Raw genomic sequence first — 54370 nt, forward strand, 5'->3', positions numbered from 1 at the left:
GGCCTCGGGGCGGATGTCGTGGACATGCACGTGGTGCCCGGCGCGGCGCAGGCTTTGCGCCATGCCGGCGCCCATGGCGCCCAGGCCGATCACGCCGACGGCGCGTGCTGCGGGCTGTGGTGTGGAGGTGTCGTTGCTCATGGCTTGGCCGGTGTCAGGTCATCGGCGATGTAGGCGCGCACGATGGCCGCAAAGTCCTCGTCGCCGCGCAGGCCCAGCCGGTTGGCGCGCGCGGTATCCCAGCGGCCGGGCCAGCTGCCGACGATGCGCTCGACCTTGTCGTCGGGCTGCCAGCTCACGCGGTTGGCCACTTCGTCGCCAGCCACTTCACGCAGCGCGCGCACCATGTCGCCCGCGCTGACGGACACGCCGGGCAGGTTGATGGGCCGGCGGTCGGCGACGGCACTGGCATCGAGTTCGCAGCCTGCGACCAGGGCCTCGACGGCGCGGCGCGGGGACAGCAGCCACAGGCGCGTGGTGGCACCCACGGGGCAGTTGGCCGCGTCGCCGTTGAGGGGCTCGCGGATGATGCCGCTGGCAAACGACGAGGCGGCCGCATTGGGCCGGCCCGGGCGCACGCTGATGGTGGGCAGGCGCAGCACGCGGCCGTCGACAAAGCCGCGCCGCGTGTAGTCGGCCAGCAGCAGCTCGGCAATGGCTTTTTGCGTGCCGTAGGAGGACTGCGGGTTCAGGGCCGTGCCGTCCAGCACGGTGTCGGGCAGGTCGCCCCCGTAGACGGCCACCGAGCTGGTGAAGACCACGCGCGGCATGTGGCCCACGGTGCGGCAGGTCTCCAGCAGGGCGCGCGAGGCATCGAGGTTGATGCGCATGCCCAGGTCGAAGTCGGCCTCGGCCTGGCCGCTGACCACGGCGGCCAGATGGAAGATCACGGCCGTGTCCTGGTCTATGGCGCCGCGCAGCACCTGCGGGTCGGCAATGTCGCCCACCAGGGAGCGCACGCGCGTGTCGTCAATGGCGTGGGGGGCCACCACGTCGAGCAGGTCGATCTGGTGGATGGGCCAGCGAATGCCGGCCAGCGTCAGCGCACCCTGTTCGAGCAGCTTGCGGGCCAGGCGCTGGCCCAGGAATCCGGCGCCGCCGGTGATCAGTACTTTCATGTGTCTTGGGGCTTGGAGCTTGAAGGATGGGAAGAAGGGCCGGTCAGCGGTTGACCATCTTTGCGGGGGTGAGCCAGACCGCGAGGGCGCCCACCACGAGCACCCCCGCCAGCACGAACATGCCGGCCTGCGTGGACTGGGTCAGGTCCTTGAGGTAGCCGATCATGTAAGGGCTGGCGAAGCCCGCGAGGTTGCCGACCGAGTTGACGATGGCAATGCCCGCCGCCGCTGCCGTGCCCGACAGGAAGGCCGTGGGCAGCGACCAGAACAGCGGCGCGCAGGTCAGCACGCCGGCTGCGGCCAGCGACAGGAAGATCAGGGAAAGAACGGTGTTGTCGGCGAAGAAGGCCGTCATCGCAAAGCCCACGGCGCCCATCAGCGCGGGCACGATCAGGTGCCAGCGGCGCTCGCGGCGCTTGTCGGCGCTGTGGCCCATGAGGTTCATCACCACGATGGCGCACAGGAAGGGGATGGCACTGAGCAGGCCGATGTTCAGCGCGCCCGTGACGCCCGTGGACTTGATCAGCGTGGGCATCCAGAAGGTCAGCCCGTACTGGCCGGCGACGAAGGCGAAGTAGATCAGGCACATCCACCAGACGCGGCGGTCGGCGAAAACGGCCTTGAGCGAATGCTTCTGGGCACCTGAGTGCCGCTGGTCCAGCTCGATCTCGCGCGCCAGCAGCTGCTTTTCGGAGGCCGTCAGCCACTTGGCGCTGGAGATGCCGTTGTCCAGATAGAAGATGGTCACCACGCCGATCACCAGGGCGGGGATGGCCTCGATCAGGAACATCCACTGCCAGCCGTGCAGGCCATGGTCGCCGTGGAAGGCCTGCATGATCCAGCCCGACAGCGGGTTGCCGAAGATGCCGGCCACGGGGATGGCCGACATGAACAGCGCCACGATCTTGGCGCGCCGGTAGGCCGGGTACCAGTAGGTCAGGTACAGGATCACGCCGGGGTAGAAGCCCGCCTCGGCCAGGCCCAGCAGAAAGCGCAGGATGTAGAAGCCCGTGGGCGTTTCCACATACATGAACATGGCCGACAGAATGCCCCAGGTGATCATGATGCGGGCGATCCAGACGCGCGCGCCCAGGCGGTGCATGAGCAGGTTGCTGGGCACCTCGAAGAGGAAGTAGCCGATGAAGAACACGCCTGCGCCCAGGCCGAACACGGTCTCGCTGAAGCCCAGGTCCTGGGACATCTGCAGCTTGGCAAAGCCCACGTTCACGCGGTCCAGGTAGGCGATCACATAGCACAGCATCAGGAACGGCACGAGGCGCCAGAACACCTTGGCGTAGGCGCGCGCCGTCTCTGCAGAGTCGGTCTGGGCAGGGTGGGCCCCGGCCTGGCCGGATGCGATATCCGTTGTCGTCATTTCAAGTCTCCCTTGGGTTCGCCGCTTGATTCGCCGCTTGGTGCGCCGCCTGGCGGCTGCGCGGCTGTGGATGGGCTGGGTGGTGGAATGCGGCCGTGGGCGCCGCTGTGCAAATCAGTAGCGCGCCCCGAAGGTGGTGCGCAGCTCGTCGATGGCGGCCGCGTCCAGGGGCTGCGGCCGGGGATGGGTCATGAGCCAGAGCCTTGCGGTTTCCTCCAGCTCTTCCAGCACATGGCTGGCCTGCTCCACCGAGCGTTCCCAGACCACGGGGCCCAGGCGCTCGAACAGGGCGCCGCGCACCTGGCCGGCCAGCGCGGCCACCTCGGCGGCGGCCTGCGGATCGCCGGGCCGGCGGTAGCGGATCAGCGGGATGCGGCCCACCTTCATGACCTGGTAGGGGGTGATGGGCGGCAGTACCTCGTCCTCGCGCCAGACGCCGGACAGCGTCAGCGCCACCAGATGCGTGGAATGCGTGTGGATGACGGCGCGCGCCTCGCCGTCATTGCCGTAGATGCCCCGATGCAGGACCAGGGTCTTGGAAGGCTTGGCGCCGCTGACCCAATGCCCGCCGGCATCGACCTTGGACAGCTCTGCCGGGTCGAGCCGGCCCAGGCAGGCGTCGGTGGGGGTGATCAGCCAGCCGTCATGCAGGCGCGCGCTGATGTTGCCGGCAGCGCCGACGGTGTAGCCCCGCTGGTAGAGGCTGGCGCCGGTGGCGCAGATCTGCTCGCGGATGCGGGATTCGTCGCTCATGGGTGAACGCCCAGGCAAAGGCCGGGTGTGCCTGGTGCAAAAAGAGATGTGACTGATATTGTCATCAGGTCATCATACAAATTTTGCGCAAAAACCCAAACAAGGTGAAAACCCTTGGCCATGCGCCAAGGGGTGGTTTCGGAGGTTCAGGGCTTGGCGGCCAGGATGTCGCGGGCCAGGCGTTCGCCGTCCTGCTCCCAGAAGCTGGCGTCGGCGCGGTGGATGCGGTCTATGGCGTTGCCCATGTGCGTGGCGGCGGCCTTGCGCGCGGCCTTGGGGTCGCCGGCCTCGATGGCCAGCACGATGCTGTGGTGCTCGCGTTCCACGGCCTTGCCGAAGTCCTCGCGCCGCGCCTCGTTGGCGCGCGTGATGCGCATGGCACCGCGCAGGAACTGCGACAGGTAGTCCAGCGTGCTGATGAGGAACGGGTTGCCCGAGGCCTGGGCAATGGCGCGGTGAAACGCCATGTCTTCCTCCACGCCGTCACGGCCCAGCCGCACGGCCTCGGCCAGGGCGCTCTCCGCATCGTGGATGCGCTGCATATCCTCTTCGCTGCGCCGCCGCGCCGCGAGTTCGGCCACCTCGGTCTCCAGTGCGCGGCGCACCTCGGTGATCTGGATCAGCGCATTCCTGCCAGCCGCCGGCAGGCCTTCGAAGTCCAGTGGCTCTATGCCTGCCGCCTTCACGAACACGCCGCTGCCCTGGCGCGATTCCACCAGGTTGCGCGACTTGAGCTGGGACACCGCCTCGCGCACCACGGTGCGGCTGACCTCGAGCTGCTGCACGAGCTCGGCCTCGGTCGGCAGCTTCTGCCCCGGCTGCAGGTTGCCGGCGCGGATGCGCGCCTCCAGCTGCCGGGCAACCTGGTCCGCAAGCTTGAGACCGGGCTGAATGGCAGAGAAGGAAACCGTCATGGAGGGAGTGGGGGGCTGGGGAGACACGTGTGGCAGCGATTGTCTCAGAACGGCCAGGGCTTCAGCGCCGGGGAGTGTGGTGACGCCTGGGCGCTGTCTTTCGGCCAAGCCTTCAGTCCCGGGGAGGAAAAATCCCGTTCAGGACAATGCACCATTGCATGCTCAGGAATGGATCGCGTATGGGAACAGGTTGGTTGTTCCCTGTGACTCCGACCGATGTGGTACTGCTCAGCGAGGTATCGGCTGTACCGCCCTCCCGGTAGATGCCTGCGTTCTGGGCTTGAGCCAGCATCCTGTTTGGGCCCGGCGTGGAATGGGTTGCCCCTTGGGTGCTGGCGGGCATGTTCGAGACGGTATGCGTGTGCGCGGGCAACTGGGACGGTGTGAGTGTCAGCTGTTCTCTGCCGCCGGCCTCTCCCAAGACGAAGGAGGAAAGTCCGGGGGCGCCGCCTGTGCCGATGGGAACGCGTCCGCGCAGGTCGGGAAGCTGGAAGTTGTTGACGCCATTGCCGCCATACGTCGTGCCAAGTATCGAAAACAAGGCGGCGTTCTGGTTGATGGGAAGGGTCTGACCCGCCGCTGGAGCCGTGTTGCTGGGGCAGAAGTTGCCGCTGAACAGAAAGAGCTCTCCTATGTAGGCTTCAGGCGCGGCATGGGCCGTCGGAATGAGGGGGGTGGAAAAGGCGAAGGCCAGCGCGAGGGCGGTTTTGCGCAGGAAGGGAGTGGAAGGCAGGGGCATGGCGAAATCCTGTGGGTCTGTGCACAAAGGCTGTATCAACGGGCGAGCATGAAGCAGATGCGGTCCAGCGTCTCCTGTTCAGGGTCCACCCAGCCGGGGGTCAGAACGATGCCGGCGAACGGGTCCCCCGTTGCCGCGATGGCCACGGCCCGGCCCTTGTTGGTGCGACTGTCCAGCAGCAGGGTGTAGCTGCCCGGGGCTACGGCGGGGTTGAAGGCGATCGTGAAGGGGCCGCTCGCGCCATTGCGTGCTGCTGCATAGCCTTCACCACTGCGGATAACGGCCTTGGTGGCGTCGCCCGGATCGGGTGCAACGCAGCCGTGGCGCACTTCGGCCAGACCTGTGACACCACCCATGCCCGTCGGTCCCATGGGACCCTGCGGGCCCACCGAGCCTTGGAGGCCGTTGCATACATAGCTGGTGCTGGTGATCTCTGCTGCATCCAGTACGCCGTTGCGGTTGGTATCCAGGCCCTGGGTGATGCGCTGACCGCCAGTGGCACAGGTGGCGCCAGCAGCTTCTACCTGGGTCACCATCAGGGATTCCCGGCCATCGGTGCCCGCCGCGCCGACCGCTCCCGGGCTACCTGGCGCGCCTGCCGCGCCTGTAGTGCCGGCAGGTCCGGTGGCACCGGCAGGGCCGGTAGCGCCCGTGGCTCCCGTAGCGCCGGCCGGTCCGGTGGCACCGGCGGGGCCTGTGGCGCCGGCAGCACCTGCCGGTCCTGTAGCGCCGGTAGGGCCTGCGTCGCCCCTGGGTCCTTGCGCGCCCTGCGTGGAGGCGGGATCGCAACGGCCCAGACTGCCGCTGGCGTCATGGCATACGTGGCTGGTGGATGTGGCGGGTGTGCCTGGCAGCCCGGGCAGTTGCACCTCTCCTGTGGGCTGTACGCGCAGTGCCGGGGTGTTGGGTGTGGAGTAGATGATCACGCCGCCACCCGCGGGGGGCGTGAGGCTGATGTCCGCTGCCCTGGCAGGACCGGCAAGCAGGGCGAGGACGGCGGTGGTGGCAAGGGCCACCGGACCGGCCGAAGTGGGGGGCAGTGGCCGACGGACAAAAAGAGGGGAAGGCATTTGACGGATGGCTCCTGTCGGCTAGGCCTCCGGCAGGGGCGCGGTACTTGGCGGCGCTGCCAGGGCTGTCCGGGTGTGCGAGGTGACCTGGCCTGATGTTGCGCAGGTCCAGGGCAAGATGATGGGTAAGGTGGCTGGATTGGTACCGATTCTGCGAAATTGTGGATTTTTGCAAAATCACTGAAACTTGGTAAATTGAAATTGACTATTTGCCAGGACTGTGGTTTTCCAGTGCAGCCTGGCAATGGTCCGTTGCTGCTTGCATGGGCGCAATGCAGGTTTGCTGCTGTTGCAAGCCGCGTCTGCAGGATTCTTGCGGGCCTGCGCGGCGCGCGATACTTGCGCTTTTGCCATCTGCCTTGCCGGGCCGAGCCCTTTTTCCATGCGAACCCCCACTACCGACTCTGCGGCCGCCGTGCCCGCCATCGCCTCGCTGGCCGATGCCGCCTTCACCCAGCGCGTGCAGCACGCCATAGACCACAAGACCAAGCCGCTGGGCGCACTGGGGCGGCTGGAGCAGCTGGCGCTGCGCATTGCCTGCATCCTGGGTCAGGACAGGCCGGTGCTGCAGCAGCCGCAGATGCTGGTGTTTGCGGCCGACCATGGGCTGGCTGCGCGCGGCGTGTCGGCCTATCCGGTGGATGTGACCTGGCAGATGGTCGAGAACTTCATGGCCGGCGGCGCCGCCGTCAGCGTGCTGGCGCGCCAGCATGGGCTGGCGCTGAACGTGGTGGACTGCGGCGTGGCACGCGACTTTCCCGCGCGCGAGCAGGACCCTGACGACAAGCTTCCCCAGCCCGGCCAGCCGCGCCTGTGGCGCCGCAAGCTGGGCTACGGCACGCGCGACTGCAGCCAGGGCCCGGCCATGACGGCCACCGAATGCGCCATGGCCCTGCGCAACGGCGCGGCCCTGGTGCGCCAGTTGCCGGGCAATGCGCTGCTGCTGGGCGAGATGGGCATTGGCAATACCTCCAGCGCATCCTTGCTGCTGGCGCGGCTGTGCGGCGAACCGCTGGCCGAGGTCACGGGCGCTGGCACCGGCCTGGATGCGGCCGGGCTGGCCCGCAAGATCGGGGTGCTGCAGGAGGTGCTGCAGCTGCACGCCCAGGCCACGGAACCGCTGGACGCGCTGGCGGCCATGGGCGGCTTCGAGGTTGCCACCATGGTGGGCGCCGTGCTGCAGGCCGCCGCCGAGCGGCGCGTCATCGTGGTCGATGGCTTCATCACCACGGCCGCCGTGCTGGTGGCCAGCCGCCTGCAGCCGGCCGTGCTGGAGCGCTGCGTTTTCTCGCACCGCTCGGGCGAGCCCGGCCATGTGCGCATGCTGGCCCACCTGGGTGCCGAGCCGCTGCTGGACTGGCAACTGCGCCTGGGCGAAGGCTCGGGCGCGGCCCTGGCCTGGCCGCTGCTGGTGTCGGCCTGCGCCATGCTGGGCGAGATGGCCAGCTTTGCGCAGGCCGGGGTGAGCACGCGCTCGGAGGAGGCATAGCCGCTGGAGCCGCGCCGCGGCTAGCGCGGTAACGCAGCTGCCGCCAGCTTGCCCAGCCGCCTGACCAGCGCGCCGAAGCGCGCGGCATCGGTGTTGCCATAGCCGATCACCAGGCCGTTGTCCTGGGGCAGCGGTGCCAGGGCGAAGGACGACAGGGCGCCCGGGTTCATGCCGGCGCGCCGCGCCTGCTCCACGATGGCACGGTCGGACAGGTCCGGCGGCAGCCGCACCGTCAGGTGCAGGCCGCCGTGGCCGCCCAGCACCTCATGCTCCACGCCCAGTTGCGTGGCCAGCGCCTCGCGCAGGGCCGCCTGGCGCTCGCGGTACAGGCGCCGCATGCGGCCCAGGTGGCGCGAGAACTGGCCGCTTTCCATGAAGTCCGCCATGGCCAGCTGCTCCAGGCGGTGGCCGCCGCGCAGCATCTCCTGCACGGCGGATGCCGCGCTGGTGGCCAGGGCCTGCGGAAGCACCACAAAGCCCAGGCGCAGTGCCGGGAACATGGTCTTGCTGAAGGTGCCCACGTAGAGCACGGGCGCGTCCGGCACCTGGCCCTGCATGGCGGCGATGGGCGTGCCCTGGTGGCGGAATTCGCTGTCGTAGTCGTCCTCGATGATCCAGGCCCCCGCGCGGTGCGACCGCTCCAGCAGGTCCAGCCGGCGCGCCACCGACAGCACGGCGCCCGTGGGATATTGGTGCGACGGCGTGATCTGGATCAACCGTGGAGGATGGCTGTCCCACAGGCCGGGGGCGATGGCTGCGCCATCGGCATCCACGCGCAGTGTGCTGACGCACAGGTCTCCTCCCGCAAAGGCCGCCTTGGCGCCCCGGTAGCCGGGCTCCTCCAGCCAGGCATGGTCGCCCGGGTTGGTGAGCAGTTGCACGCACAGGTCCAGCGCACCCTGGGCGCCTTCGGTGACGATGATGCGCGAGGCATCGCAGCGCACGCCGCGCGAGATGCGCAGGTGCTGCGCAATGGCCTGGCGCAGTGCGGGCTCACCCGCAGGGTCGCCATAGTCCAGCGTGGCGCTGGCGGGAAGGCGCAATGCGCGGTCCTGCGAACGGCGCCAGGCGGGCAGGGGGAACCTGTCCAGGGCGGGCGTGCCCGGTGTCAGCGGCAGGCTGCGGTCAATGGCATGGCGCGTGGGCACGATGCGGTCCAGGCGCCGTGCCGTGCGGGGTACGCAGGGGGGCGCGGCGGCGGCCTCGGCGGCTGCCGCGGAATGGGTGGACACAGCCGCCACGCGCGTGCCCTGCCGGTCGGCGACCACATAGCCTTCGGCCGCCAGTTGCTCGTAGGCGATGAGCACGGTGTTGCGCGAGACTCCCAGATCCTCCGACAGGGCGCGCGAGGCCGGCAGGCGGTCGCCGGCCGGCAGCCGGCCCGCCAGGATGGCCTGCTTCAGGCGCTGGATCAGCTGGCGCTGGCGGGGAGCCGCTCCAGGGCCGGATTGCAAGGGACTGGTCAGCAGGTCGGAAGCGTGCATGCAATGGACGGCGTGGCACCATGAAATAAGGGGGATATGGTGCTTTCAATGATGCCACGCTGGCGCTATCGTGGCCCTGCCAAATGACCTGACCAGGAATCTCCCATGCCCCCCGCACTCAATGCCCACTCCCAACCCGTAGGCCACGACCTGCCCGGATGGACCCCGCGCCAGCGCCCGCCCCGCACGCCCATGCAAGGCCGCTACTGCCGGCTGGAGCCGCTGTCCGCCGCGCGCCATGCAGCCGATCTGTTCGATGCCTTCAGCCAGGCGCCGGACGCCAGCGACTGGACATACATGTCGGTGGGCCCCTTCGCCGACGCCCAGGCCTATCTGCGCTTTGCCGAGGCCGCCCAGGCCAGCGAAGACCCGCTGCACCACGCCGTCATCGACCTGGCCACGGGCCGTGCCATCGGCTCGCTGGCGCTGATGCGCGTGGACACGGCCAGCGGCGTGATGGAAGTGGGCTTTGTCTGCTACTCGCGCCAGCTCAAGCGCACGCGTGCGGCCACCGAGGCGCAGTTCCTGCTGATGCAGCGCGCCTTCGACGAGCTGGGCTACCGCCGCTACGAGTGGAAGTGCGACAGCCTGAATGCGCCGTCGCGTGCCGCAGCGGCGCGCCTGGGCTTCCGGTTCGAGGGGGTGTTCCGCCAGGCCGTGGTCTACAAGGGCCGCAGCCGCGACACGGCCTGGTTCTCCATCATCGACAGCGAATGGCCGGCGCTGCGCGCGGCCTACCAGCGCTGGCTGGAGCCGGGCAACTTCGATGCGGGCGGCGGGCAGGTTCTTTCGCTGTCCAGCCTGATGGAGCCGGGAGCGCAGCCGGCTCAGGAGCCTGCCGGCGTGGCGTAGTAGGCCTGCAGCACCTCGATCAGGGCCTGCGCATGGCGCGGCAGCCGGCCCTGGTCGCGCACGAGGATGCGGCGCTCGCGCACGCTCCAGGCATCGGTCAGCTCGATCAGTGCCAGCCGCATGCTGTCGCTGTTGCGCCGTGCGGCGCTCTCGGGAACGATGCCGATTCCCACGCCGGCGCCGATCATGCGGCACATGGCGTCGAAGCTGGACAGCTGAATGCGCAGCTTCATGGGCTTGCCCAGGCGCTCGGTCACACCTGCCAGAAATGTCTGCAGCGTGCTGCCCTGCTGCATGCCGATGGCGTCCTCGTCCAGCGTCTCGGCAAACGCAATGCGCTTGCGCCGCGCAAAGCGGTGGCCGCGCGGCGTGGCCAGCACCAGCCGGTCGGTGCTGAAGTGGATGGTCTGCAGGCCCAGCGTGTCCACCTGGCCGGCCACGATGCCCAGGTCGGCCCGGCCGTCGAGCACGCCGCGCGCGATCTCGGCGTTGGGCCGCTCCTGCAGGTCCACGTTCACGCGCGGGTGGTCGGCAAGAAAGGCGGGCAGGATCTCGGGCAGGAAATCGGTGACAGCCGTGGTGTTGGCAAACACCCGCACATGGCCGCGCAGGCCGGCGCCGTACTCCTGCAGGTCGTGGCGCAGCTGCTCGGACTGCAGCAGCATGCCGCGCGCGTGGTGCAGGAAGGCTTCGCCGGCCGGCGTGGGCCGTACGCCTCGCGCCTCGCGGTACAGCAGGGGCATGCCCGCCTGCTCCTCCAGCGCCTTGATGCGCAGGCTGGCTGCGGCCAGGGACAGGTGCTGCCTTTGCGAGGCGCGCGTGAGGCTGCCCAGTTCGGCGGCATGCACGAACAGGCGCAGGTCCGTCAGGTCGAAGTGCATGAGGGGCATGAAGGGCGAAGAGGGCATGGGCGGGGTCAAGGCTTTGTCAATTCCGAAGGCCGGGTCAGGAAATGCGCGATTGTGCGCTGGCCCGGCACGGGCAACCATGCGGGCTTGCGACAAGAACAAATGGAGACATGACCATGCCGGATTCTTCCTTTCCCCTGCCGTCGAGCCTTTTGCGCCGCCGAAGCCTGGTGGCCGCCGCACTCGCATTGCCCCTGCTGGGCCATGCCCAGGCCTGGCCTGCGCGGCCCATCGTGATGATCGTCCCGCAGGCGCCGGGCGGCACCAACGACATCGTGGGCCGGCTGGTCAGCCAGAAGCTGGCCGAGGTGCTGGGCGCCAGCGTGGTGGTCGAGAACCGGCCCGGTGCGGGCGGCAACATCGGCACCCAGGCCGTGGCCAAGGCGCCGCGCGACGGACATACCCTGCTGATGACCATCAGCAGCAGCCAGGCCATCAACCCCGCGCTGTACCGCAAACCGGGTTTCGATCCGGTGAAGGACTTCCGGCCCATCGGCCTGATCGGCTCCGTGCCCAATGTGCTGCTGGCCCATCCCGGCTTTGCGGCCAAATCCGTGCCCGAGCTGATCTCCATGGCCCGGGGCCGGCCCGACGAGTTCCGCTATGCCTCGGCCGGCAACGGCACGCTCAACCATCTGCTGGGCGAGATGCTCAACAGCATGGCGGGCATCCAGCTGCAGCATGTGCCCTACAAGGGCGTGGCGCCCGCGCTCAACGATGTGCTGGGCGGGCAGGTACCGCTGCTGTTCGGCAGCCTGCCGTCAACGCTGCCCCATATCCAGGCCGGCCGGCTGCGCGCGCTGGCCGTGAGCGGCGCGGCGCGATCGCCGCTGCTGCCTGATGTACCCACCATTGGCGAAACGGTGCCCGGCTACAACGGCACGCTGTGGGTAGGGCTGTTTGCTCCTGAAGGCGTGCCCGCGCCGGTGCTGGCGCAGTTGCAGGACGGCATGGCCCGCGCGCTGGCGGCCGGCGATCTGCGCGGCAAGCTCGAAGCCTCCGGCGTGGAGCTGGCCGGCCCGGCCGACAAGCCCGTGTCACCGGACCGGATGGCGGCCCTGCTGCGCGAGGACATCGCCAAGTGGGCGCGCATTGTGAAGGACTCCGGCGCCTCGCTGGACTGAGCCCCGGCCCCTTCAGCCCTGCGGCTCCATGGCCAGCGCGAACAGCTCGCTGCGAAAGTGGATGCCCAGCCGTGCAAATGCGCGGTTACGGTAGGTCTTGACGGTGGGCAGGCTGAGGGACAGGTCGCAGGCAATGCCCTCGTGCGTCATGCCCTGCAGCAGCCGGGCGCAGACATCGAGTTCGCGCGGCGTGAGGCCGGGCTGTGCCTGCAGCAGGCGCATGCGCAGGGCGGGCAATGTCTGGCGCTGTCTGGGCTGGGGGGCTGGGGACGCCGATGCCGCAGCCACGGCAGGCTGCGCCTGCGTCAGCGCGATGTGCTTGTGCGCCAGGGCCAGCAGCACGGGCGCCATGCTCTCGAAGCAGCCGATCTGCGCATCGCCCAGCGCCCTCTGGTGCTGGTGGCGGTAGAAGTTGACGGCAAACACACCGCCGTCGTCCTGGTGCTCGACGATGGACACGCGCTCGGCCATGCCGTGCGCGTCGTAGACCAGGGCGCGGTGCTCGCCTTCCACCTCCTGGGCCGTGATGTGGCACAGCGCCGTGCTGCGTGCCGGGCCGGCGTCGCCGTGGTTCCAGGTGCTGTCGCGCAGATAAGGACCCGAGAGATAGGCCCACCAGCAGTCGCGCGTGGTGTCGCGCGCCTCGCTGCTGGCCGACAGGAACAGCTGCGGCCGGCTGCGCGGGCCCGTGCGGTAGACCGACCAGGAGGCGGCGGGCAGCAGCGGGTTCATGGCCTCCAGCACCTGCCGGGCGAAGCCGGGCTCGCCCAGGCTGGCGACCATGTGGCCGATGGCGTGGCTGGGCGCGTGGCCGGACGCATGGGCGCCCAGGGCGCTGGCGTCAGGGGTGTCGGAGGGGGCGGTCCAGTGTCTCAAGGGATGGCAGGGGCGGGCAGGGCGTTGTCATCTTCCGGGATGACGGCCGGCCCGGGCAATGGTGCTTATGCTAGGTCCCGATTCCATCCTCCGGAGCCCCAGAACCATGCCAGACAACGTGCCGCACCCTGCGGCCCTGCCCGATCCGCGCTTTCGCTTCTTCGCCGACCTGAGTGTGCAGGTGGGCCCGCCGCAGGAGGTCGGTGCCACCGTCCACGGGGGACGCCGGCTGATCCCCATCCTGGGCGGCACGGCCCAGGGCGACGGCTGGAGCGCGCGCGTGCTGCCCGGAGGCGCGGACTTCCAGCGCATCGTGCACGGCGGGCTGGCCGAGCTCGATGCGCGCTATGTGCTGGAGACCGATGCCGGCGACCTGATCTATGTCTGCAACCAGGCGCTGCGCAGCGGCGACCCGGCGCACATGGCAAAGCTGGCGCGCGGCGAGCCCGTGGACCCCGCGCACATCTATTTCCGCTGCGCGCCCCGCATGGAGACGGCCAGCCGGGCGCTGGCCTGGATCAACGAGCGCCTGTTCTTCGGCACCGGCGCGCGCCATCCCGACCGCGTGCAGATGCGCTTTCACGAGCTGCTCTGAGGGGGCCTTCCCCGCTTCGATACCTACAACACAGGAGACACAACACATGAACAACCCTGCATCCAAGGCGCGCCGCGCCGCCGTGGCCTGCACTCTTACCGCTGTGCTGGCCACCGGCCTGGCTCCCTGGGCCGCGGCCAGCGCCCAGCCTGCTTTTCCGAGCAAGCCCGTGCGCCTGCTCGTCGGCTTTCCTGCGGGAACGGGGCCGGACATCGTGGCACGCCTGCTTGCGCAAAAGCTGTCCGAGCAATGGGGCAACCTGGGCGTGGTCGTGGACAACAAGCCGGGCGCTGGCGGCCTCATCGCCGCCAGCGAGGCGGCACGCGCCGTGCCTGACGGCTACACGCTGATGCTGGGCGAGACCGGCCAGCTCAGCATTGCCCCCAACACCTACCAGCGCCTGCCCTACGATCCGCAAAAGGACTTTGTGCCCGTCAGCCAGGTCGTCACCTCCGACTTCGTGCTGCTGGTCAATCCGCAGAAAGTGCCGGCCCGCAATGTGCTCGATTTCGTGGCCTGGGCGCGCCAGCGCAAGGAGCTGTTCATCGCCACCTTCGGCGCCGGCACGCCAGGCCACTTCGGCGCCTTCATGTTCGGCAATGCCGTGCAGCTCAGGCCCGAGCCCGTGCACTACAAGAACACCAACGATGCCCTGGGCGGCCTGTTCAGCGGCGACGTGCAGGCCGTCTTCGCCACGGCGGCCCTGGCCGCGCCCCAGGTCAAGGCCGGCAAGCTCACGGCCCTGGGCAGCACGGGCGCCACGCGCACCCCGTCCATGCCCGATCTGCCGACCATCGGGGAGCAGGGCTATCCGTCACTGCAATTCAATTCCTGGTTCGGCGTGGTCGCGCCCGCGAAGACGCCGCCCGAGATCGTGGCCAGGCTGCAGGCCGACATCGTGCGCGCCCTGCAGCAGCCCGACAGCCGCAGCCGGCTGGAAGAGGCCGGTTTCCGCGTGACGGGCACCACGGGCGACGAACTCGCCCGCATCATGCGCTCCGACACGGTCACCTGGGGCAAGGCCGTGGCGGCCACGGGCTTCAAGGCCGATTGAAGCTCAGCGCTTGCCCGCAGCCGGCGCAGGCGTCTTGGGCGAGTAGTCGCAGTACGGCGCCACCACGCATTCCCAGCAGCGCGGCTTGCGGGCCTGGCAGACATAGCGGCCCAGCAGGATGAGCCAATGGTGCGAGTCCACGGCGTAGGCCGCCGGCACGCGCTTCATGAGCTGCATTTCCACGGCCAGCGGCGTCTTGCCCGGCGCCAGGCCCGTGCGGTTGCCCACGCGGAAGATGTGCGTGTCCACGGCCATGGTGGGCTGGCCAAAGGCGACGTTCAGCACCACGTTGGCCGTCTTGCGGCCCACGCCGGGCAGGGCTTCCAGCTCCTCGCGCGTGCGCGGCACCTGGCCGCCGTGGCGCTCGACCAGGATCTGGCAGGTCTGCATCAGGTGTTTGGCCTTGCTGCGGTACAGGCCGATGGTCTTGATGTAGCCCTCCAGCCCTTCAAGTCCCAGGTCCAGGATGGCCTGGGGCGTATTGGCCACGGGAAACAGCTTGCGCGTGGCCTTGTTCACGCCCACGTCCGTGGCCTGGGCCGAGAGCAGCACGGCAGACAGCAGCTCGAACACGTTGGTGTATTCCAGCTCGGTCTGGGGCGAGGGGTTGGCGGCCTTGAGTGTGGCGAAGAAGGGTTCGATGCTGGTGGTTTTCATTGTGGGAAGGGCGTGTCCATCGATGTGGCGAGCATTGTCGTGCAAGTGTGATTTCTAGGACTGTTCTGGTTTTTGATGTCTGCGAGGGCCAGATCGTCTGGTTATGCCGTTGCGGCGTTGACGTGCTGGGGCCGCATGGCAATAGTGGGCCGGATCGATTCCGCCGACACCACACATACAGACAACACGCCACCAGGAGGGGGCGACCGCATGGCCACTCGCAAGATATCCGTTTCTCCCGCGATCGCGGCGGCGCAGACCCTGCTGGGTGATGTCCGCGACCTGATCGAGGCCGCGCGGCTTCGGGTGGCTTCCACCATCAACAGCGAAATGACCCTGCTGTACTGGCATATCGGCCAGCACATCCATGACTGCGAATCCGAGGTGCGGCAGGCCGGCTGCAGCGACAAGGTCCTGCCCTCCCTGGCCGGGCATCTGGTCCAGGGCTATGGCGGCAGTTTCTCGGAAAAGAACCTGTGGCGCATGGTGCAGTTCTCCACCACCTTTCCTGATGAGCCCCTGGTCATCTCGCCCACGCGGCAGTTGAGCTGGGCGCATTTCATCGCGCTGATTCCGCTCAAGGACGCCCTGCAGCGCGAGTACTACGCCAGCATGGCGAGCATTGAGCGCTGGAGCGCCCGCACGCTGCGCAGCCGCATCGATTCCCGGCTGTACGAGCGCACCGTGCTGTCCTTCGATGCGGACACGCTGGTCGCGCAGGAGCCCACGCAGCGAGCCACCGAGCGCATGTCGCCAGCGCTGTTCATGCGAGACCCCTACATCCTCGACTTCCTGGGGCTGCACGATGCCTGGCAGGAGGGCGACCTGCAGGCGGCCGTCATCCGCGAGATGGAGGCCTTTTTCCTGAAGTCGGGCATGGGCTTCAGCCTGGTGGCGCGACAAAGGCACATGCAGATGGATGACCAGGATTTCCAGCTTGACCTGCTGTTCTACCACCGCAGGCTGCGGCGGCTGGTGGCGGTGGAACTGAAGGTGGGCGAATTCGCGGCCGAGGACAAGGATCGGATGGAGCACTACCTGCGCTGGCTGGATCGGCATGAGCATGAGCCGGGCGAGGATGCGCCGCTGGGCATCATGCTGTGCTCAGGCAACAGCTCGGAGCAGATCGAGCTGCTGGAGCTGGGCCGCGGCGGCGTCCAGATGGCCGAGTATCTGCCCGGCCTGCCTGCTCGCCATGTGCTGGCCCAGCGGCTGCGGGAGGCCACGCGCCGGGCGCAGTGGCACTGGGCACAGTGCCACCTGGAAGTCGGGCAGGGCTGAGCACGGGCCTGGGCCTGCAGTCCATCCCTTCCGTCTTTCTCTGCTTCTTCTACTTCGTCTTCCTACCCGGGAGGCAGCAGCTCCCGCAGATGCTCCACGAAGGCCCGCACTCCCTTGGACAGCGTGCGGCCTGCCAGCGTCTGCAGCTCGATGGCGCGTGCATTCATGCCGCGTTCGCGTATGGGCACCGCATGCAGTTCGCCACGGCGCACGCGCTCGCGCATGGTGACCTCACCACCCAATGACAGGCCGCCGCCATGCAGCACGAAGTGCACCAGGGTCTCGAACTGGCCGCTGACCAGGGCAGGCTCGAACACCAGGCGCCGGTGGCTGCAGGCAATGTCGAACAGCTGGCGCGCGGTGTTGGCGTCCTCGGGCAGGGCAATGGCATGGGGATGCATCTGGGCCAGGGTGATGCTGGCATGCCGGGCCAGTGCGTGGTCGGGCCGCATGATGGCGACCACGGGCGAGACCTGGCGGTGCCAGACCTCGATATCGCGTGCCGCCGCACGGCTGTAGGTCAGGCCGACATCGGCCTCGCCGCCCAGCACGGCCTGGGTCACGGCGGCAGGTGCTTCCACGCGCAGGTGGAACTGCATGCCCGGGTACTGTTCACGAAACAGCGCCATGGCGCGCGGCAGGAATTCGATGGCAAAGCCGCCCGAGCTGCACACGCGCACCACGCCCCGGCGCAGGCCCTGCAGGGCCTCGATATCCGAGACCACGCGGTCGGCCTCCAGCGCACCGCGGCGCGCGTGGGCGGCCAGCAGCTCGCCTGCCGGGCTGGGCGCCATGCCGCGCGGGCGGCGCTCGAACAGCGGCACGCCCAGCATCTCTTCCAGACCGGCGACCTGGCGGCTCACGGCCGAGGGCGAGACGTTGAGCCGCGCGGCGGCATCGCTGACCGAGCCGCTGCGCACCACTTCGAGAAAGTAGCGCAGGGCCGTGTCCTGAAGGCGGTTGGAAAGCATGTGGCTCCCAGTTATGGTTTGCGGAAAACGCAACGATAAGCCGAGAAAATGGCGATTGTCGAAATATTTGCGCCTGCTTATGCTGACTTCGTTCTGTCACGAAAACGAGGAAATCCATGGAGTCAAGCACAAGCGCCGCTGCGCTGCAGCCGGGTCTGGCCACCGGGGGCGGTGCCGTGGTGGAGATGTCGGCCGTCGCGCTGTCCAAGGCCATCCACGGCCGCGAGCTGTCCTGCCTGGAAGTGCTGGATGCCTACTGCGCCCAGATCGACCGGCTCAACCCCGTGGTCAACGCGCTGGTGGCTCCGCTGGACCGGGACTGGCTGCGCGGCCGCTCCCGCGAGCTGGATACGCTGCTGGCGCGCGGCCAGAGCCTGGGGCCGCTGCACGGCTTTCCGCAGGCGCCCAAGGACATCATGCCGGCCGCAGGCATGGTCACGACCAAGGGATCGCCGATCTTCGCGAACCAGCTGTCGCAGGCCGATTGCGTGGTGTTCGAGCGCATGCGCGCAGGCGGTGCGCTCTTCGTGGCACGCAGCAATTCGCCCGAGTTCGGCCTGGGCGGGCATACCTACAACCCGGTCTACGGGACCACGCGCAATGCCTTCGATCCTTCGCGATCGGCAGGCGGCAGCAGCGGCGGGGCGGGCGTGGCCGTGGCGCTGCGCATGCTGCCCGTGGCCGATGGCTCGGACATGATGGGCTCGCTGCGCACGCCGGCCGCCTTCAACCATGTCTACGGACTGCGCACCTCGGTGGGCTGCGTGCCGCATGGCCCCTCGGAAGAGGTGTTCTTCCAGCAGTTCAGCGTCGCCGGTCCCATGGCGCGCGACATCCCCGACCTGGCCCTGCTGCTGTCCGTGCAGGCAGGCTTTGATGCGCGCCTGCCGCTGACGCGCCGCAGCGAGCCGCCCAAAGACTGGACCGCCCAGCTGCAGCGCGACTGCAAGGGCCTGCGCATCGGCTGGCTGGGGGACCTGGGCGGGCACCTGCCCACCGAGCCTGGCCTGCTGCAGACCTGCCGGGCGGCGCTGCAGCATTTCACGGCCGCAGGCTGCACGGTGGAGGAGGCCGTGCCGCAGTTCGATTTCGAGCGCCTGTGGCGCGCCTGGATCGACCTGCGCAGCTTCAGCGTGGCCGGCGCCAACGCCGCCTTGTACAACGATCCGGCCAAACGCGCCCTGCTCAAGCCCGAGGCCGTCTGGGAAATCGAGCGCGGCCTGGCGCTGCCGGCCATGGCCGTCTATGACGCGGCGCGCGTGCGCTCGGCCTGGTATGAAACATTGCGCCGCCTGTTCGACAGCTACGACTTTCTGGTGCTGCCCTCCGCCCAGGTCTTTCCCTTCGACGCAGCGCTGGACTGGCCTCACGCCGTGGACGGCCGCGAGATGGACACCTACCACCGCTGGATGCAGACCGTGGTGCCTGCCACCATGGCCGGCCTTCCGGCCCTGGCCGCGCCTGCGGGCTTCGGGCCGCAGGGCTTGCCTGCCGGGCTGCAGATCATCGGCCCGGCGCAGGCCGACCTGGCCGTACTGCAGATCGGCCATGCCTATGACCAGGCCAGCGGCTTGTCGCGCGTGCGCAGCCCGCTGCTCGACTGAAGACTGACGACTGAATTGCCGCATTGAGCTTGTTCCCAGGTTCCCGTTCCCTCGTTCCCCAGGAGATCCGTGCCATGGCCTTGTCCCGTTCCCGTTTTCTGTCGTGCCTGATGGCCGGCGCCGCTGTGCTTGCCTTGCCCTTGGCGCATGCCCAGGCCCAGTCCTACCCGGATCGCCCGATCAAGCTGGTCGTGCCCTTTGCGCCCGGCGGCGCCACCGACATCCTGGGCCGCCTGCTGGCCACATCGCTGGGAGAGCGCCTGGGCCAGCCCGTGGTGGTGGAAAACCGTCCCGGCGCGGGCACCGTGGTGGCTGGCGCGCTGGTGGCCAAGGCGCCGCCCGATGGCTACACGCTGCTGCTGGGCGCCAGCACCACGCTGACGCTGAACCCCGTGATCCGCAACCCGCTGCCCTACGATCCGCTGCGCAGCTTCACGCCGCTGGGCCTGGTGGCCGACATGGGGCTGGTGCTGGTGGCGCACAACGAAACGCCTGCACGCACCCTGCCTGAACTCGTGGCCCTGGCCAAGACCGATCCGGACAAGCTGTCCTACGGCTCCTTCGGCACGGGGTCGTCGGTGCACTTCGGTGGCGAAATGCTCAAGACCGCCACGGGCATGCGCATGGTGCACGTGCCCTTCAACGGCAGCTCGCCCAGCCTGACCGCGCTGATGGGCGGCCAGGTGCAGGTGGCCGTGGACACGGTGGTGGCTACCATGCCGCTGATCAAGGCCGGCAAGATCCGCCCCATCGCGGCCCTGGGCCCGCAGCGCCTACCCCTGCTGCCCCAGGTGCCCACCGTGGCCGAAAGCGGCTACCCCGGCTTTGCCATGGACACCTGGTTTGCCTTCCTCGCACCGGCCGGCCTGCCCGCTCCCATCCAGAAGAAGCTGGAAAAGGCGCTGGCTGACACCATGGCCGAGCCGGCCATGAAGAAGAAGCTGGTGGACATCGGCCTGTCGCCCGCATGGGGTCCGGGCAGCGCGCTGCAGGAGCGCATCGAGCGCGAACTGCCGCAGATGCGCGCCGTGGCCGCCAGGGCCGACATCAAGGTGGATTGAACGCAGCTGCCTTCCGGGAAAGAGGGGGCAGAGATGGCGTCGTCCCCCTTGGGGGGGCGCCGTGCAACGGGAAGGCGCGAAGCGACTCAGGGGACTTCTAATCGTGCAGGAAAGCTGCGGCAGGATTGGCGACAATGCAGGCTTCGCCTTTTCATCGCATCGACAACGAGAATCCTGCCCATGCAATTCGCCGACCGTCTGAACAACGTAGAAACCTCCGCCATCCGCGAGCTGTTCAAGCTGCTGGGCAAGCCCGGCATCATCAGCTTCGCGGGTGGTTTCCCGGACAGCGCCATGTTCGACGTGGCCGGCATCAGCGCCGCCTCCCAGGCAGCGCTGCAGCAGGAGCCGGGTGCCGCGCTGCAGTACGGCGCCACCGAGGGCTACCAGCCGCTGCGCGAGCAGATCGCCGCCTTCATGGCCGGCAAGGGCGTGCGTGAGCTGGCCCCCGAGCAGCTGGTGGTCACCACGGGCAGCCAGCAGGCGCTGGACCTGCTGGGCAAGACCATGATCAACCCCGGCGACAAGGTCATCGTGGAAGGCCCGACCTTCCTGGCCACCATCCAGTGCTTTCGCCTGTACGGCGCGCAAGTCATCAGCGCGCCCATCGATGCCGAAGGCGCCCAGGTCGATGCGCTGGAAAAGCTCATTGCCGAGCACCGCCCCAAGCTGGTCTACCTGATTCCCACCTTCGGCAATCCCAGCGGCGCCATGCTGAGCCTGGAGCGCCGCAAGAAAGTGCTGGAGCTGGCCGTCAAGTACCAGACCCTGGTGGTGGAAGACGATCCCTACGGCGACCTGTATTTTGGCGAGGCGCCACCTCCCAGCCTGCTGGCCCTGTCCAGCCAGGTGCCCGGCAGCCGCGACTGGCTGGCCCATTGCGGCTCGCTGAGCAAGGTGCTCAGCCCCGGCCTGCGCATCGGCTGGCTGGTGGCCCCGCCCGAGCTGCTGGCCCGCGCCGTGATGTGCAAGCAGTTCAGCGACGCCCACACCAGCACCTTTGCCCAGGCCACGGCCGCGCAGTACCTGAAGTCCGGCGCCATGCCCGCCACGCTGGCCCATGTGCGCGAGGTCTATGCGCGCCGCGCCAAGGCCATGGGCGATGCGCTGCGCGAGCACCTCGGCGATGCCGTGGAATTCCTGCAGCCCCAGGGCGGCCTGTTCCTGTGGGTGCGCCTGACCGGCAAGGGCGGCGCGCTGGCCGATGCCGGCGAGCTGGCCAAGCGGGCCATCGCCCAGGGCGTGGCCTTTGTGCCGGGCGCGCCGTTCTTCGCGCAAAACCCCGATGCCACCAGCTTCCGCCTCTCGTTCGCCACGGCCGACGAGGACAAGATCCGCGAAGGCATCGCCCGCCTGGCCCAGGCGCTCAAGGCGTGAGCGTGGCTGGGGACAACGAGCGCAGCGGCGAACGCGACGAGGCCCAGGCCCTGCAGGCGCGCGTGATGGAGCTGGAGATCAAGGCCAGCTACACCGACGACCTGCTGGAGCAACTGAACCTGACCATCTACCGCCAGCAGCAGCAGATCGACCGGCTCCTGGACGAGCTGCGCGACCTGCGCCGACGGGTGCCGGAGGGCGGGCCTGCCGGCGATGCGACCCATCTGCGCGACGAGCTGCCCCCGCACTATTGAGTGCGCAGGGCTGCATGCGAATGCCCAGGCCAGGCCCTGCCTGGGCATCTTTTCATTCAAGCGGCTTGTTGGCCACGTGCTTCATCTTGCCCAGGAACAGGCGCAGGAAAAAGCCCGCCATGATCAGGATGAAGACGATGACGCCCAGGCTCATCAGCCCGTAGTCGGTGGAAAAGAGATCGATCATCAGCTTCACAAGTCCTCCTGTGGTTTGTAGGTATCGGTGGGGTCCCGATCCGACTATCGCCGTGGCATGGCGTGGAGGGCTTGTGATGGGTCAACGCGGCGGCGGGGCGGGTTTGCGGCAGCGCAAAGGCCGGGTGCCCGGCTACCGCGGGCCAGCGTGCCAATGTTCCGTGCTGGCCGCTTTCAGATCTTCCCAATCGTCGGGCGGATGGCCGCGTCCGAGCATTTTTTCGAAAACTGCATAGGGGTCGGATGCGCTGCCCGACGAGCGAAGGGTCTGCTCGTCGTTGACCCATGCGAAGACGATCACCCTGGAGCGGGAGTCGTACCGGAAGAACAGCCTGAACCTTCTGCCGATCTTGGCCCGCCGCCAGTGGCGGTGGCTGGCTCCCAGCGTATTGCCCTGGCGGTATTCGTCGCGTGAGGGATCGCCGGGAATCACTTCCAGCATCAACTGGCTCAGAGCCCTGAACAGTTTGACGTTGGCATTGGAGCCGAAGTCTTGCGGACTGTTGTGCTCTGCGCGTCGGGCGGCCTGGTGCAATTTGCGCAACTGTTCCACCACGCAGTCATGGAACAGCAGGGTCCAGCCGTGGCGCTGCATCAGATCACCACATCGCCCTGGATATCGTCATCCAGGTCCACCGTACGACCTGCGAGCGCAAGCATGTCGCGGGCCAGGTCGTCGGGCAGGCTCTGGAGCCTTTGGCCGGACTGGATATCGGCAGCCAGCAGATCGAGGAAGGCCGCTATGGCGGGGTCCTGATGCTCTTCTTCGGCGCGGCTGACAACGACCAAGCCATCCTCGCGCAGTCGGAATGCAATCTTGCCGCCCGCATCGACGCCCAAGGCCTGGCGTATGGGCTTGGGCAGCGTGACCTGGCCCTTGGAGGTGAGGGTGGCCAGTTCATGGATGTCGGGCATGGCGCAATCCTTCACAAATGACTTGGGAGATGAGTGTAAGGAATTTTCCTTACATTCGTCGATGCCAAGGACATCACCCTCGCATGAACGGCAAGGGCACCTCCGCAGGAATCGGGCAGGCATAGGGCCTGCCGCCGCGGCGCTCGAGCAGCTCCGCCTTGGCCTCGGCCATGCGCTCGGGCCGCTGCAGCAGGGCGATGGCGGTGGCGGCCATCACCTGGGCGGCGCGCACCATGCCGGCGTGGGCCAGGCCGGACTGGCCCTGCGAGACCATCTGCCAGGAATGCAGCGGCGTGCCGAAGGCGTAGCAGGCCACCCAGGCCTGGACGGTGGGCGTGATCCAGCTCACATCGGCCACGTCGGTGGAGCCGAACAGGGTGTCCTCCACAGCGGGATCGTAGGGCGCCAGGCCCTCGAACACGGCCGGCACCTTGCCGCGCAGCACGCTGGCCAGCGGGCGGCTGACCTGGTCTACGTCATTGCTGTCCAGCGTGGCCTGGAAGTCGCCGGCCAGGCTGTGCAGTCCGGGGTCCACGCGCAGCGGGCCCAGGGCCTGCATCTGTTCGTACATGACCTGGTTCAGCGTGCGGTTCTGCAGCAGGTTGGAGCAGGCCTTGTCGAAGACGATCTCCAGCCGGCAATCCGTCATCAGCGCTGCGCCGCGCGCCACGTTCTGCACGCGCTCGTACAGTGCGGCCGCCTCATGGTTGCGTGCGGCCCGCACCAGGTACAGCACCTCGGCGCGCGCCTGCACCACGTTGGGCGACAGGCCGCCCGAGTCGGTGATGGCGTAGTGCACGCGCGCATCGGTGGGCATGTGCTCGCGCAGGTAGTTCACGCCCACGTTCATCAGCTCCACGGCGTCGAGCGCGCTGCGGCCCAGGTGGGGGGAGTGCGCGGCATGCGAGGCCTTGCCGTGGAAGACGAACTTCGCCTGGATATTGGCCAGCGTGCTCTGGCTGAACACGCCGGAGAAGCTGGCCGGGTGCCAGGTCAGCGCCGTGTCCACATCGTCGAAGACCCCGGCGCGCGCCATGAAGGTCTTGCCCGATCCGCCTTCTTCGGCCGGGCAGCCGTAGTAGCGCACGCGCGCCTTGGCGCCGCTGCGGCGCAGGTGCTCCTGCAGCGCGATGGCCGCGAAATGCGCCGAGGTGCCCAGCAGGTGGTGGCCGCAGCCGTGGCCGGCCAGGCCCGGGCTGTCGGTGGACGGCGTGCAGACCAGGGCGCCGCTTTGCTGGTTCAGGCCCGACAGTGCGTCGTACTCGCCCAGGAACGCCAGCACCGGGCCCTCGTCGCCCCATTCGGCCAGAAAGGCGGTGGGAATGCCGGCCAGGGCGCGTGTGATGCGAAACCCGGCCTGCTCCAGCGCATCGATGTGCAGCTGGGCCGAAGCCGTCTCGGCATAGCGCAGCTCGGCCAGCGACCAGATGCTGTCGGCCAGGGCCGCCATGCGCGCGGACTGCTGCTGGAAGAAATCCTGGAGATGATCGACCGCGCTCATTCCGGCTTCACTCCTGCCTTGTCCAGCAGCGCCTTGTTGCGCTGCAGTTCGCTGGCGATCTGGGCAGGGAAGCGGCCCTGGTCCATCTCGGTGACCGATGCTCCCAGCAGCTTCAGGTGCTTTTGCACCTCGGGCAGGCGCACGGCCTTCGTGGACGCTTCCTGCAACTGCCGGACGATGGCGGGCGGCGTGCCGGCCGGCACGACCAGGCCGAACCAGCTGATGCCCAGCTCGTTGAGCTGCGCATAGCCCAGCTCCTTGAAGGTGGGTACATCGGGCAGATCGGGCGAGCGGCTGTCGCCCGACAGTGCCACGGGGATGAGCTTGCCACCCTTGATCTGGGGCATGGCCGAAGGCAACTGATCGGTCATCACCTGCACCATGCCCGCCAGGGCGTCGTTGAGCGCCGGGCCGTTGCCGCGATAGGGCACGATCTGGATCTGGGTCTTCATGGTCTCGTTGAAGGACGCCACCATCAGATGGCCCAGCGTGCCCAGGCCCGGCACGCCCGCACTGTAGGCGCCGGGCTGGGCGCGCAGCCTGGCCAGGAACCCCGCGAAATCCTTGACGCCCATCTTGGGATGGACCATGTAGACCGATGGCATGGTCACCAGGTTGGCCACGGGCAGGAGCCTGCCTTCCAGCCTGGCGGCGCGCGTGTACAGCGAGGGGTTGATGGTGGCCGTGCTCACCGTGGCCATGCCTATGGTGTATCCGTCTGGCGCCGCCTGGGCAATGCTTTCGGTACCGATCAGGCCGCCCGCGCCGGCCTTGTTGTCCACCACCACGGGCTGGCCCAGCGTGCTGCGCAGGCCTTCGGCGATCACGCGCGCGACGATGTCGGTGGAGCCGCCGGCCGCAAAGGGCACGATGAGCTTGACGGGCTTGCTCGGATAGGCGTCGGCCGCATGGGCCGTGCGGGCCAGGGTGAGGCCGCACAGCGCGGCGCAAAGGCCCGCGCCCAGGGAAAGCAGGGTGCGGCGCGGCAGGTGAGAGAGAGGCTGTAAGAGGGGCTTGGCTTGCATGGCATGGACTCCATCGACGGGGAGTGAGCCGCAGCCTGGGCCGTGCCGGCTCCCGATGCAGGCGACTATAGAAATCCTGCCGCCCGCGTGGGCCACGGTATTTGTGCCAAGCTATAAGCCGTTCCGATAGCTTGCCCTTTGCCGCCTGTGGCGCGCCAGGGCCTGCCTGGGGAAAACACCAAGATTCCCATGAGCCACGATTTTGACGACCGCGAAGGCCTGGACGACGCGGCCACGCCCCAGGGCCGGCTGCTGTTCTCGCGCCTGACCAAGCATGTGCGCCTGCGCCAGCTGCAGTTGCTGGTGGCGCTGCAGCAATGCGGCTCGGTGGTGCAGGCCGCCGCCACGCTGCACATGAGCCAGTCGGCGGCCACCCAGGCGCTGGCCGAGATGGAGCGCGTGCTCGACATCCGCCTGTTCGAGCGGCATGCGCGCGGCATACGCCCCACGCTGGCCGGCCAGACCCTGGTGGACACGGTGCGCGGCGTGCTGGCCGCGCTGGAGGAGGTGGCGGAATCGCTGGCCGCCATTCGCCGGGGCGCCGCGGCCGCGCTGCGCCTGGGCTCCATTCCGGCGGCGGCCCTGGCCATTCTTTCGCCCCTGCTGGCGCGGTTCTATGCCGAACACCCCGAGGTGCATGTCGATGTGCACGAAGACGCCAGCACCCGGCTGCTGTCCCAGCTGCTGGGCGGCGGGCTGGACGCGGTGTTCTGCCGCGAGCCGGCGCTGCTGCCCGGCCCCTTCGTCTTCGAGCCGCTGCTGGCCGACACGGCCGTGGTGGTGGCCGCACGCTCGCATGCACTGGCCGGGCGCCGTGGCGTGCCGCTGCAGGCCTTGACCGGCGCGCGCTGGGTACTGCCCACGGCCAACATCGCCGTGCGCGGGATTTTCGAGGCCGAGGTGCTCCAGGCACTGCCCGATGCGCCCTGGTTTCCCGTCTCCACCGTTTCCCTGCCGATACTGGAAGGCCTGTTGAGCCAGCCCGGCGCCGTGGCCCTGGTGCCGTTGAGCATCGCGCCGGGCCTGCAGACCCATGCGCGCGTGTGCCGGCTCGACGTGCAGCTGACGGGCCGGCTGGCGCCGCTGGGCGTGGTCCGCCGCCGCGACCGGGCGCCCGCCCTGCTGGACCAGATGCTTTCGCTGTGCGCGCAGGTTCTGCCGGCACCCCCGGCGCGCTGAAAGCGGGCGGCATGGCTTCTTGCGGCCCCCGGTTGCGGCCACAATACTGTCCGCGCGAAAACACGGCAGCACGGCCGGACCAGACAACAGAAAGCACGCAGAGGACCGCATGATCAATTGGTCGCTAGACGCCGATACCGTCACCCACAGCATCCAGCTGGCGCTGGCGCCGGTGTTCTTCCTGACGGCCGTGGCCGGCATGATAGGCGCCGTGGCCGGGCGGCTGGCCCGCATCATCGACCGCGCCCGCAAGCTGGAGGAACTGCTGCGCACGCCGCAGGAGGAGGAATTCATCGCGCGCAGCCTGACCGAGCTGCACTTTCTGCGCAAGCGCGGCCGGCTGGCCAATGTCTGTATAGGGCTGCTGACCGTCTGCGGCTTTTGCATCGGCCTGACCATTGCCTTGCTGTTCCTGGGCGAGGCCTACGGCATCAACGGCCATGGCTATGCGGTGCTGGGCTTTCTGTTCGGCGTGCTGATGTTTCTCTCGGCCCTGGCCTGCTTTCTCTGGGAAACCATCATGGCCACCAGCCTGCTGGACTTCCACACCCTGACCCGCGTGCGCGCGGCCGTGCGCACCATACAGCGGCCGGAACGCAACGACCAGGCCCAGGCTGAGCCGTCCACCCCGGCAGACGACACCGGCCGCCAGCCCTGAGCCGGGCGCGGACGGCGCCGCCGTCGCCCCCTCACTCCATCGGGTCAAGACAGGCGGCTGCCGCCTGGATCACGCAGTCCGTCAGCCGCTGCAGGCTGGCCTGCGCATTGCGCGCATGGGCCCAGTACATGGGAATGTCCAGATCGTTGCCGGGCAGCAGCTCCACCAGGCTGCCTTCGGCCAGTTGCGCGCCGATCATCAGCGGCGGGTGCATGCCCCAGCCCATGCCCAGCTCGCAGGCCCGCGTATAGCCCTGGTTGGACGGCAGAAAGTGGCGCGGCGTGCTGCGCCGGCCTTCCGCGCCCAGGCGCTGCAGCCACTGGTCCTGCAGGCTGTCCTTGCGGCCGTAGCTCATCATGGGCGTGCGCGCCATGGCCTCGGGCGTGATGCCGTCCTTGAGGTAGCGGCGGATGAAATCGGGACTGGCGGCCGCCACGTAGCGCATGCGTCCCAGCGGCCAGGTGTTGCAGCCCGGAATGGCCGAGGACGTGGCCGTGACGGCGGCCATCACCTCGCCCTCGCGGATGCGCTTGGCCGTGTGGTCCTGGTCGTCGATGCTGATGTCCAGCAGCTCGTTGCCGTCGCGCGTGAAGGCGGACATGGCGTCCATGAACCAGGTGGACAGCGAGTCGGCATTGACGGCCAGCTTGAGCGTGGGCAGGGCCGTCTGGCCCTCGGGCACCAGTTCGGGGTTCTTGCGGCGCAGGTCGTTTTCCAGCAGGGCAACCTGCTCCACATGCAGGCACAGGCGGCGGCCTGCCTCCGTGCCTGAACAGGGCTGGCCGCGCAGCACCAGCACCTGGCCCACGCGCTCTTCCAGCAGCTTGATGCGCTGGGAGACGGCCGAGGGCGTGACGTGCAGCTTGCGCGCCGCGCGTTCGAAGCTGCCTTCGCGCACCACGGCTGCCAGGGCTTCGAGTCCGGCGTAGTCGAGCATTTAGATATTCTTCATTTGATTGAGTAAATGTAATTTTACTTAACCTTTTGTGAGCCAGACAATCCCTGCCCATGTGGACTGCAAATGTTTCTTCTTCCTGGCTGGCGGGCTTCACGGTCTGCCTGTCGCTCATCGTCTCCATCGGAGCCCAGAACCTGTATGTGCTGCGCCAGGCCGTGCACGGCCAGCATGTACGCGCCTGCGTGGCATGGTGCGTGGTCAGCGACGTGGTGCTCATCGGCCTGGGCGTGGCGGGCATGGCCCGGCTGCTGGGCGACAACCCCGATCTGGCCCGCTACCTGACCCTGGGCGGCGCCCTGTTCCTGCTGGCCTACGGCCTGATGGCGCTGTGGCGCATGGCCATGGCGCCCGATGCGCAGCTGGCCGCCTCGGGCGGGCAGCTGGCGCCGCGCGGCCTGCTGGGTGTGGTCTCCACGCTGGCCGTGATCACCTTGTTCAACCCCCATGTCTATCTGGACACGGTGTTGCTGATGGGCTCCATCGGCGCGCGCCAGGAAGGCGCGCTCAAATGGGTGTATGTGATTGGCGCCGCTTCGGCCAGCCTGTCATGGTTCGTGCTGCTGGCCTTTGCAGGCCGCCGCCTCAGGCGCCTGTTCGAGAAGCCGCGTGCCTGGCGGATTCTCGATGGCCTGACGGGCGTGATGATGCTGGCGTTGGCCTGGTGGGTGGCCGGCAGCGTCTGGGCGCCGGCCGGGGCCTGAGCCGGCCTGGGCCGGCCTGGGCCGGCCAGAAGCGGCAGGCTCAGCCCGCCGCCTGCTCCGGCTCCGGTGCCCAGGTGCCCACGGCCTCGATGAGGTTCCAGCTGTTGCACTCGATGCAGTAGTGGCCGGTGGTGCCGGTCTTCTGGCTCTCGGCCTCGATCACCACGCGGTGACCATGGCGCTGGGCCGGCGACAGCGGACGGATCTTGTCGTACTTGAACTGCTCTGCCAGATCGCCGCGAAAGGCGATGGTGATGCGGTCGCGCTTGGGGAAATAGTCGTTCTCGTACTTGTCGAGGGTGCGGATGGCCACCAGATTGGCCATGCTGTCCGGATGCGGTGCGCTCATTGAAGTCTCCCTGCCTGTGATGGCGTTCTATGTTCAAAACGATCTGATGACGGTGGTCAGGCATCCGTGGCTTGCGGCTGCAGCGGTAGCTGCAGCCCGGTCTTGACGCGTTCCAGCGCTATCGAGGTGGTGTAGCGCCGGATGTTGTCGTCCCCCGCAAACAGCCGAGCCGCCAGCGCCTGGTACTCCTCCATATCGGCAGCCGTGACGATCAATGAATAGTCGGCTTCACCGGTCACGTAGTAACACTGCTGTACCGCGTCCTCCCGATCCACGCGTGCGCGAAAGGCCTGCGACAGATCGGGGCGCTCGTTGACCAGCTGCACGTTGATGAGCACGGTCAGCGGCCGGCCTATGCGCGCCGGATCGACCACGGCCACGTTGGCCGCGATCACGCCCAGCTCCTGCAGCCGCTTGATGCGCCGCTGCACGGCCGGCGCGGAAAGGTGCACGCGCTCGGCGATGAGGCGCTGTGGCGTGAGGTTGTCGCGCTGCATCACGTCGAGAATGGCGCGGTCGAAGGAGTCCAGGGCGATGGCGGGCATGGGCGGCTGGCGGCGAGAAGAGGAAAAGAGCGAATATTGCGTGAAGCGGCTCAAAAACGAGCTGTTTGCGCGGTGCGCTTGCAATATCGTACGCGCCATGACAACAAACATCACATGGAACCGCGCTTGGCCGCTGCTGGCCGTGCTGGGCTCGGTGACGGCGCTGGGCGTGGGAACGTCACTGGCCAAGCAGCTTTTTCCGGTGCTGGGCGCCCAGGGCACCTCGGCATTGCGCGTGGGCTTTGCCGCGCTGATCCTGGTGGCCATCTGGCGGCCCTGGCGCTGGACGCTGGCGCGGCCTCAGGCCTGGGCGCTGCTGCGTTTCGGCGTGGCGCTGGGCGCCATGAACCTGCTGTTCTACATGGCGCTGCGCACCATTCCCTTCGGCCTGGCCGTGGCCATCGAGTTCTCGGGGCCGCTGGCCGTGGCCATCTACCACTCGCGCCGGCCCGTGGATTTTGTCTGGCTTGCGCTGGCGGTGGCGGGGCTGGCCCTGATCCTGCCCATAGGCGGTGCCAGCGTCGGCGCCCTGGTGCTGGAGCCCGTGGGCATTGCCTGCGCCGTGGGCGCGGCCATCTGCTGGGCGCTGTACATCCTGCTGGGCCAGCGGCTGGGCAGCATTCCCAGCGGCCAGGCCGTGTCGCTGGGCCTGGTGTTCGCCGCCATGGTGGTGGTGCCCTTCGGCGTGGCCGAGGCGGGGGCCAAGCTGCTGCAGCCATCCATACTTCTTTTCGGGTTGATGGTTGCGGCCATCTCCAGCGCCTTGCCCTACACGCTGGAGATGATGGCGCTGCGCCGCCTGCCGCCCGCCACCTTCGGCATCGCGCTGGCAACGGAGCCCGCGATAGCCGCCCTCATGGGCATGCTGCTGCTGCATGAGCAACTGGTGGGAACGCAGTGGCTGGCCATTGCCTGCATCATGGGCGCGGCCATGGGCAGCGCCATCACGCGGCCGGCTGCTGCGGCCAAGGCGCCGGCGGAGGTGGCCTCCGCAGGCTGAGGCAAGGAATGCCAGCCACAAAAAAAGCGCTGCCCCGGCAGCGCTTTTTTTTTCGCAACGGTCGCAGCCGGCAAGGCTGCGGCCACCTCGCATTCAGAACGCGGGAACGACGGCGCCCTTGTACTTCTCGACGATGAACTTCTTCACATCAGGCGTGTGCAGTGCGTTCATCAGCTTGGCGATGTTGGGATCGTTGGCGCGGTCCTGGCGCGACACCACGATGTTGGTGTAGGGCGAGTCGGCACCTTCGATGAACAGCGCATCCTTGGTGGGATTGAGCTTGGCCTCGATGGCGTAGTTGGTGTTGATCAGCGCCAGGTCCACATCGCCCAGTGCGCGCGGCAGCAGCGGGGCTTCGAGTTCCTTGAACTTGAGCTTCTTGGGGTTCTTGGCCACATCCAGCGGCGTGGGCGTCAGGCTCTTGGGGTCCTTGAGCTCGATCAGGCCCTGCTTGGCCAGCAGGATCAGGGCGCGGCCGCCGTTGGAGGGGTCGTTGGGGATGGCAATGGTGGCGCCGTCCTTCAGATCCTTGACGTTCTTGATCTTCTGCGAGTAGCCGCCGAAGGGCTCCACATGGACCTTGCCATTGGGCACGGCCACCAGCGAGGTCTTGCGGTCCTTGTTGTAGCTGTCCAGGTAGGGCTGGTGCTGGAAGAAGTTCACGTCCAGCTGCTTGTCCTCGACGGCCGCATTGGGCTGCACGTAGTCGCTGAATTCCTTGATCTGCAGATCGATGCCCTGGGCCTTCAGCGCGGGCTTGATGTGATTGAGGATTTCTGCATGCGGCACGGCCGTGGCACCGACCTTGAGCACGTCGGCGGCCTGGGCTGTCAGTGCCAGCGTGGCAATCGCGATTGCGGAGAGGGCTTTCTTCAACATGACCGGAGGACTTTCTTCAACGGGTTGCGATAAAACGCCGCCGGCCCGGGAGAACGGCTCCGCGTCGGGCTTGGCGGCAGGCAGGCGCATAGTCTAGTGCTGCGCCAGGGGCCGCGTTGAACATTTTTGATATTTGGTTATAAGGCTGTGGTTTTTTATGCGGATTCTTGCGATGGCGCAGCGCGTACCATCGCCGCCATGGACTCCGAAATGCTGCAAAAGCTGGTGCAGGTGCAAATGCCCTATGGCAAGTACAAGGGCCGGCTGATCGCCGATCTTCCCGGCAACTATCTGAACTGGTTCGCACGCGAGGGCTTTCCCAAGGGAGAGCTGGGCCAACTGCTGGCGCTGATGCAGGAGCTGGACCACAACGGCCTGTCGCACCTGCTGCAGCCGCTGCGCGACGGGCGGCGCTGAAGCGCAAGGCCGCTGAACCGGGCCCTGGCCCGGCACAGGCTCAGGGCGGAAAGCCTTCCACGGTATCCCGCAACTGAACGAGTACGGCCTCCAGTTGCGGCAGAGGCACCGAACCCAGTCCCAGGCGCAGCGCATGCGGGGCATGGGGTGTCGTTGCGTAGGCGTGGGCCTGCGATACGGCGATGCCGCACTGTGCCAGCGCCGTGGCCACCCGGTCCATCCTCAGCTCCCCGGGCAGGCGCAGCCAGAGGAAGAGCGAGCAGGGGTGGGCCAGCATCTGCATTCCTGCCAGCGCCTTGCGCGCAATCGCCTGCCGGCGACGTGCCTCCTGCCGCATGCGTTGTTCCTGCTGCCGCACGGAGCCGCTGGCCATCCAGCGCGTGGCCATGGCCGTGACCAGGCCCGGCATGCTCCAGTGGCTGGCGCGCACCACGGCCTTGACGCGGCCTGCCCATGCCTGGGGCACCACCATGAAGCCGAAGCGCAACCCGCTGGCCACGCTTTTCGAGAGGCTGGAGACGTGAATGCAGCGCTCTGGCGCAAGCGTTGCGAGGGCTGCGGGCGCCTTGCCTGCCAGAAAGGCATAGGCAGCATCCTCGATCAGCAGGCAATCGTGGCGCCTTGCGATCTCCACCAGGCGCTGGCGCTGCGCCAGCGGCATCACCCATCCCAGGGGGTTGTGCAGCGTGGGCATGGCATGGATGGCGCGTATGCGCCGGCGTGCGCACAGCCGCTCCAATGCATCGAGGTCGGGACCCTCGTCAAGGGCAGGGACCGGCTGTAGGTCCAGGTCCTGGAGCTCGGCCAGCATCCTGAAGCCCGGGTAGGTCAGCGCGTCCACGGCCACCGCATCGCCGGGCCGCAGCAGCGCACGCACGGCAATGTCCAGTCCTTGCTGCGCGCCGTTGACCAGGAAGATGCGTTCCGGCTCGGCAGCCAGGCCGCGTTCGCGGGCAAGGAAGTCGGCCACGATGCGCCGCTCGTGCAGCCGGCCGCCGGGCGGCTGCTGGTGCATGAGCGCAGCCAGGTCGCCCGAAGCAGCCAGCTCGCGCAGCATGGAGCGCAACAGCCCGGCCTGCCCCGGCCAGGTGGGATGGTTGAAGGACAGGTCGGCCGTGTCCGAACTCAGGCGGGATTCGTCGCTGCCATCCCATTCGCGCTGCTGCGGCCGATCCCGCACAAAGGTGCCGCGCCCGGTTTCGCCGATGACCAGGCCGAGGGAGGCCAGCCGCGCATACACCTTGCTGGCGGACGCCACGGCCATGCCATGGCGGGCCGCGAGGTCGCGGTGCGTGGGCATCAGCGTGCCGGGGGCGAGCCGGCCGGCGCGGATGTCTTCGGCCAGCCGTTCAGTCAGCAGAGCAACGCGAGAGGCAGCCATGGAGTGTAGTTAGGACAATTTTTTGATTGTTCCAGTCTAGGTCATCACACTGGCGAGACGGGCATTCCCGGGCCTTGCCCTCCCGCTCCAGACAGGAAATCCATGCATCTTCCCCGCACTTATCTCCCCGTGCTCGACTATCTGCAGCGGCAGATCGAAGGGCGGCTTGCCGCAGACGAGGCCACGCACATGCGCTATCCGACCGCGATCTCGCAGATGCTGGGGTTTCGCATAGTGGCCGTCGGCGAAGCCATGGCCGTCGTGGAGTTCGACGCCGATGCGCAGCGCCATGGCAACCAGCAGGGCACGGTCCATGGCGGGATGCTGTGCGAACTGGCCGATGCTGCCATAGGCACGGCGCATTCCACTTTGATGGAGCCAGGCCAGAGTTTCACCAGCATCGACCTGAAGGCGGCCTTCCTGCGCCCGGTCTGGCGCTCCAGGCTGTGCGCGCGGGCGTGGGCCGAGCACCGTGGGCGCACGATCAGCCACTACCGCTGTGAAATCGAGCGTGATGATGGCAAGGCCGTTGCGAGCATCGCCAGCGCCGTGATGACGCTGCGTGGAGAGCATGCGCAAGGCCGTTGAAGCAGCCGCTGGACAAAACAGAAAGGCCGCGACAGGCGCGGCCTTTTGCAAGGAGCAGGCGGTTTACTTGGCGGCGGCGCGGGCGGCTTCTGCCTTGGCCTTGGCTTCATCGGCCTTGCGCTGCAGCTCGGCTGCCTCGGTTTCGGCGGCCTTGGCCTTGGCTTCGGCCTCCTTGGCGGCAGCGTCCTTTTCAGGGGTCATGGCGCCGGCCAGCGCATTGCCGGCCATGGAGCCGGCAACGGCGCCCACGGCGGCGGCGCCCAGCGTGCCCATCATGCCCGGGCCTGCAGCACCTGCAGTGGCAGGTGCCGCTGCCGGAGCGGCGGCTGCGGCGGGCGCGGCCGGCGTTGCTGGCGTGGCAGGAGCTGCCGGGCTGGCAGGCGTTGCCGCCTTGCTGGCGGTGGGCGCCGCAGGCGCTGCGGGCTGGGCAGGGGCCTTGCCGATCGACGCCGGGCGCACGGACTTGCCGCCGCTGCCCATGCGCTTGGCCTGGGCCAGCGTGGGCACGGTCAGCGAGGCAATGGCCAGGGCGATCACGGAGGCAGTGGTGCGGAACGAAGTCTTCACGAAGGTTTTTCCAATCATGGTGGTCATGTGCACGGTCGGCGCAGGCGGGCCTGCGCCGGTCGGAGCGCCACAGGCCGCCCGTCTGCGGGCAGGCCTGCGGCCTTGGGTGTCACATGGGGATGGGGCAGGAGATTCCAAGCACCGGCATGCGGATACGCCGGTGTGCAGCCTGCTGTTGTAGGAGAGCCACCGGCGCTGAGGCGGTGGCCTATGGGGCTGCATCAAGCATTGTAGAAAAGACCGGGGCCTGCCGGAAAAGCAAGCCCACAAAACATTCTCAGCTATTGATTGCGGAGCAGTGCAGCGGCCTGCGCCAGCCCCCGCCGCCGGTTTTCAGCGCAGCACTTCCAGCAGGCGGTCCAGGCCGCCTTCGGTGATGGAGACCTTGGCCTCGTTGCGCACGCGCGGCTTGGCGTGGTAGGCCACGGACAGGCCTGCGACCTGCATCATGGGAATGTCGTTGCTGCCGTCGCCCACGGCGATGCACTGGTCGGGGCGAATGCCCAGCAGCGAGGCGACTTCCAGCAGCGTGCGGCGCTTTTCGGCGCCGTCGCAGATGTCGCCCCAGGGCTGCTCGATCAGGCCGCCGGTCAGCGCGCCATCGCGCATCTCCAGCACGTTGGCACGCACGAAGTCGATGGCCAGCATGCCGCGCACATGTTCGGCAAAGTAGGTGAAGCCGCCCGAGACCAGCAGCACCTTCAGGCCCGCAGCCTGGGCTGCGCGCACCAGGGTTTCGGCGCCCGGGGAGAGCTTCAGGCGCTCGGCCAGCACGCGGGCCATGTCGGTCTCGGTCACGCCGACGAGCTTGCCCACGCGCTGGCGCAGGCTGTCCTTGAAGTCGGTGATCTCGCCGCGCATGGTGGCTTCGGTGATGGCCGAGACCTCGGCCTTCTTGCCGGTGGCGTCGGCGATCTCGTCGATGCACTCGATGGTGATCAGCGTCGAGTCCATGTCGAACGCGATGAGCTTGTAGTCGGCCAGCTTCAGTGGCGGCTGGATGCCGCGGATCAGCAGTCCGGGCGCGAATTCGGTGACATCGGTCATGGGTGGGGCAGCAAAAAGGGACGGGCCGCCGGGCTGGCGGGTATCAGGCGCGAATCATATCCAGAGCCAGGGCCGCGCGGCGCAGTCACTGGCCTTGGCACTGCGGCGCGCCACGGCTTGTGCCTGGATGCGCCCTCAGGGCGCAGGTGGGCGGCGCAGGTAGATGGCATCCGACCAGGTGGCCAGCCATTGGGGACGGAACACCACGAAGATGGCCGTCACCATGCCGGTGACCACGGCATCGCCCCAGGCCATGAGCCAGCGCGCAATGCGCGACAGGTCCTCGTTGACACCGGGAAGCGAGTGGCCTGCGGCCTGGGCCAGCAGGGCCGAGATGAAGACGCACAGCACCGTGCCCGCAAAGCCGCGCGCGAGAATGAAGACAAAGATCTGGTGCGGCAGCCAGCGCCGCAGCGCCGCGCCCCAGAGCATGGCCAGCGTGGCGGGCACGATGCCCTGCCAGACCGAGATGCCCAGCGCATCTCCCCAGCCCAGGGCCGGCGACAGCAGGGCGGCCAGCCCGCCCACGACGAGCAGCAGCGGCACGGCCAGAGGCCAGCCCAGCATGAGCACCACCAGCGGCGCCGAGGACCACTGCAATTGCAGCGGCATGCGGTGCAGCGTGGGCAGGGCCCAGATCCAGGGCAGCAGCACGAGCACGCCCAGCAGCGGCGTGACCAGGGGCGAGGCCATGCGGTCCAGCGGCCCGCCCGGGCCCGGGCGGCCGGCCAGCATGCGCCAGGGGCGCAGCCACAGCGCGGCGGCCAGGGCCAGCAGGGCGATGCTCGCTTCGAGGAACATGGCTAGGACAACCCTTCTATGCGGGCTGGGCCGCCTTTGCCTCCACCAGCGGCTGGCCCAGGCTGCGCAGCACGTCGCGCACCATCTGGGCGCGGTCCTTGGGGTTGTCCAGGGCGCGCTCGATGCGCAGCTTCTCGTTGCCGGCCAGCTTGATGTGCTTGTTCTTCTGGATGAGGTGGATGATGGCCATCGGGTCCACCGGCGGCTGGGGCTTGAAGGTGATGTTGATGACGCCGGGCGCCGCATCGACCTTGACCACGCCGTAGGGCTGGGACAGCACGCGCAGGCGGTGCACGTCGATCAGCGTCTGCGCCTGGGGCGGCAGCTTGCCGAAGCGGTCCACGATTTCTTCGAGCAGGGTGTCGATCTGGTCGCTGGTGCGGGCCGTGGCCAGTTTCTTGTAGAAGGACAGGCGCAGGTGCACGTCGCCGCAGTAGTCGCCCGGCAGCAGGGCCGGCGCGTGCAGGTTGATGTCGGTGGAGGCCGACAGCGGGCTGAGCAGATCGGGCTCCTTGCCGGCCTTGAGGCTGCGCACGGCCTCGGACAGCATCTCGTTGTAGAGCTGGAAGCCCACCTCCATCATGTTGCCGCTCTGGTTCTCGCCCAGCACCTCGCCGGCGCCGCGGATCTCCAGGTCGTGCATGGCCAGGTAGAAGCCCGAGCCCAGTTCCTCCATCTGCTGGATGGCCTCCAGCCGCTGCTGGGCCTGCTTGGTCAGGCTGTCCAGGTCGGGCACCATCAGGTAGGCATAGGCCTGGTGGTGGCTGCGGCCCACGCGGCCGCGCAGCTGGTGCAGCTGGGCCAGGCCGAATTTGTCGGCGCGGCTGATGAGGATGGTGTTGGCGCTGGGCACGTCGATGCCCGTCTCGATGATGGTCGAGCACAGCAATATGTTGTAGCGCTGGGCCACGAAGTCGCGCATCACGCGTTCGAGCTCGCGCTCGGGCATCTGGCCGTGGGCCACGGCAATGCGTGCCTCGGGCAGGATTTCCTCGAGCTTTTGCTTGCGGTTCTCGATGGTCTCGACCTCGTTGTGCAGGAAGTAGCACTGGCCGCCGCGCTTGAGCTCGCGCAGCACGGCCTCGCGGATCACGCCCGTACCCTCGTTGCGCACAAAGGTCTTGATGGCCAGGCGCCGCTGGGGCGCGGTGGCGATGACGGACAGGTCGCGCAGGCCTTCCAGCGCCATGCCCATGGTGCGCGGGATGGGCGTGGCCGTCAGCGTGAGCACGTCCACCTCGGCGCGCATGGCCTTCATGGCTTCCTTGTGGCGCACGCCGAAGCGGTGCTCCTCGTCGATGATCAGCAGGCCCAGGTTCTTGAACTGCGTGGACTCGGACAGCAGCTTGTGCGTGCCCACGACGATGTCCACCGAGCCGTCGGCAATGCCCTTGACGGCCGCCGTGATCTCCTTGCCCGAGCGAAAGCGCGAGACTTCGGCCACCTTGATCGGCCACTTGGAGAAGCGGTCCACCAGGGTCTGGTAATGCTGCTCGGCCAGCAGCGTGGTGGGCGCGAGGAAGGCCACCTGCTTGCCGCCCGTGATGGCCACGAAGGCCGCGCGCAGCGCCACCTCGGTCTTGCCGAAGCCCACGTCGCCGCAGACCAGGCGGTCCATGGGCTGGGGGCTGATCATGTCCTGGATCACGGCGTGGATGGCGGCGCGCTGGTCCGCCGTTTCCTCGAAGCCGAAGTCGTTGGCGAACTGCTCGTAGTCCTGGGGCGAGTAGCGGAAGGCATGGCCCTGGCGTGCGGCGCGGCGTGCGTAGATGTTCAGCAGCTCGGCTGCCGAGTCGCGCACCTGCTCGGCCGCCTTGCGCTTGGCCTTTTCCCACTGCGTGCCGCCAAGCTTGTGCAGCGGCGCGTCCTCGGGTGAGACGCCCGTGTAGCGGCTGATCAGCTGCAACTGGCTGACGGGCACGTAGAGCACGGCGTTGCCCGCGTACTCCAGGTGCAGGAATTCCTGCACGGCCGGCGTGCCGTCCGGGTTCTTCTGGCCCATGTCCATGTGGACCAGGCCCTGGTAGCGGCCGATGCCGTGGTCCGAGTGCACCACGGGGTCGCCCACCTTGAGTTCGGACAGGTCCTTGATCAGCGCCTCCACATCGCTGACCTGCTCCTGCCGGCGGCGCCTGCGGCCCGTGGGGCTGGTGGCGAACAGCTCCGTCTCGGTGACGAAGTCCAGGCCTTCCTCCACCCAGGCAAAGCCGTTCATCAGCCCGGCAGTGGCAATGCCCACCTTCTCGCCCGCATCGCCCTGGAACTCGGCCAGCGAGTCGAAGACCGGCGGGTTCACGCCCGAGGCGCGGAAGAAGTCCAGCAGGCTTTCTCGGCGGCCATCGGACTCGGCCAGCAGCAGGATGCGGTGGGCGCTGGCGGCAATGTGCCTTTGCAGCCGCGCCAGCGGGTCCTCGGCGCCACGCACCACGGACAGGTCCTCCAGCTTCTGGAAGATGGCGCTGTCGGCCACGTCCTCGGTGCCTGGGCGCAGCGCGAGCTGGGCGTGCTCCTTGGCGCGCGTGTAGAACTGGTCGGCGGACAGGAACAGCACCTCGGGCGGCAGGGCCGGGCGCTCGGGGTCGCCCTGCACCAGGCGGAAGCGCTCCTTGGTGTCCTGCCAAAAGCGCTGGAAGGCCGGCTCCAGGTCGCCATGCATCACCACGGTGGCATCGGCGCCCAGGTAGTCGAACACGGTGGCCGTTTCGTCGAAGAACAGCGGCAGGTAGTACTCGATACCGGCCGTGGCAATGCCCTGACCCATGTCCTTGTAGATGCGGCTGCGCGTGGGATCGCCCTCCAGCAGCTCGCGCCAGCGCTGGCGGAACTTGGCGCGCGCGTCCTCGTCCATGGGGAACTCGCGGCCGGGCAGCAGGCGCACCTCGGGCACGGGGTAGAGGCTGCGCTGGGTGTCGGGGTCGAAGGTGCGGATGGAGTCGATCTCGTCGTCGAACAGGTCCACCCGGTAGGGCTGCAGCGAGCCCATGGGAAACAGGTCGATCAGGCCGCCCCGCACCGCGTACTCTCCATGGCTGACCACCTGGGAGACATGCTGGTAGCCGGCCAGCGTCAGCTGGGCCTTGAGTTTGGCCTCGTCCAGCTTCTGGCCGCTCTTGAACTCGAAGGTGTAGCCGGCCAGGAAGGAGGGCGGCGCCAGCCGGTACAGCGCGGTGGTGGCGGGCACCAGCACCACGTCGGCGCCATGCTCCTTGTCGCGCTGGTTGATGCGCCACAGCGTGGCCAAGCGCTCGCTGATCAGGTCCTGGTGGGGAGAGAAGCTGTCGTAGGGCAGGGTCTCCCAGTCGGGGAACAGCGCGCAGCGCAGGCCCGGGGCGAAGAAGGCCATCTCGTCGATCAGCCGCTGGGCATCCGAGGCGTCGGCCGTGACGATGGCCGTCACCCGGCCTGCCGCCTTCTCGCGCTCGCCCAGGCGGGCCAGCAGCAGGGCGTCGGCGCTGCCCACGGGGCGGGGCAGGGTGAAGCGTTTTCCGGGAGTGAGCTTGGGCAGTTCCATGGTGCTTGGACGTGGGCGCCGCAGCGCCTGGGCGAAGTAACGACAAAACCCCTCGGCACGCGCAGAGGGGTATCGAACCATTTTAGCCAGCACGCATGGCGGCCATGCAGGCATGCCCGCATGTCCATGGTGGCGCATGGCCGTCACTACAATGCGCCACCATGACAGATCTGCTTGCGGCGGCTGCGCCCGCGTCCCTGGAGCCGGCCCGCCTGTGGGCCTTGATCCCCTGCGCGGGCACGGGCTCGCGCGCCATCGCACCCGATGCGCCTGCGCCTGAACTGCCCAAGCAATACCACCTGGTGGCCGGTGCGCCCATGGTGGCGCACACGCTGGCCGCCTTTGCGGGTGCAACGCGCGTACACCACACGCTGGTGGTGATCGCGCCCGGCGATGATTTCTGGCGCCAGGGCCTGCCGGGCCCGTCGCCCACGCGCTACTCCACGGCGGCATGCGGAGGCGCCACGCGGGCCGAATCCGTGACCAACGGCCTGAAGGAGCTGCTGGCGCGCGGTGCGGGCGCGCACGACTGGGTGCTGGTGCACGATGCCGCGCGCTGCCTGGTGACGCCCGCGCTCATCGATGCCCTGATCGACGCCTGCGAGCACGATGCCGTGGGCGGCCTGCTGGCGCACAAGCTGCCCGACACGCTCAAGACGGCCGTGGCCGGGCCCAGCGGGGTGCGCGTGGCGGGCACGGTGGACCGCAGCGACAAATGGCTGGCGCAGACGCCGCAGATGTTCCGCATCGCGCCGCTGCTCGATGCGCTGCAGCACGCCGGCTCGGCCGTGACCGACGAGGCCAGCGCCATGGAGGCCGTGGGCCAGCGCCCGCGCCTGGTGCCCGGCGGCGCGCAGAACTTCAAGGTCACCTATCCGGACGATTTCGCGCTGGCCGCCGCCGTGCTGTCGCAGCGCGAGCGCAGCACCACGCTGGAGCGATACCGGGGCCAGCGCGACCATCCGCAGGCGTCGGGCAATCCATTTTTCTGAACCTGGAATGTTTCACATGAATTTTCGTATTGGCGAGGGCTGGGACGTGCATGCCCTGGTGCCCGGGCGCAAGCTGATCCTGGGCGGCATCGAGGTGCCGCACGAACTGGGGCTGCTGGGCCATTCCGATGCCGACGTGCTGCTGCACGCCATCACCGACGCGCTGCTGGGCGGCGCGGCGCTGGGCGACATCGGCCGGCATTTCCCCGACACCGACCCCGAATTCCGTGGCGCCGATTCGCTGGTGCTGCTGGTGGAAGCGGCGCGCCGCGTGCGCGCCACGGGGCTGGAGATCGGCAACATCGACAGCACCATCATTGCCCAGGCCCCCAAGCTGGCGCCGCACATTCCCGCCATGCGCGAGCGCATCGCCACGGCGCTGGGGCTGGCGCTGGACCAGGTCAACGTCAAGGCCAAGACGGCCGAAAAGCTCGGCCCCGTGGGCCAGCAGCAGGCCATGGAGGCGCGCGCTGCCGCCTTGCTGTTCCGCGCCTGACCGGAGGGGGCCATCCCCATGCAAAAGGCCCGGGCGATCGGTCAACGATCGCCGGGGCCTTTGTATCTGCCGAACGTATCTGCCGAACGCGCGCTGCGGGCTCAGTCCTCTCCGTCCAGGGCGCCGTCCTGCGCACGCGGGGGCAGCTGGCGCTTGATCTGCGGGCGCTGCAGACGCTGCTCGGGCTCGGCACCCTTGGCCACGCCCGAGGCACGCTGCAACTGAACATGGGCAACCAGCCCGCCCGTGGAGGAGTTGGACAGCGCAAACACGCCGCCCATGCGCTGCACCGTCTTGTCCACGATGGACAGGCCCAGGCCCGCCCCCGCTGCGGCCGTGCGCGCGGAGTCGCCGCGGAAGAAGGGCTGTGTCAGGCTGGCGAGCTGCTCGGGCGGCACGCCACGGCCATGGTCGCGGATGCGGATCACCACCCAGCTTTCGCGTTCCGATGCCGTCACATCCACGTGGGTGGTTTCGGTCTCGGGCGTCTTGCCGTAGCGGCGTGCGTTCTCGAACAGGTTGGAGATCACGCGCGCCAGTTCCACCTCGTCGGCCAGCACATAGACGCCTTCGGGCACGGCCATGCTGATCTGCAGCTCGCGGTGGTCCTGCACCGCATAGACGCAGGAGGACACCACGGCATGCAGGTTCACCGGGTTGAGGGTGACATGGTCGGGGCGGGCGTAGTCCAGGAATTTGTCGATGGTGGCGTCGAGCTGCACGATGTCGGCCACCATGTGCTCGCGCGCCACGTCGTCCACCACGCTCATCTCGGTCTCCAGCCGCAGGCGCGCCAGCGGCGTGCGCAGGTCGTGGGAGATGCCGGCCAGCATCACCGCGCGGTCCTGCTCCAGCTGGGCCAGTTTCTGCGCCATGCGATTGAAGCCGATGTTGACCTCGCGGATCTCGCTGGTGACGGCTTCCTCGTCCAGCTGGCTGGCGTCGAAGTCGCCATCTCGCACGCGGTTGGCCGCATAGCTCAACTGCTTGAGTGGCCGGTTGATCAGGCGCGCGATGGCCGCCGCCCCCGCCAGGGACAGCAGGCCGGCCGTGATCAGCCAGATCAGCCAGGTGCGCCCGCTGGCCGGCGTGAAGCGCGAGCGGTCCATCAGCAGCCAGGTGCGGTCGCCATTGATGGTGAAGCCCACCCACAGCCCCGGTTCGCCATTGACGCTGCGCGCCACGATGGTGCCGTAGCCCAGGCGGCGCGTGAGCTCCTCGGTCAGGCGCTTGCCCAGCGTGCTCTGGTCCAGCAGCTCGAAGCTGTCGCCAGGCTCGCGCGGCAGAATGCGCACGCCTTCCTGGTCGGCCATGGTCTTGATCAGCGAGACGCGGTTGATGGCATCCGAATGCACCAGGGCCGCGCGGCTGAGGTTGACCAGCGAGGCGATCTGCTGGGCGGTGTGCAGCGTGCGCGGCTCGAATTCGAAGGCGCGCAGCGTCTGCAGCCACGCCAGGATGCTGCCCACCAGCAGCAGGGCCAGCAGGCAGAAGGTACGCCAGAAAAGATTGAGTCCCAGCGGAGAGCGCGCAGTCATGCGCCGCTCGTAGTCGAGCGGCGCAGGGCTGGTGGCGTCATGGGGCGGGACGGTGAAGGAACTCATGGAAGCGGTTCGTCATTCTAGGGGCCGGCTGCGAGATTACGCCTGTGCCGGCCAGCCTGCGTTACCGGTTGTCTCGGGCGACAGGGTGAGGTTTTGGCGCTGCGCATTGTCAACGGCACATAAAACGTTACGGCCCCAACCCAGGGACGCCGAGCAAGAGCCGCCTCGCGGCGAGGGCGTCGTCCCCCTCCCGCGGAGCGAGAGAGGGGGAAGGCGCGCAGCGCCTCAGGGGGTGATGCATTTCAGTTCGCGCCGTCCGGTACGAACACATAGCCGACGCCCCAGACCGTCTGGATATAGCGCGGAGCGGCGGCATCTTCCTCGATCAGCTTGCGCAGGCGCGAGACCTGCACGTCCAGGCTGCGGTCGAAGGGCTCGAACTCGCGGCCGCGCGCCAGCAGGGCCAGCTTCTCGCGCGACAGCGGCTGGCGCGGGTGGCGCACCAGGGCCTTGAGCATGGCGAATTCGCCCGTGGTCAGCGGCAGTTCCTCGCCGTTCTTTTGCAGCACGCGCGTGCCCAGGTCGAAGGTGAAGGGGCCGAAGCTCACCACCTCGTTGTCGCCGGAAGGCGCGCCCGGCGCTTCCTGCGGCGGGCGGCGGCGCAGCACGGCATGGATGCGGGCCAGCAGTTCGCGCGGGTTGAAGGGCTTGCCCAGGTAGTCGTCGGCGCCCACTTCCAGGCCCACGATGCGGTCCACATCCTCGCCCTTGGCGGTCAGCATGATGATGGGCGTGCGGTCGTTGGCCGAGCGCAGGCGGCGGCAGATGGACAGGCCATCTTCGCCGGGCATCATCAGGTCAAGCACGATCAGGTCCACCGTTTCGCGCAGCAGGATGCGGTTCAGCGCCTTGCCATCTTCGGCAATCATGATCTCGAAGCCTTCCTGCGTCAGGTAGCGGCGCAGCAGGTCGCGGATGCGCGCATCGTCATCCACCACCAGGATCTTGTCGGTGCGGTTGGTCGTAGTGGCCATGTTCATCCTCGGTCGGTCATTTGTAACAGCCGCCATTGTTACCAGCTTGCGCCGAAAAGTCTGGACAAACCCCCGAAATATTGCCGTGTGTTACAGATGTTGCGTTTAAATTTAGAACGGAAAATGTGTCTTTAGAATATTTAACTATGGGTTTTCCATGTTGATGCATTTATCGTTGCAATAATGTTGTCAATGGAGGAGCCGGCAGGCCTGCTTGGCTCCACACCTGTCACCATCTGGCGGCATGCCGTAGCGAAAGGGCGGCATGCAGTTGTATCCCTGAACTACCTTTCATTTCAAAGGGTGAACGCATGAGCAAGCTTTCCAAACAGCTGTCCCGCCCCTGGGTCAAGTCCGTGGTCGCGGCCACTGCGCTGGCCTGTGCCAGCGGTGCCTGGGCGCAGAACGCCGGCACGGCGCCGGCACAGCCTGCCAACGTGGTGCAGTTGTCTGCAGAAGGCTCGGTGGACGTGGTGCAGGACCTGCTGACCGCCACCTTGTCGGCCACGCGCGAAGGGCGTGATGCCGCCGCGGTCCAGTCCCAGCTGCAGAAGGTGGTCGAGGCCGCCATGGCCGTGACCAAGCGCAGCGCCCAGCCGGGCCAGATGGATGTGAGCACCGGCAGCTTCGGCATCTATCCGCGCTATGGCAAGGACAACAAGGTGGAAGGCTGGCAGGGCCGCGCCGAGATTCTTCTGCAGGGCCGCGACTTCGCGCGCATCACGCAGACGGCGGCCCAGGTGCAGGACATGACGCTGTCGCAGGTGGGCTTCGGCCTGTCGCGCGAGGCCCGTGAAAAGGTCGAAGGCGAGGCCCAGGCCAAGGCCATCGAGCAGTTCAAGCAGCGCGCCTCCACGCTGTCCAAGAGCTTCGGCTTTGCCAACTACAGCCTGCGCGAGGTCAACGTGAGCAGCAGCGATACCTCGGTGCCCATGCCGCGTCCGCGCATGATGGCCATGTCCGCCAAGGCCGCTGGCGCGGAAATGGATGCCGTGTCCGTGGAAGCGGGCAAGGCGCAGGTGATGGTCCACGTGTCGGGCTCGGTGCAGATGTACTGAGCAGGCGTGGGCCGCCCATGAAAAAAGGAGCGCCGTGGCGCTCCTTTTTTGACGTGAACCGGTGCTGGCGCGCTTACTGCGCAGCCCAGCCGCCATCCATGTTCCAGGCCACGCCGCGCACGTTGGCTGCGGCGGGCGAGCAGAAGAACACGGCCAGTTCGCCCAGTTCCTCGGGCGTGGTGAACTGCATGGAGGGCTCTTTCTCGCCCAGCAGCAGCTTCTTGGCTTCTTCGTTGCTGATGCCGTGCTGCTCGGCCTTGGCGTCCACCTGCTTTTGCACCAGTGGCGTCAGCACCCAGCCGGGGCAGATGGCGTTGCAGGTGATGCCGGAGGTGGCGTTCTCCAGCGCCGTGACCTTGGTCAGCCCGACAATGCCGTGCTTGGCCGCCACGTAGGCAGACTTCTGCGCCGAACCCACCAGGCCGTGCACCGAGGCCACGTTGATGATGCGGCCCCAGCCCTTGCCGCCATCGGCCGCCTGCATCATGGGCAGGACCAGGCGCGAGGTGTGGAAGGCGCTGGACAGGTTGATGGCGATGATGGCGTCCCAGCGCTCGGGCGGGAAGTCTTCCACGCGCGCCACGTGCTGGATGCCGGCATTGTTCACGAGGATGTCGATCTGGCCGAAATTGCGCACGCTGTACTGGACCATGTCCTCGATGTCCGCCACGCGGCTCATGTCGGCGCCGTGATAGGCGACCTGGGCGCCGGCGGCCTGGCCTGCGGCCAGCACTTCGGCACGGGGGCCGTCCACATCGCCGAAACCATTGAGCACGATATTGGCGCCCTGGCGGGCCAGCGCCTTCGCGATCCCGAGGCCGATGCCGCTGGTCGAGCCGGTCACGAGGGCGGTCTTGCCTTTCAACATAGAGAGTCTCCGAATGAATGTACGATGCAACACAGCCATTATCGGCGCCGGCTCCGCGAATGCGTTTCCATGAATCATCCTACGCTGAACTACGTATCCTGCCCGGGGGTTGCCGGGCGTGCCTCACCCTGGAGCCGTACTGCCAGCCCGGCTGCTCAAGAGAATGCTTCGCACCGCATGGCTTATTGGGAATGGAATCGCACCGGCGATCCGCACCATCCCCATGTCGTGGTCTGCGTGCACGGCCTTTCGCGCCAGGGGCGTGACTTCGACGCGTTGGCCGAGCGGCTCAGCGAACGTGCCCGCGTGATCTGCCCCGATGTGGTCGGGCGTGGCGAAAGCGACTGGCTGCAGGATCCGACCGCCTACCAGGTGCCTCTTTACGCAGCCGACATGCTGGCCTTGCTGGCCCAGGTGCATGCGCAGGCGCCTGTCGAACAATTGGATTGGGTGGGCACCAGCATGGGCGGGCTGATCGGCATGGCGCTTGCGGGCCAGCCGGGGCTGCCGCTGCCGGCGCCCATTCGCAGGCTGGTGCTCAACGATGTGGGACCTGTCATCGAGTGGTCTGCCCTGGAGCGCATAGGTCAGTACCTGGGCAAGGGCGTGCATTTTGAAAATCTTGAGCAGGCAGCCCATGCGCTGCTCTTGATTTCCGAAGGCTTCGGCCCACATAGCGAAGGGCAATGGTTGCGATTGACGCGACCTATGATGCGGCCGGCCGCCGATGGCGGCCTTGTCCTGCACTATGACCCTCAGATTGCGGTGCCCCTGCAGCACATGACGCGCGAGATGGCCCAGGCCGGCGAAGCGCTGCTGTGGCAGCTGTATGACCAGATCAAGGCACGCGTCTTGCTAGTTCGTGGTGCGCAGTCCGATCTGCTGACGGCGGCCACGGCACAGGCCATGGCGCAGCGCGGCCCGAAGGCGCATTGCGTGGAATTTGAAGGGGTGGGGCATGCGCCCACCTTCGTCGCAGCAGGGCAGGTGGCCTTGCTGTGCCGGTTCTTATGGGGAGAAGAGCGCTTGCCAAGCACCATGAATCTTGCCGAGCAGGCCAGGGAGAGTGACGAATGAAGACTGCCAGCAGCGAGGCCGCCGTGCAGGCGCCTTCGCCCGCCGCAGCCGCGCCGGGCCAGGTGCCGTCGGTGCTGCCGCACCTGATCACGGCCACGTCGCAGACCCTGCCCGAACAGGTCAACGCGCTGGCGCGCGCGCGCAGCTTTGCCGAGCCGCTGATCGCCACCGAGACCATGGAGTCCGGTGAGAACACCATGGCCCATGCCGATGCGGTGGCTGCCATCCTCAAGACCATCGGCGGCTCCGAAACCATGCAGGCGGCGATCTATCTGGTGCATGCCAGCGTGCACCTCAATCGCCCGCAGGAAGTGATCGCCAAGGCCTTTGGCGAGAATTTCGCCACCCTGGCCGTGGAAACCAACAAGCTCATGCGCGTGCAGGAGCAGGCGCGCGGCGCCGAGCTGGGCGGCCAGTACCTGGACGATGAGGCCACGCAGACCGAGAACGTGCGCAAGATGCTGCTGGGTTTCTCGCGCGACCTGCGCGTGGTGCTGCTGCGGCTGGCGTCGCGCCTGCAGACGCTGCGCTACTACGCAGCCAGCAAGCGCCCGGTCTCGCCCGGCATTGCGCGCGAGGCGCTGACGGTGTTTGCGCCGCTGGCCAACCGGCTGGGCATCTGGCAGATCAAGTGGGAGCTGGAGGATCTGTCCCTGCGCTTCCTGGAGCCCGAGACCTACCGCGAAGTGGCCCGCCTGCTCGATGAAAAGCGCGTGGAGCGTGAAGCCTATATGGAGCAGATGCGCGCACGGCTGGAGGCCGACCTGCGCGCGCACAGCATCAGCGCCACCGTGCAAGGCAGGCCCAAGCACATCTACAGCATCGTCAAGAAGATGCGAGGCAAGTCGCTGAACTTCGACCAGGTCTTCGACATCCGCGCCATGCGTGTCGTCGTGCCCACGATCAAGGACTGCTACGCCACCCTGTCCTGGGTGCACGAGCAGTTCACGCCCATCGAGGCGGAATTCGACGACTACATCGCCAAGCCCAAGCCCAACGGCTACCAGTCGCTGCACACCGTGGTGCGCGACGAGACGGGCCGCGCCATCGAGATCCAGATCCGCACCCAGGCCATGCACGACCATGCCGAGCACGGCGTGGCCGCCCACTGGGCCTACAAGGAGGCGGGCACCAAGGGATACGCGGGTGTCACGGCCAGCAGCGAGTACGACGCCAAGATCGCCGTGCTGCGCCAGTTGCTGGCCTGGGGCAGCGACCTGGCGGGCGCCCACCATCGGGGCCTGTTCGAGGACCGCATCTACGTGCTCACTCCCGATGCGGCCGTCATCGAGCTGCCGCAGGGCGCGACGCCCGTGGATTTCGCCTATTCGGTGCACACCAGCCTGGGGCACCGCTGCCGCGGTGCGCGCGTGGACGGCGCCATGGTGCCGCTGAACACGCCGCTGCAAAACGGCCAGACCGTGGAGATCACCACGGTCAAGGAGGGGCGCCCCTCGCGCGACTGGCTCAACGCCGACCTCGGCTACCTGACCAGCAACCGTGCCAAGGCCAAGGTGCGTGCCTGGTTCAATGCCCAGGCCACGCACGAGACCGTGGCGCGCGGCCGCGAGGCGGTCGAGAAACTGCTGCAGCGCGAGGGCAAGACGGCCGTCAAGCTGGAGGAGCTGGCCGTTCAGCTCGGCTTCAAATCGGCCGATGCCTTGTTCGAAGTCGTCGGCAAGGATGAATACTCGCTGCGCAACATCGAGACCGTGCTGCGACCGGCCGAGGCGGAGGAGGAAGTCGAGGAATTCTCCCCGGTGCGCAAGGCACGTGGCACGGACTCGCCCAAGGGCGGCGTGCTGGTCGTGGGCGTGGATTCGCTGATGACGCAGTTGGCCAAGTGCTGCAAGCCTGCGCCGCCGGACGACATCCGGGGCTTTGTCACGCGCGGCAAGGGCGTGAGCGTGCACCGCTGCGACTGCTCCAACTTCCGTGAAATGGCAGCGCGCAATTCCGAGCGCGTGATCGACGTGGCCTGGGGCCAGCCCAAGGCGGCGGCCGTGGCCTCGGCCGTCTACCCGGTCGATGTGTCCGTGGAAGCGGCCGACCGGCAGGGCCTGCTGCGCGATATCTCCGAAGTCTTTGCGCGGGAGAAGACCAATGTCATCGGCGTGCAGACCCAATCCGTCAAGGGAACGGCCTGGATGACCTTCACCGTGGAAGTGGCCGATTCCGGTCGCCTCAACAAGGTGCTGGGTATCGTGGCCGCCGTGGCGGGCGTGCGTTCGGCACGGCGGCGCTGAGCCTGTTCGGGTATTTTTGCCGGAGTCCTGGAAAACCCGTGCTAGAATCACTTTCTCGAACAAACACAGGCGCGTAGCTCAGCTGGTTAGAGCACCACCTTGACATGGTGGGGGTCGTTGGTTCGAGTCCAATCGCGCCTACCAATTTTCCATTGCCAGATGGAATGCAAAAAGCCTTCTGATCACTCAGAAGGCTTTTTTGTTTGGTTTTTTTGTTTGTGCGCCCGCCAACGATGGGGAGACTTGCCGGTCAAGGAGGCGGGCAGGGCCCGCGCTCCTCTGTCAGGAGGTCAGGTGCCGACTCCGGCCTGTGCCTGCAGGTAGTCGTTTTGCAGCAGGTACATGCGGATGGCGTTGCGGTACTGGCCGTTGGCGAAGAACTCGTCGATCAGCACGCCTTCCTGCACGAAGCCTATGCGCGCGTAGATGTGGATGGCCTTCTCGTTCTCCTGGTCCACATGGAGAAAGATCTTGTGCAGGTTGAGCGTCTTGAAGCCATAGTCCAGCGCCAGCCGCGTTGCCTGGGCTGCGATGCCCTGGCCCTGCTGCTCGGGGGCGATGATGATCTGGAACTCGGCGCGCCGGTGGATCAGGTCGATCTCCACCAGCTCGACGAGACCGGCGCGATCGCCCTGGTGCTCGACGATGAAGCGGCGCTCGGTCTGGTCGTGCACGTGGGCGTCGTAGAGTGCGGAAAGCTCGTCGAAGGTCTCGTAAGGCTCCTCGAACCAGTAGCGCATGATGGCGGCATTGTTGTTGAGCAGATGCACGGAGCGCAGATCTTCGCGCTCCAGGGGTCTCAGGCGGATGCTGTGATTCATGCGCTCATTGTGCGAGAGCCGCGGTATCCGGCTGCAGGCCACGGATTACCAGCCGGTAGATCAGGTCGGCCGCCGTGTCGTAGTCGTCGGCGGTCAGTTCCGGCCGGCCCAGCAGCAGCGCGAACTGGGCCTGCTGGTCGGCGTAGGCCTGGGTCACGGACCAGAGGATGAACATCAGGTGGGTGAAATCCACGCGGGCAATCTTGCCCTGCGCCACCCAGCGCTCGAAGGCCTGCACGTCGGCTGCCAGCGCCGGGCCTACCTGGCTCGATATGGCCTGCCCGAAGCGGGGCGCGCCGGCCATCACCTCGCGCGTGAAGACACGGGAGCCATGGGGCCGCTCGCGCGAGGACTGCAGCTTGGCCCGGATGTAGATGCGCAAGGCCTCCGCAGGGTCGTCGCCGCGCAGCAGGTCGGACATGCCGGCCAGCCACTGCGTCAGCACATCGCCCAGCACGCGCAGATACAGCTCCTCCTTGCTGGCGAAGTAGTACAGCAGGTTGTGGCGGCTGAGGCCGGCGTCGTGCGCGATCAGTTCCAGCGATGCGCCTTCGAAGCCGTATTGCGCAAAGTGCAGTTCGGCCGTCTGCAGGATGTTCAGCTCCTTGCGCAGCCGTGCAGCGGTGGGCTTGCGCGTGGCCGATCGGGCCTGGGGGGAGGGCGCATTGTCAGAAAGGTTTGCCATTGCGCAGATGGTAAGTGGAGATAAGTGGCGCCATTTTGGTGCGATTGTCTGGCATCTTTCTTGCTGACGACTTTCTGGGTGATTTTACTGATTGGTAAATTTTTTCACCCGCGTAAATTCCGTTCCACCCCCAGTGCGCCCGACAAGAGGCGTCACTTGCACATGCGAGGACCACGATGAAACCTCCGAAGACTGTGTTGCTGGATCCGGGGCCTTGCAGGAGTTCCTCCTGCGGGCCGCCTTGCGTTGTCCGAGATGGCCCGGCATGGCCCTGCATGCCGTGTCCCCCTTCACGCCCTCAATCCTGACTCTGGAGGATGCACCATGGATAGCCCCGCGCAACGCGCCTGCGGCATTGCTGCCGGCCGCCTGAACCTGGCCGACTACGCGGCCAATTTCTCCGACGCCCACCCCCCGCTGAACCGCGCCCAGGCCCTGATCGAGGCCGAGCGCTGCTACTACTGCTATGACGCGCCTTGCACTACGGCCTGCCCCACCAGCATCGATGTGCCGGCCTTCATCGCCCGCATCGCCCAGGACAACGTCCGTGGCGCGGCGCGCGAGATCCTGACGGCCAATCCGCTGGGCGGCATGTGCTCGCGCGTCTGTCCCACGGAGCAGCTGTGCGAGCAGGCCTGCGTGCGCAACACCCAGGAAGACAAGCCGGTCGAAATTGGTGCATTGCAACGCTATGCGACCGATGCCTTCATGGCCTCCGGTGGTGCACCGCTGTTCCAGCGTGCCGCCGCCACGGGCCGCAAGGTGGCCGTGGTCGGAGCTGGCCCTGCCGGCCTGACCTGCGCTCATCAACTGGCGCTGCAGGGCCACGAGGTGGTGCTGTTCGATGCCCGGCCCAAGCTGGGCGGGCTCAATGAATACGGCCTGGCCAGCTACAAGACTCCGGGCGATTTTGCGCAAAAGGAAATCGACTGGCTGCTGTCCGTGGGCGGGATCACGCCGCGCAACAACCAGCGGCTGGGGCGAGATTTCACGCTGGATTCGCTGCTGGCAGAGCATGACGCCGTATTCCTCGGCCTGGGCCTGGCGGGCGTCAATGCGCTGGGCGCGGCGGAGCCGCAGGCCGAAGGCTTGCGCAATGCGGTGGACTTCATTGCCGACATCCGCCAGGCGGCCGACAAATCCACGGTGCCGGTGGGCCGGCGCGTGGTGGTGATCGGCGGCGGCATGACGGCGGTGGATGCGTCCGTGCAGGCCCGGCTGCTGGGCGCCGACGAGGTCACCATGTTCTACCGCCGGGGCAAGGATGCGCTGTCCGCCTCCTGGGTGGAGCAGGAATGGGCGCAGACCCATGGCGTCAACCTGCGGCTGTGGGCCGCGCCCCAGGAGATCCTGGTGCAGGACGGCAAGGTCTGCGGCGTGCGCATGGCCTGCACCCGCATGGAGGGCGACAGGCTGCAGGTGACGCAGGAGGTGTTCGACGTGCCGGCCGACATGGTGCTCAAGGCCATTGGCCAGACCTATGTCGCCACGCCGGCGGGCGCGGCCATTGCCTTGCGTGACGGCCGTATCGACACCGACGACGAAGGCCGCACCAGCGTGCCGCGCGTGTGGGCCGGCGGCGACTGCCGCGCCGGTGGCCAGGACCTGACCGTGCAGGCGGTGGAGCACGGCAAGGTCGCCGCGCGAGCCATGCACCAGGCGCTGACCAGCGCCGTGGCGGCCGGGGTTTGAGCGGCTGTGCCCGCGCTTTTCAAGGAGCATCGACATGGCAGACATCAGCAGCCGCTTTCTGGGCATTTCCAGCCCCAATCCGTTCTGGCTGGCCTCGGCACCGCCCACGGACAAGGAGATCAACGTCACCCGCGCATTCGAGGCCGGCTGGGGCGGCGTGGTGTGGAAGACGCTGGGCGAGGACCCGCATGTGGTCAACGTGAACGGGCCGCGCTACTCCACCCTCATGGCGCAGGACCGGCGCGTGATGGGCCTGAACAACATCGAGCTGATCACCGACCGGCCGCTGCGCACCAACCTGGAGGAGATGACCCGCGTGAAGAAGGCCTGGCCTGACCGCGCGCTGATCGCCTCGCTGATGGTGCCCTGCGTGGAGGAAAGCTGGAAGCGCATCCTGCCCATGGTGGAGGACACCGGCGCCGACGGGCTGGAGCTGAACTTCGGCTGCCCGCACGGCATGAGCGAGCGCGGCATGGGTGCGGCCGTGGGCCAGGTGCCCGAGTACATCCAGATGGTCACGCAGTGGTGCAAGCAGTACAGCCGGCTGCCGGTGATCGTGAAGCTCACGCCCAACATCACCGACGTGCGCTTTCCCGCGCGGGCGGCCAAGGCCGGCGGGGCGGATGCGGTGTCCCTGATCAACACCATCAACTCGCTGATGGGCGTGAATCTGGACACCCTGGTCATGCACCCCAGCACCGACGGCCAGGGCTCGCACGGCGGCTACTGCGGCCCGGCCGTGAAGCCCATCGCCCAGAACATGGTGGCCGAGATCGCGCGCGACCCGCAGACGGCGGGCCTGCCCATCTCGGGGATCGGGGGCATCACCACCTGGAAGGACGCGGCCGAATACATCGCGCTGGGATGCGGCAATGTCCAGGTATGCACGGCGGCCATGGTCTACGGCTTTCGCATCGTGCAGGACATGTGCGACGGGCTGTCCAACTACATGGACGCGCACGGCTTTGCGCGCATCGAGGACTTCCAGGGCCGGGCCGTGCCCACGGTCAGGGACTGGAAGGACCTCAACCTCAACCACATCGACAAGGCCGTCATCAACCAGGACAGCTGCATCCAGTGCGGGCGCTGCCACGTGGCCTGCGAGGACACCTCCCACCAGGCCATCACTTTCAGCAAGGAGGGCGGTGTGCGCCGCTTCGAGGTGGATGACACCGAATGCGTGGGCTGCAACCTGTGCGTGTCCATCTGCCCCGTGCCCGAGTGCATCACCATGCGCAGCCTGCAGCCGGGCGAGGTGGACCCCCGCACCGGCCAGACGGTCACCGGGGAGTATGCGAACTGGACCACGCACCCGAACAACCCCATGCGCCAGGCCGTGACGGCGCAGGGCTAGAGGGGGCATTGCGGCAGGTCGGCGCACGGCCCGCATCCGGGCCGACCTGGCACGAAATGCGCTTGATGGAAACGGTCAGACCCTGGATCAGCAATGGATTGGTGATTTCTCTCTTCGAGAAGGAGCTTCGCAATGTCGCATGCCCCGCATTCCGGTGAGTCCGCAGGCAGCCTGTGGAACCACGACCTCGCACCCACGCTGCCTAGCCAGCGCACCTGGACCTGGTACCACTTCGCCGCCCTGTGGATAGGCATGGTGATGTGCATCCCGGCATACACGCTGGCCGCCAGCATGATCACGAACGGCATGTCGTGGTCGCAGGCGGTGATGACGGTGTTCCTGGGCAATCTCATCGTGCTGATTCCCATGCTGCTCATCGGCCATGCCGGGGCCAGGTACGGCATTCCTTTCGCTGTGCTGGCCCGTGCCTCGTTCGGCACCCACGGCGCCAAGCTGCCGGCCATGCTGCGGGCCCTGGTGGCCTGTGGCTGGTACGGCATCCAGACCTGGTTCGGCGGCATGATGATCTACACCCTGCTGGGCGTGCTGCTGGGCCATCCGCTGGAAGGCGAGAAGATCGCTGGCCTGGGCATCAATGTGGGGCAGCTGGTGTGCTTTCTGGTGTTCTGGGCGATCCAGTTCTACTTTGTGGTGCATGGCATCGAGTCCATCCGCAAGCTGGAGACCTGGACAGCGCCGCTCAAGATCCTGATCTGCTTCGTGCTGCTGG

55 protein-coding genes and 1 tRNA gene (1 of these 56 only partly in view) are annotated in these 54370 nt (G+C 67.7%); 25 read left to right on the forward strand and 31 right to left on the reverse strand.

The window, feature by feature from the left end; translation table 11 throughout:
- The 7 genes from AC5I49_RS07405 to AC5I49_RS07435 all read right to left on the reverse strand — a co-directional run.
- A partial coding sequence (locus AC5I49_RS07405; RefSeq protein ID WP_495789174.1) for an NAD(P)-binding domain-containing protein occupies positions 1–141 on the reverse strand: 141 nt, incomplete at its 3' end.
- Positions 138–1118: a D-erythronate dehydrogenase gene (denD, locus tag AC5I49_RS07410; RefSeq protein WP_495789121.1), complete on the reverse strand. Its 981-nt coding sequence runs from the start codon at positions 1116–1118 to the stop codon at positions 138–140. The genes denD and AC5I49_RS07405, both read right to left, overlap by 4 nt.
- Before the next feature lie 43 nt (positions 1119–1161).
- Positions 1162–2493 carry an MFS transporter gene (locus AC5I49_RS07415; RefSeq protein ID WP_495789122.1) on the reverse strand — a complete coding sequence of 444 codons (1332 nt, stop codon included), beginning with the start codon at positions 2491–2493 and terminating at the stop codon, positions 1162–1164.
- Between the two features lie 114 nt (positions 2494–2607).
- Positions 2608–3246: a 3-oxo-tetronate 4-phosphate decarboxylase gene (gene otnC / locus AC5I49_RS07420; protein WP_034363092.1), complete on the reverse strand. Its 639-nt coding sequence runs from the start codon at positions 3244–3246 to the stop codon at positions 2608–2610.
- A 146-nt stretch (positions 3247–3392) separates the two neighbouring features.
- Positions 3393–4160, reverse strand: a complete 768-nt coding sequence (locus AC5I49_RS07425; protein ID WP_016445234.1) for a FadR/GntR family transcriptional regulator — start codon at positions 4158–4160, stop codon at positions 3393–3395.
- A gap of 112 nt (positions 4161–4272) precedes the next feature.
- Positions 4273–4899, reverse strand: a complete 627-nt coding sequence (locus AC5I49_RS07430; RefSeq protein ID WP_495789123.1) for a phage tail protein — start codon at positions 4897–4899, stop codon at positions 4273–4275.
- Between the two features lie 35 nt (positions 4900–4934).
- Positions 4935–5435 (reverse strand): DUF7151 family protein, encoded by a 501-nt coding sequence (locus AC5I49_RS07435; protein ID WP_016445236.1) that lies wholly within the window; start codon positions 5433–5435, stop codon positions 4935–4937.
- 916 nt (positions 5436–6351) lie between these two features.
- Here AC5I49_RS07435 and cobT point away from each other — a divergent pair.
- Positions 6352–7458: a nicotinate-nucleotide--dimethylbenzimidazole phosphoribosyltransferase gene (gene cobT / locus AC5I49_RS07440; protein WP_212646011.1), complete on the forward strand. Its 1107-nt coding sequence runs from the start codon at positions 6352–6354 to the stop codon at positions 7456–7458.
- A gap of 20 nt (positions 7459–7478) precedes the next feature.
- Here the strand turns inward: cobT and pdxR are convergent, their stop codons facing one another.
- Positions 7479–8942 carry a MocR-like pyridoxine biosynthesis transcription factor PdxR gene (pdxR, locus tag AC5I49_RS07445; RefSeq protein WP_495789124.1) on the reverse strand — a complete coding sequence of 488 codons (1464 nt, stop codon included), beginning with the start codon at positions 8940–8942 and terminating at the stop codon, positions 7479–7481.
- 105 nt (positions 8943–9047) lie between these two features.
- Between pdxR and AC5I49_RS07450 the strand changes: the two genes are divergently transcribed.
- Positions 9048–9794, forward strand: coding sequence for a GNAT family N-acetyltransferase (locus tag AC5I49_RS07450; RefSeq protein ID WP_392406860.1), 747 nt, complete (start codon positions 9048–9050; stop codon positions 9792–9794).
- Here AC5I49_RS07450 and AC5I49_RS07455 read toward each other — a convergent pair.
- Positions 9770–10675 (reverse strand): LysR family transcriptional regulator, encoded by a 906-nt coding sequence (locus tag AC5I49_RS07455; RefSeq protein WP_174538880.1) that lies wholly within the window; start codon positions 10673–10675, stop codon positions 9770–9772. The genes AC5I49_RS07450 and AC5I49_RS07455 overlap by 25 nt on opposite strands.
- Before the next feature lie 143 nt (positions 10676–10818).
- Here AC5I49_RS07455 and AC5I49_RS07460 point away from each other — a divergent pair, with 143 nt between their 5' ends.
- Positions 10819–11826, forward strand: a complete 1008-nt coding sequence (locus AC5I49_RS07460; protein WP_495789125.1) for a tripartite tricarboxylate transporter substrate binding protein — start codon at positions 10819–10821, stop codon at positions 11824–11826.
- Positions 11827–11838: 12 nt separating this feature from the next.
- On the opposite strand, the gene AC5I49_RS07465 is transcribed toward AC5I49_RS07460, so the two are convergent.
- A complete protein-coding gene (locus AC5I49_RS07465) occupies positions 11839–12702 on the reverse strand; it encodes a helix-turn-helix transcriptional regulator (RefSeq protein WP_422388061.1) in 864 nt (287 codons plus the stop codon).
- 106 nt (positions 12703–12808) lie between these two features.
- Here AC5I49_RS07465 and AC5I49_RS07470 point away from each other — a divergent pair, with 106 nt between their 5' ends.
- Positions 12809–13297 carry a DUF3237 domain-containing protein gene (locus AC5I49_RS07470; protein ID WP_495789126.1) on the forward strand — a complete coding sequence of 163 codons (489 nt, stop codon included), beginning with the start codon at positions 12809–12811 and terminating at the stop codon, positions 13295–13297.
- Positions 13298–13343: 46 nt separating this feature from the next.
- Positions 13344–14351: a Bug family tripartite tricarboxylate transporter substrate binding protein gene (locus tag AC5I49_RS07475; protein WP_047474072.1), complete on the forward strand. Its 1008-nt coding sequence runs from the start codon at positions 13344–13346 to the stop codon at positions 14349–14351.
- Between the two features lie 3 nt (positions 14352–14354).
- Here the strand turns inward: AC5I49_RS07475 and nth are convergent, their stop codons facing one another.
- Entirely contained in the window at positions 14355–15008 is a 654-nt protein-coding gene (gene nth, locus AC5I49_RS07480; RefSeq protein ID WP_017406542.1) for an endonuclease III, read from the reverse strand.
- Positions 15009–15218: 210 nt separating this feature from the next.
- On the opposite strand from nth, the gene AC5I49_RS07485 reads away from it, so the two are divergent.
- On the forward strand, positions 15219–16289 hold the full coding sequence (locus AC5I49_RS07485; protein ID WP_016445246.1) for a PDDEXK nuclease domain-containing protein: 1071 nt from the start codon (positions 15219–15221) through the stop codon (positions 16287–16289).
- 62 nt (positions 16290–16351) lie between these two features.
- Here the strand turns inward: AC5I49_RS07485 and AC5I49_RS07490 are convergent, their stop codons facing one another.
- The gene (locus AC5I49_RS07490) at positions 16352–17260 is read right to left on the reverse strand and encodes a LysR family transcriptional regulator (protein WP_016445247.1); all 909 of its coding nucleotides are present in this window, start codon (positions 17258–17260) and stop codon (positions 16352–16354) included.
- A 116-nt stretch (positions 17261–17376) separates the two neighbouring features.
- On the opposite strand from AC5I49_RS07490, the gene AC5I49_RS07495 reads away from it, so the two are divergent.
- The 4 genes from AC5I49_RS07495 to AC5I49_RS07510 all read left to right on the forward strand — a co-directional run bounded on the left by AC5I49_RS07495 (position 17377) and on the right by AC5I49_RS07510 (position 21556).
- Complete coding sequence (locus tag AC5I49_RS07495) at positions 17377–18864, forward strand: amidase (protein ID WP_310038960.1); 1488 nt, start codon at positions 17377–17379, stop codon at positions 18862–18864.
- A 74-nt stretch (positions 18865–18938) separates the two neighbouring features.
- Complete coding sequence (locus AC5I49_RS07500) at positions 18939–19925, forward strand: Bug family tripartite tricarboxylate transporter substrate binding protein (RefSeq protein WP_495789127.1); 987 nt, start codon at positions 18939–18941, stop codon at positions 19923–19925.
- Positions 19926–20105: 180 nt separating this feature from the next.
- Positions 20106–21302 carry an aminotransferase-like domain-containing protein gene (locus AC5I49_RS07505; protein ID WP_016445250.1) on the forward strand — a complete coding sequence of 399 codons (1197 nt, stop codon included), beginning with the start codon at positions 20106–20108 and terminating at the stop codon, positions 21300–21302.
- On the forward strand, positions 21299–21556 hold the full coding sequence (locus AC5I49_RS07510) for a SlyX family protein (RefSeq protein WP_160852583.1): 258 nt from the start codon (positions 21299–21301) through the stop codon (positions 21554–21556). Before AC5I49_RS07505 ends, AC5I49_RS07510 begins: the two co-directional genes overlap by 4 nt.
- Before the next feature lie 52 nt (positions 21557–21608).
- Here AC5I49_RS07510 and AC5I49_RS07515 read toward each other — a convergent pair whose 3' ends face one another.
- From AC5I49_RS07515 to AC5I49_RS07535, 5 genes are all read right to left on the reverse strand, one after another.
- Positions 21609–21743 (reverse strand): DUF3149 domain-containing protein, encoded by a 135-nt coding sequence (locus AC5I49_RS07515; RefSeq protein ID WP_016445252.1) that lies wholly within the window; start codon positions 21741–21743, stop codon positions 21609–21611.
- Between the two features lie 141 nt (positions 21744–21884).
- Entirely contained in the window at positions 21885–22346 is a 462-nt protein-coding gene (locus AC5I49_RS07520) for a type II toxin-antitoxin system YhaV family toxin (RefSeq protein ID WP_043789674.1), read from the reverse strand.
- Positions 22346–22666 (reverse strand): type II toxin-antitoxin system PrlF family antitoxin, encoded by a 321-nt coding sequence (locus tag AC5I49_RS07525; protein ID WP_154834711.1) that lies wholly within the window; start codon positions 22664–22666, stop codon positions 22346–22348. The genes AC5I49_RS07520 and AC5I49_RS07525 overlap by 1 nt, the downstream gene beginning before the upstream one ends.
- A 73-nt stretch (positions 22667–22739) precedes the next feature.
- Positions 22740–24167: a M20 family metallopeptidase gene (locus AC5I49_RS07530; protein WP_310038945.1), complete on the reverse strand. Its 1428-nt coding sequence runs from the start codon at positions 24165–24167 to the stop codon at positions 22740–22742.
- Positions 24164–25192, reverse strand: coding sequence for a tripartite tricarboxylate transporter substrate binding protein BugE (locus AC5I49_RS07535; protein ID WP_017404435.1), 1029 nt, complete (start codon positions 25190–25192; stop codon positions 24164–24166). Before AC5I49_RS07535 ends, AC5I49_RS07530 begins: the two co-directional genes overlap by 4 nt.
- A gap of 189 nt (positions 25193–25381) precedes the next feature.
- Here AC5I49_RS07535 and AC5I49_RS07540 point away from each other — a divergent pair, with 189 nt between their 5' ends.
- On the forward strand, positions 25382–26371 hold the full coding sequence (locus tag AC5I49_RS07540) for a LysR family transcriptional regulator (RefSeq protein WP_046988007.1): 990 nt from the start codon (positions 25382–25384) through the stop codon (positions 26369–26371).
- A gap of 109 nt (positions 26372–26480) precedes the next feature.
- Complete coding sequence (locus AC5I49_RS07545; protein ID WP_016445256.1) at positions 26481–27029, forward strand: DUF2721 domain-containing protein; 549 nt, start codon at positions 26481–26483, stop codon at positions 27027–27029.
- Positions 27030–27060: 31 nt separating this feature from the next.
- Here the strand turns inward: AC5I49_RS07545 and AC5I49_RS07550 are convergent, their stop codons facing one another.
- Positions 27061–27966, reverse strand: a complete 906-nt coding sequence (locus AC5I49_RS07550; RefSeq protein WP_016445257.1) for an HTH-type transcriptional regulator ArgP — start codon at positions 27964–27966, stop codon at positions 27061–27063.
- 71 nt (positions 27967–28037) lie between these two features.
- On the opposite strand from AC5I49_RS07550, the gene AC5I49_RS07555 reads away from it, so the two are divergent.
- Entirely contained in the window at positions 28038–28688 is a 651-nt protein-coding gene (locus AC5I49_RS07555; protein ID WP_016445258.1) for a LysE/ArgO family amino acid transporter, read from the forward strand.
- 40 nt (positions 28689–28728) lie between these two features.
- Here AC5I49_RS07555 and AC5I49_RS07560 read toward each other — a convergent pair whose 3' ends face one another.
- Positions 28729–29037, reverse strand: a complete 309-nt coding sequence (locus AC5I49_RS07560) for a hypothetical protein (RefSeq protein WP_016445259.1) — start codon at positions 29035–29037, stop codon at positions 28729–28731.
- Positions 29038–29093: 56 nt separating this feature from the next.
- The gene (locus tag AC5I49_RS07565; RefSeq protein ID WP_016445260.1) at positions 29094–29582 is read right to left on the reverse strand and encodes an Lrp/AsnC family transcriptional regulator; all 489 of its coding nucleotides are present in this window, start codon (positions 29580–29582) and stop codon (positions 29094–29096) included.
- A 97-nt stretch (positions 29583–29679) separates the two neighbouring features.
- Here AC5I49_RS07565 and AC5I49_RS07570 point away from each other — a divergent pair, with 97 nt between their 5' ends.
- The gene (locus tag AC5I49_RS07570; protein ID WP_209802201.1) at positions 29680–30582 is read left to right on the forward strand and encodes an EamA family transporter; all 903 of its coding nucleotides are present in this window, start codon (positions 29680–29682) and stop codon (positions 30580–30582) included.
- A 93-nt stretch (positions 30583–30675) separates the two neighbouring features.
- On the opposite strand, the gene AC5I49_RS07575 is transcribed toward AC5I49_RS07570, so the two are convergent.
- Complete coding sequence (locus tag AC5I49_RS07575; protein WP_017404430.1) at positions 30676–31461, reverse strand: MetQ/NlpA family ABC transporter substrate-binding protein; 786 nt, start codon at positions 31459–31461, stop codon at positions 30676–30678.
- 198 nt (positions 31462–31659) lie between these two features.
- On the opposite strand from AC5I49_RS07575, the gene AC5I49_RS07580 reads away from it, so the two are divergent.
- Complete coding sequence (locus AC5I49_RS07580; RefSeq protein WP_017404429.1) at positions 31660–31878, forward strand: DUF3820 family protein; 219 nt, start codon at positions 31660–31662, stop codon at positions 31876–31878.
- Positions 31879–31918: 40 nt separating this feature from the next.
- Here AC5I49_RS07580 and AC5I49_RS07585 read toward each other — a convergent pair whose 3' ends face one another.
- Complete coding sequence (locus tag AC5I49_RS07585) at positions 31919–33259, reverse strand: aminotransferase-like domain-containing protein (protein ID WP_016453031.1); 1341 nt, start codon at positions 33257–33259, stop codon at positions 31919–31921.
- A 102-nt stretch (positions 33260–33361) separates the two neighbouring features.
- Here AC5I49_RS07585 and AC5I49_RS07590 point away from each other — a divergent pair, with 102 nt between their 5' ends.
- A complete protein-coding gene (locus AC5I49_RS07590; RefSeq protein WP_016453030.1) occupies positions 33362–33847 on the forward strand; it encodes a PaaI family thioesterase in 486 nt (161 codons plus the stop codon).
- 63 nt (positions 33848–33910) lie between these two features.
- On the opposite strand, the gene AC5I49_RS07595 is transcribed toward AC5I49_RS07590, so the two are convergent.
- From AC5I49_RS07595 to mfd, 4 genes are all read right to left on the reverse strand, one after another.
- Positions 33911–34441: a hypothetical protein gene (locus AC5I49_RS07595; RefSeq protein WP_016453029.1), complete on the reverse strand. Its 531-nt coding sequence runs from the start codon at positions 34439–34441 to the stop codon at positions 33911–33913.
- A 306-nt stretch (positions 34442–34747) separates the two neighbouring features.
- Positions 34748–35461, reverse strand: a complete 714-nt coding sequence (serB, locus tag AC5I49_RS07600) for a phosphoserine phosphatase SerB (protein WP_495789128.1) — start codon at positions 35459–35461, stop codon at positions 34748–34750.
- Between the two features lie 135 nt (positions 35462–35596).
- Positions 35597–36262 (reverse strand): hypothetical protein, encoded by a 666-nt coding sequence (locus AC5I49_RS07605; RefSeq protein WP_473210674.1) that lies wholly within the window; start codon positions 36260–36262, stop codon positions 35597–35599.
- 16 nt (positions 36263–36278) lie between these two features.
- Positions 36279–39773 (reverse strand): transcription-repair coupling factor, encoded by a 3495-nt coding sequence (gene mfd / locus AC5I49_RS07610; RefSeq protein WP_016445269.1) that lies wholly within the window; start codon positions 39771–39773, stop codon positions 36279–36281.
- Between the two features lie 161 nt (positions 39774–39934).
- On the opposite strand from mfd, the gene ispD reads away from it, so the two are divergent.
- Positions 39935–40765 carry a 2-C-methyl-D-erythritol 4-phosphate cytidylyltransferase gene (gene ispD, locus AC5I49_RS07615; protein WP_046238331.1) on the forward strand — a complete coding sequence of 277 codons (831 nt, stop codon included), beginning with the start codon at positions 39935–39937 and terminating at the stop codon, positions 40763–40765.
- Positions 40766–40781: 16 nt separating this feature from the next.
- Positions 40782–41261 (forward strand): 2-C-methyl-D-erythritol 2,4-cyclodiphosphate synthase, encoded by a 480-nt coding sequence (gene ispF / locus AC5I49_RS07620; RefSeq protein WP_013803157.1) that lies wholly within the window; start codon positions 40782–40784, stop codon positions 41259–41261.
- Positions 41262–41362: 101 nt separating this feature from the next.
- Here the strand turns inward: ispF and AC5I49_RS07625 are convergent, their stop codons facing one another.
- A complete protein-coding gene (locus AC5I49_RS07625) occupies positions 41363–42865 on the reverse strand; it encodes an ATP-binding protein (RefSeq protein ID WP_012204699.1) in 1503 nt (500 codons plus the stop codon).
- Positions 42866–43107: 242 nt separating this feature from the next.
- The gene (ompR, locus tag AC5I49_RS07630; RefSeq protein ID WP_017404718.1) at positions 43108–43845 is read right to left on the reverse strand and encodes an osmolarity response regulator transcription factor OmpR; all 738 of its coding nucleotides are present in this window, start codon (positions 43843–43845) and stop codon (positions 43108–43110) included.
- 305 nt (positions 43846–44150) lie between these two features.
- Between ompR and AC5I49_RS07635 the strand changes: the two genes are divergently transcribed.
- Complete coding sequence (locus AC5I49_RS07635; protein ID WP_046988371.1) at positions 44151–44897, forward strand: SIMPL domain-containing protein; 747 nt, start codon at positions 44151–44153, stop codon at positions 44895–44897.
- 73 nt (positions 44898–44970) lie between these two features.
- On the opposite strand, the gene AC5I49_RS07640 is transcribed toward AC5I49_RS07635, so the two are convergent.
- Positions 44971–45765, reverse strand: a complete 795-nt coding sequence (locus AC5I49_RS07640) for a 3-hydroxybutyrate dehydrogenase (protein ID WP_016445272.1) — start codon at positions 45763–45765, stop codon at positions 44971–44973.
- Between the two features lie 69 nt (positions 45766–45834).
- Between AC5I49_RS07640 and AC5I49_RS07645 the strand changes: the two genes are divergently transcribed.
- The 3 genes from AC5I49_RS07645 to AC5I49_RS07655 all read left to right on the forward strand — a co-directional run bounded on the left by AC5I49_RS07645 (position 45835) and on the right by AC5I49_RS07655 (position 49232).
- Positions 45835–46842 (forward strand): alpha/beta fold hydrolase, encoded by a 1008-nt coding sequence (locus tag AC5I49_RS07645; RefSeq protein WP_272206357.1) that lies wholly within the window; start codon positions 45835–45837, stop codon positions 46840–46842.
- A complete protein-coding gene (locus AC5I49_RS07650) occupies positions 46839–49088 on the forward strand; it encodes a RelA/SpoT family protein (RefSeq protein WP_016453022.1) in 2250 nt (749 codons plus the stop codon). The genes AC5I49_RS07645 and AC5I49_RS07650 overlap by 4 nt, the downstream gene beginning before the upstream one ends.
- 67 nt (positions 49089–49155) lie before the next feature.
- Positions 49156–49232, forward strand: a tRNA-Val gene (locus AC5I49_RS07655).
- Positions 49233–49378: 146 nt separating this feature from the next.
- On the opposite strand, the gene speG is transcribed toward AC5I49_RS07655, so the two are convergent.
- Positions 49379–49909: a spermidine N1-acetyltransferase gene (gene speG, locus AC5I49_RS07660; protein WP_016445275.1), complete on the reverse strand. Its 531-nt coding sequence runs from the start codon at positions 49907–49909 to the stop codon at positions 49379–49381.
- 4 nt (positions 49910–49913) lie between these two features.
- Complete coding sequence (locus AC5I49_RS07665) at positions 49914–50594, reverse strand: TetR/AcrR family transcriptional regulator (RefSeq protein ID WP_279492825.1); 681 nt, start codon at positions 50592–50594, stop codon at positions 49914–49916.
- A 324-nt stretch (positions 50595–50918) separates the two neighbouring features.
- Here AC5I49_RS07665 and AC5I49_RS07670 point away from each other — a divergent pair, with 324 nt between their 5' ends.
- The 3 genes from AC5I49_RS07670 to AC5I49_RS07680 form a co-directional block, all read left to right on the forward strand.
- Positions 50919–52286 carry an NAD(P)-dependent oxidoreductase gene (locus AC5I49_RS07670; protein ID WP_047327159.1) on the forward strand — a complete coding sequence of 456 codons (1368 nt, stop codon included), beginning with the start codon at positions 50919–50921 and terminating at the stop codon, positions 52284–52286.
- Between the two features lie 34 nt (positions 52287–52320).
- Positions 52321–53640: an NAD-dependent dihydropyrimidine dehydrogenase subunit PreA gene (gene preA, locus AC5I49_RS07675; protein ID WP_013803150.1), complete on the forward strand. Its 1320-nt coding sequence runs from the start codon at positions 52321–52323 to the stop codon at positions 53638–53640.
- 132 nt (positions 53641–53772) lie between these two features.
- Positions 53773–54370 carry the 5' end (the start) of an NCS1 family nucleobase:cation symporter-1 gene (locus tag AC5I49_RS07680; RefSeq protein ID WP_016453019.1) on the forward strand. Its footprint extends 896 nt past the window's final position, so only the first 598 of its 1494 coding nucleotides appear in the window; the start codon lies at positions 53773–53775; the stop codon falls past the right edge of the window.

The organism is Delftia sp. (assembly GCF_059499305.1).

Excerpts from the sequence above, each read along its gene's own strand:
- AC5I49_RS07500 (WP_495789127.1), top strand. The coding sequence starts at position 18,939 with ATGGCCTTGTCCCGTTCCCGTTTTCTGTCGTGCCTGATGGCCGGCGCC.
- nth (WP_017406542.1), bottom strand. The coding sequence starts at position 15,008 with ATGAAAACCACCAGCATCGAACCCTTCTTCGCCACACTCAAGGCCGCC.
- AC5I49_RS07640 (WP_016445272.1), bottom strand. The coding sequence starts at position 45,765 with ATGTTGAAAGGCAAGACCGCCCTCGTGACCGGCTCGACCAGCGGCATC.
- AC5I49_RS07635 (WP_046988371.1), top strand. The coding sequence starts at position 44,151 with ATGAGCAAGCTTTCCAAACAGCTGTCCCGCCCCTGGGTCAAGTCCGTG.
- pdxR (WP_495789124.1), bottom strand. The coding sequence starts at position 8,942 with ATGCACGCTTCCGACCTGCTGACCAGTCCCTTGCAATCCGGCCCTGGA.
- AC5I49_RS07645 (WP_272206357.1), top strand. The coding sequence starts at position 45,835 with ATGAATCATCCTACGCTGAACTACGTATCCTGCCCGGGGGTTGCCGGG.
- ispF (WP_013803157.1), top strand. The coding sequence starts at position 40,782 with ATGAATTTTCGTATTGGCGAGGGCTGGGACGTGCATGCCCTGGTGCCC.
- AC5I49_RS07450 (WP_392406860.1), top strand. The coding sequence starts at position 9,048 with ATGCCCCCCGCACTCAATGCCCACTCCCAACCCGTAGGCCACGACCTG.
- AC5I49_RS07535 (WP_017404435.1), bottom strand. The coding sequence starts at position 25,192 with ATGCAAGCCAAGCCCCTCTTACAGCCTCTCTCTCACCTGCCGCGCCGC.
- AC5I49_RS07595 (WP_016453029.1), bottom strand. The coding sequence starts at position 34,441 with ATGACCACCATGATTGGAAAAACCTTCGTGAAGACTTCGTTCCGCACC.
- AC5I49_RS07555 (WP_016445258.1), top strand. The coding sequence starts at position 28,038 with ATGTGGACTGCAAATGTTTCTTCTTCCTGGCTGGCGGGCTTCACGGTC.
- AC5I49_RS07605 (WP_473210674.1), bottom strand. The coding sequence starts at position 36,262 with ATGTTCCTCGAAGCGAGCATCGCCCTGCTGGCCCTGGCCGCCGCGCTG.
- AC5I49_RS07590 (WP_016453030.1), top strand. The coding sequence starts at position 33,362 with ATGCATCTTCCCCGCACTTATCTCCCCGTGCTCGACTATCTGCAGCGG.
- AC5I49_RS07490 (WP_016445247.1), bottom strand. The coding sequence starts at position 17,260 with ATGCTTTCCAACCGCCTTCAGGACACGGCCCTGCGCTACTTTCTCGAA.
- otnC (WP_034363092.1), bottom strand. The coding sequence starts at position 3,246 with ATGAGCGACGAATCCCGCATCCGCGAGCAGATCTGCGCCACCGGCGCC.
- AC5I49_RS07565 (WP_016445260.1), bottom strand. The coding sequence starts at position 29,582 with ATGCCCGCCATCGCCCTGGACTCCTTCGACCGCGCCATTCTCGACGTG.
- AC5I49_RS07585 (WP_016453031.1), bottom strand. The coding sequence starts at position 33,259 with ATGGCTGCCTCTCGCGTTGCTCTGCTGACTGAACGGCTGGCCGAAGAC.
- preA (WP_013803150.1), top strand. The coding sequence starts at position 52,321 with ATGGCAGACATCAGCAGCCGCTTTCTGGGCATTTCCAGCCCCAATCCG.
- denD (WP_495789121.1), bottom strand. The coding sequence starts at position 1,118 with ATGAAAGTACTGATCACCGGCGGCGCCGGATTCCTGGGCCAGCGCCTG.
- AC5I49_RS07580 (WP_017404429.1), top strand. The coding sequence starts at position 31,660 with ATGGACTCCGAAATGCTGCAAAAGCTGGTGCAGGTGCAAATGCCCTAT.
- AC5I49_RS07475 (WP_047474072.1), top strand. The coding sequence starts at position 13,344 with ATGAACAACCCTGCATCCAAGGCGCGCCGCGCCGCCGTGGCCTGCACT.
- AC5I49_RS07665 (WP_279492825.1), bottom strand. The coding sequence starts at position 50,594 with ATGGCAAACCTTTCTGACAATGCGCCCTCCCCCCAGGCCCGATCGGCC.
- AC5I49_RS07530 (WP_310038945.1), bottom strand. The coding sequence starts at position 24,167 with ATGAGCGCGGTCGATCATCTCCAGGATTTCTTCCAGCAGCAGTCCGCG.
- AC5I49_RS07430 (WP_495789123.1), bottom strand. The coding sequence starts at position 4,899 with ATGCCCCTGCCTTCCACTCCCTTCCTGCGCAAAACCGCCCTCGCGCTG.
- AC5I49_RS07435 (WP_016445236.1), bottom strand. The coding sequence starts at position 5,435 with ATGGTGACCCAGGTAGAAGCTGCTGGCGCCACCTGTGCCACTGGCGGT.
- AC5I49_RS07560 (WP_016445259.1), bottom strand. The coding sequence starts at position 29,037 with ATGAGCGCACCGCATCCGGACAGCATGGCCAATCTGGTGGCCATCCGC.
- speG (WP_016445275.1), bottom strand. The coding sequence starts at position 49,909 with ATGAATCACAGCATCCGCCTGAGACCCCTGGAGCGCGAAGATCTGCGC.
- AC5I49_RS07570 (WP_209802201.1), top strand. The coding sequence starts at position 29,680 with ATGACAACAAACATCACATGGAACCGCGCTTGGCCGCTGCTGGCCGTG.
- AC5I49_RS07505 (WP_016445250.1), top strand. The coding sequence starts at position 20,106 with ATGCAATTCGCCGACCGTCTGAACAACGTAGAAACCTCCGCCATCCGC.
- ompR (WP_017404718.1), bottom strand. The coding sequence starts at position 43,845 with ATGAACATGGCCACTACGACCAACCGCACCGACAAGATCCTGGTGGTG.
- AC5I49_RS07575 (WP_017404430.1), bottom strand. The coding sequence starts at position 31,461 with ATGTTGAAGAAAGCCCTCTCCGCAATCGCGATTGCCACGCTGGCACTG.
- serB (WP_495789128.1), bottom strand. The coding sequence starts at position 35,461 with ATGACCGATGTCACCGAATTCGCGCCCGGACTGCTGATCCGCGGCATC.
- AC5I49_RS07550 (WP_016445257.1), bottom strand. The coding sequence starts at position 27,966 with ATGCTCGACTACGCCGGACTCGAAGCCCTGGCAGCCGTGGTGCGCGAA.
- AC5I49_RS07650 (WP_016453022.1), top strand. The coding sequence starts at position 46,839 with ATGAAGACTGCCAGCAGCGAGGCCGCCGTGCAGGCGCCTTCGCCCGCC.
- AC5I49_RS07625 (WP_012204699.1), bottom strand. The coding sequence starts at position 42,865 with ATGAGTTCCTTCACCGTCCCGCCCCATGACGCCACCAGCCCTGCGCCG.
- AC5I49_RS07415 (WP_495789122.1), bottom strand. The coding sequence starts at position 2,493 with ATGACGACAACGGATATCGCATCCGGCCAGGCCGGGGCCCACCCTGCC.
- AC5I49_RS07425 (WP_016445234.1), bottom strand. The coding sequence starts at position 4,160 with ATGACGGTTTCCTTCTCTGCCATTCAGCCCGGTCTCAAGCTTGCGGAC.
- AC5I49_RS07470 (WP_495789126.1), top strand. The coding sequence starts at position 12,809 with ATGCCAGACAACGTGCCGCACCCTGCGGCCCTGCCCGATCCGCGCTTT.
- AC5I49_RS07460 (WP_495789125.1), top strand. The coding sequence starts at position 10,819 with ATGCCGGATTCTTCCTTTCCCCTGCCGTCGAGCCTTTTGCGCCGCCGA.
- ispD (WP_046238331.1), top strand. The coding sequence starts at position 39,935 with ATGACAGATCTGCTTGCGGCGGCTGCGCCCGCGTCCCTGGAGCCGGCC.
- AC5I49_RS07515 (WP_016445252.1), bottom strand. The coding sequence starts at position 21,743 with ATGATCGATCTCTTTTCCACCGACTACGGGCTGATGAGCCTGGGCGTC.
- mfd (WP_016445269.1), bottom strand. The coding sequence starts at position 39,773 with ATGGAACTGCCCAAGCTCACTCCCGGAAAACGCTTCACCCTGCCCCGC.
- AC5I49_RS07540 (WP_046988007.1), top strand. The coding sequence starts at position 25,382 with ATGAGCCACGATTTTGACGACCGCGAAGGCCTGGACGACGCGGCCACG.
- AC5I49_RS07455 (WP_174538880.1), bottom strand. The coding sequence starts at position 10,675 with ATGCACTTCGACCTGACGGACCTGCGCCTGTTCGTGCATGCCGCCGAA.
- AC5I49_RS07520 (WP_043789674.1), bottom strand. The coding sequence starts at position 22,346 with ATGCAGCGCCACGGCTGGACCCTGCTGTTCCATGACTGCGTGGTGGAA.
- AC5I49_RS07495 (WP_310038960.1), top strand. The coding sequence starts at position 17,377 with ATGGAGTCAAGCACAAGCGCCGCTGCGCTGCAGCCGGGTCTGGCCACC.
- AC5I49_RS07545 (WP_016445256.1), top strand. The coding sequence starts at position 26,481 with ATGATCAATTGGTCGCTAGACGCCGATACCGTCACCCACAGCATCCAG.
- AC5I49_RS07670 (WP_047327159.1), top strand. The coding sequence starts at position 50,919 with ATGGATAGCCCCGCGCAACGCGCCTGCGGCATTGCTGCCGGCCGCCTG.
- cobT (WP_212646011.1), top strand. The coding sequence starts at position 6,352 with ATGCGAACCCCCACTACCGACTCTGCGGCCGCCGTGCCCGCCATCGCC.
- AC5I49_RS07485 (WP_016445246.1), top strand. The coding sequence starts at position 15,219 with ATGGCCACTCGCAAGATATCCGTTTCTCCCGCGATCGCGGCGGCGCAG.
- AC5I49_RS07525 (WP_154834711.1), bottom strand. The coding sequence starts at position 22,666 with ATGCCCGACATCCATGAACTGGCCACCCTCACCTCCAAGGGCCAGGTC.